Source organism: Micromonospora hortensis (assembly GCF_022230935.1).
In the GTDB taxonomy this organism is placed as follows: Bacteria; Actinomycetota; Actinomycetes; order Mycobacteriales; family Micromonosporaceae; genus Micromonospora; species Micromonospora hortensis.
Window position 1 is genome coordinate 1 of sequence record NZ_JAKKFE010000043.1, and the last position, 41,773, is coordinate 41,773.

40 protein-coding genes are annotated in these 41,773 nt (G+C 71.0%); 23 read left to right on the top strand and 17 right to left on the bottom strand.

The genetic code is table 11. From position 1 onward, the window contains the following. The 3 genes from NIE111_RS25995 to NIE111_RS26005 all read right to left on the bottom strand — a co-directional run. The coding region (locus NIE111_RS25995; protein ID WP_238686948.1) for a C39 family peptidase at positions 1–503 on the bottom strand (503 nt) is incomplete at its 3' end. Between the two features lie 1,124 nt (positions 504–1,627). Then, the gene (locus NIE111_RS26000; protein ID WP_238686949.1) at positions 1,628–3,511 is read right to left on the bottom strand and encodes a Xaa-Pro dipeptidyl-peptidase; all 1,884 of its coding nucleotides are present in this window, start codon (positions 3,509–3,511) and stop codon (positions 1,628–1,630) included. Between the two features lie 139 nt (positions 3,512–3,650). Then, a complete protein-coding gene (locus NIE111_RS26005; protein WP_124772961.1) occupies positions 3,651–4,187 on the bottom strand; it encodes a helix-turn-helix domain-containing protein in 537 nt (178 codons plus the stop codon). 290 nt (positions 4,188–4,477) lie between these two features. Between NIE111_RS26005 and NIE111_RS26010 the strand changes: the two genes are divergently transcribed. The 12 genes from NIE111_RS26010 (at position 4,478) to NIE111_RS26065 (ending at position 18,687) form a co-directional block, all read left to right on the top strand. Further along, positions 4,478–6,082 (top strand): ABC transporter substrate-binding protein, encoded by a 1,605-nt coding sequence (locus tag NIE111_RS26010; protein ID WP_238686950.1) that lies wholly within the window; start codon positions 4,478–4,480, stop codon positions 6,080–6,082. 10 nt (positions 6,083–6,092) lie between these two features. After that, complete coding sequence (locus NIE111_RS26015; RefSeq protein ID WP_210786304.1) at positions 6,093–7,178, top strand: ABC transporter permease; 1,086 nt, start codon at positions 6,093–6,095, stop codon at positions 7,176–7,178. Beyond that, complete coding sequence (locus NIE111_RS26020) at positions 7,175–8,074, top strand: ABC transporter permease (protein WP_238686951.1); 900 nt, start codon at positions 7,175–7,177, stop codon at positions 8,072–8,074. Before NIE111_RS26015 ends, NIE111_RS26020 begins: the two co-directional genes overlap by 4 nt. Position 8,075: 1 nt before the next feature. After that, positions 8,076–9,053, top strand: a complete 978-nt coding sequence (locus NIE111_RS26025) for an ABC transporter ATP-binding protein (protein ID WP_238686952.1) — start codon at positions 8,076–8,078, stop codon at positions 9,051–9,053. Beyond that, positions 9,050–10,027, top strand: a complete 978-nt coding sequence (locus NIE111_RS26030; RefSeq protein WP_238686953.1) for an ABC transporter ATP-binding protein — start codon at positions 9,050–9,052, stop codon at positions 10,025–10,027. The genes NIE111_RS26025 and NIE111_RS26030 overlap by 4 nt, the downstream gene beginning before the upstream one ends. A gap of 8 nt (positions 10,028–10,035) precedes the next feature. After that, positions 10,036–11,274 carry an amidohydrolase family protein gene (locus tag NIE111_RS26035; protein WP_238686954.1) on the top strand — a complete coding sequence of 413 codons (1,239 nt, stop codon included), beginning with the start codon at positions 10,036–10,038 and terminating at the stop codon, positions 11,272–11,274. Beyond that, complete coding sequence (locus NIE111_RS26040) at positions 11,271–12,914, top strand: DUF885 domain-containing protein (RefSeq protein ID WP_238686955.1); 1,644 nt, start codon at positions 11,271–11,273, stop codon at positions 12,912–12,914. Before NIE111_RS26035 ends, NIE111_RS26040 begins: the two co-directional genes overlap by 4 nt. Before the next feature lie 38 nt (positions 12,915–12,952). Beyond that, on the top strand, positions 12,953–13,324 hold the full coding sequence (locus NIE111_RS26045) for a nuclear transport factor 2 family protein (RefSeq protein WP_238686956.1): 372 nt from the start codon (positions 12,953–12,955) through the stop codon (positions 13,322–13,324). Next, the gene (locus NIE111_RS26050) at positions 13,321–13,647 is read left to right on the top strand and encodes a TIGR04076 family protein (RefSeq protein WP_238686957.1); all 327 of its coding nucleotides are present in this window, start codon (positions 13,321–13,323) and stop codon (positions 13,645–13,647) included. The genes NIE111_RS26045 and NIE111_RS26050 overlap by 4 nt, the downstream gene beginning before the upstream one ends. Continuing rightward, complete coding sequence (locus NIE111_RS26055) at positions 13,644–14,636, top strand: LLM class flavin-dependent oxidoreductase (RefSeq protein WP_238686958.1); 993 nt, start codon at positions 13,644–13,646, stop codon at positions 14,634–14,636. The genes NIE111_RS26050 and NIE111_RS26055 overlap by 4 nt, the downstream gene beginning before the upstream one ends. Positions 14,637–14,737: 101 nt before the next feature. After that, positions 14,738–18,079 carry a S8 family serine peptidase gene (locus NIE111_RS26060; RefSeq protein ID WP_238686959.1) on the top strand — a complete coding sequence of 1,114 codons (3,342 nt, stop codon included), beginning with the start codon at positions 14,738–14,740 and terminating at the stop codon, positions 18,077–18,079. Between the two features lie 164 nt (positions 18,080–18,243). After that, on the top strand, positions 18,244–18,687 hold the full coding sequence (locus NIE111_RS26065) for a DUF1801 domain-containing protein (protein WP_238686960.1): 444 nt from the start codon (positions 18,244–18,246) through the stop codon (positions 18,685–18,687). 10 nt (positions 18,688–18,697) lie between these two features. Here NIE111_RS26065 and NIE111_RS26070 read toward each other — a convergent pair whose 3' ends face one another. The 5 genes from NIE111_RS26070 to NIE111_RS26090 all read right to left on the bottom strand — a co-directional run bounded on the left by NIE111_RS26070 (position 18,698) and on the right by NIE111_RS26090 (position 22,711). Then, the gene (locus NIE111_RS26070; protein ID WP_238686961.1) at positions 18,698–19,192 is read right to left on the bottom strand and encodes a DUF2231 domain-containing protein; all 495 of its coding nucleotides are present in this window, start codon (positions 19,190–19,192) and stop codon (positions 18,698–18,700) included. Positions 19,193–19,283: 91 nt separating this feature from the next. Then, on the bottom strand, positions 19,284–19,919 hold the full coding sequence (locus NIE111_RS26075) for a LysE family translocator (protein ID WP_238686962.1): 636 nt from the start codon (positions 19,917–19,919) through the stop codon (positions 19,284–19,286). 2 nt (positions 19,920–19,921) lie between these two features. After that, the gene (locus NIE111_RS26080) at positions 19,922–20,668 is read right to left on the bottom strand and encodes a metallophosphoesterase (RefSeq protein WP_238686963.1); all 747 of its coding nucleotides are present in this window, start codon (positions 20,666–20,668) and stop codon (positions 19,922–19,924) included. 89 nt (positions 20,669–20,757) lie between these two features. Then, the gene (locus NIE111_RS26085) at positions 20,758–21,801 is read right to left on the bottom strand and encodes an SEC-C domain-containing protein (protein ID WP_238686964.1); all 1,044 of its coding nucleotides are present in this window, start codon (positions 21,799–21,801) and stop codon (positions 20,758–20,760) included. 79 nt (positions 21,802–21,880) lie between these two features. Continuing rightward, on the bottom strand, positions 21,881–22,711 hold the full coding sequence (locus tag NIE111_RS26090; protein ID WP_238686965.1) for an NmrA family NAD(P)-binding protein: 831 nt from the start codon (positions 22,709–22,711) through the stop codon (positions 21,881–21,883). Positions 22,712–22,814: 103 nt separating this feature from the next. Between NIE111_RS26090 and NIE111_RS26095 the strand changes: the two genes are divergently transcribed. Beyond that, entirely contained in the window at positions 22,815–23,741 is a 927-nt protein-coding gene (locus tag NIE111_RS26095) for an AraC family transcriptional regulator (RefSeq protein WP_238686966.1), read from the top strand. Between the two features lie 133 nt (positions 23,742–23,874). Beyond that, complete coding sequence (locus NIE111_RS26100) at positions 23,875–25,944, top strand: phosphocholine-specific phospholipase C (protein WP_238686967.1); 2,070 nt, start codon at positions 23,875–23,877, stop codon at positions 25,942–25,944. An 80-nt stretch (positions 25,945–26,024) separates the two neighbouring features. Here NIE111_RS26100 and NIE111_RS26105 read toward each other — a convergent pair whose 3' ends face one another. Beyond that, positions 26,025–27,041 carry a helix-turn-helix transcriptional regulator gene (locus NIE111_RS26105; protein WP_238686968.1) on the bottom strand — a complete coding sequence of 339 codons (1,017 nt, stop codon included), beginning with the start codon at positions 27,039–27,041 and terminating at the stop codon, positions 26,025–26,027. 104 nt (positions 27,042–27,145) lie between these two features. On the opposite strand from NIE111_RS26105, the gene NIE111_RS26110 reads away from it, so the two are divergent. After that, positions 27,146–27,619 (top strand): VOC family protein, encoded by a 474-nt coding sequence (locus NIE111_RS26110; protein WP_238686969.1) that lies wholly within the window; start codon positions 27,146–27,148, stop codon positions 27,617–27,619. Positions 27,620–27,671: 52 nt separating this feature from the next. Here the strand turns inward: NIE111_RS26110 and NIE111_RS26115 are convergent, their stop codons facing one another. Together NIE111_RS26115 and NIE111_RS26120 are read right to left on the bottom strand one after the other, a co-directional pair. Beyond that, on the bottom strand, positions 27,672–28,508 hold the full coding sequence (locus NIE111_RS26115; RefSeq protein WP_238686970.1) for an aldo/keto reductase: 837 nt from the start codon (positions 28,506–28,508) through the stop codon (positions 27,672–27,674). A 98-nt stretch (positions 28,509–28,606) separates the two neighbouring features. Then, positions 28,607–28,804: a hypothetical protein gene (locus tag NIE111_RS26120; protein WP_238686971.1), complete on the bottom strand. Its 198-nt coding sequence runs from the start codon at positions 28,802–28,804 to the stop codon at positions 28,607–28,609. Positions 28,805–29,442: 638 nt separating this feature from the next. On the opposite strand from NIE111_RS26120, the gene NIE111_RS26125 reads away from it, so the two are divergent. The 3 genes from NIE111_RS26125 (at position 29,443) to NIE111_RS26135 (ending at position 30,665) form a co-directional block, all read left to right on the top strand. Next, positions 29,443–29,790 carry a hypothetical protein gene (locus NIE111_RS26125; RefSeq protein ID WP_238686972.1) on the top strand — a complete coding sequence of 116 codons (348 nt, stop codon included), beginning with the start codon at positions 29,443–29,445 and terminating at the stop codon, positions 29,788–29,790. A 471-nt stretch (positions 29,791–30,261) separates the two neighbouring features. Then, complete coding sequence (locus tag NIE111_RS26130) at positions 30,262–30,417, top strand: hypothetical protein (RefSeq protein WP_372488404.1); 156 nt, start codon at positions 30,262–30,264, stop codon at positions 30,415–30,417. Next, entirely contained in the window at positions 30,414–30,665 is a 252-nt protein-coding gene (locus NIE111_RS26135; RefSeq protein WP_238686973.1) for a hypothetical protein, read from the top strand. The genes NIE111_RS26130 and NIE111_RS26135 overlap by 4 nt, the downstream gene beginning before the upstream one ends. Positions 30,666–30,729: 64 nt before the next feature. Here NIE111_RS26135 and NIE111_RS26140 read toward each other — a convergent pair whose 3' ends face one another. From NIE111_RS26140 to NIE111_RS26155, 4 genes are read right to left on the bottom strand one after another with little or no spacing between them, the layout of a single operon-like run. Then, positions 30,730–30,927, bottom strand: a complete 198-nt coding sequence (locus NIE111_RS26140) for a DUF4926 domain-containing protein (protein WP_238686974.1) — start codon at positions 30,925–30,927, stop codon at positions 30,730–30,732. A gap of 1 nt (position 30,928) precedes the next feature. After that, positions 30,929–32,089 (bottom strand): WXG100 family type VII secretion target, encoded by a 1,161-nt coding sequence (locus tag NIE111_RS26145; protein ID WP_238686975.1) that lies wholly within the window; start codon positions 32,087–32,089, stop codon positions 30,929–30,931. After that, complete coding sequence (locus tag NIE111_RS26150) at positions 32,086–32,406, bottom strand: type VII secretion target (protein ID WP_238686976.1); 321 nt, start codon at positions 32,404–32,406, stop codon at positions 32,086–32,088. Before NIE111_RS26150 ends, NIE111_RS26145 begins: the two co-directional genes overlap by 4 nt. Further along, positions 32,393–32,836 (bottom strand): YbaB/EbfC family DNA-binding protein, encoded by a 444-nt coding sequence (locus tag NIE111_RS26155; protein ID WP_238686977.1) that lies wholly within the window; start codon positions 32,834–32,836, stop codon positions 32,393–32,395. Before NIE111_RS26155 ends, NIE111_RS26150 begins: the two co-directional genes overlap by 14 nt. A 217-nt stretch (positions 32,837–33,053) precedes the next feature. On the opposite strand from NIE111_RS26155, the gene NIE111_RS26160 reads away from it, so the two are divergent. Further along, positions 33,054–33,998, top strand: coding sequence for a TAXI family TRAP transporter solute-binding subunit (locus NIE111_RS26160; protein WP_238686978.1), 945 nt, complete (start codon positions 33,054–33,056; stop codon positions 33,996–33,998). Between the two features lie 22 nt (positions 33,999–34,020). Here the strand turns inward: NIE111_RS26160 and NIE111_RS26165 are convergent, their stop codons facing one another. Both NIE111_RS26165 and NIE111_RS26170 read right to left on the bottom strand, forming a co-directional pair. Then, a complete protein-coding gene (locus NIE111_RS26165) occupies positions 34,021–35,502 on the bottom strand; it encodes a sensor histidine kinase (RefSeq protein WP_238686979.1) in 1,482 nt (493 codons plus the stop codon). A gap of 4 nt (positions 35,503–35,506) precedes the next feature. Beyond that, positions 35,507–36,190: a response regulator transcription factor gene (locus NIE111_RS26170; RefSeq protein WP_238686980.1), complete on the bottom strand. Its 684-nt coding sequence runs from the start codon at positions 36,188–36,190 to the stop codon at positions 35,507–35,509. A 145-nt stretch (positions 36,191–36,335) separates the two neighbouring features. On the opposite strand from NIE111_RS26170, the gene NIE111_RS26175 reads away from it, so the two are divergent. From NIE111_RS26175 to NIE111_RS26190, 4 genes are read left to right on the top strand one after another with little or no spacing between them, the layout of a single operon-like run. Next, positions 36,336–37,358 (top strand): tripartite tricarboxylate transporter substrate-binding protein, encoded by a 1,023-nt coding sequence (locus NIE111_RS26175; protein WP_238686981.1) that lies wholly within the window; start codon positions 36,336–36,338, stop codon positions 37,356–37,358. A gap of 1 nt (position 37,359) precedes the next feature. Beyond that, positions 37,360–37,821: a tripartite tricarboxylate transporter TctB family protein gene (locus NIE111_RS26180; protein WP_238686982.1), complete on the top strand. Its 462-nt coding sequence runs from the start codon at positions 37,360–37,362 to the stop codon at positions 37,819–37,821. Positions 37,822–37,841: 20 nt separating this feature from the next. Continuing rightward, on the top strand, positions 37,842–39,347 hold the full coding sequence (locus NIE111_RS26185) for a tripartite tricarboxylate transporter permease (RefSeq protein ID WP_238686983.1): 1,506 nt from the start codon (positions 37,842–37,844) through the stop codon (positions 39,345–39,347). A gap of 43 nt (positions 39,348–39,390) precedes the next feature. Continuing rightward, entirely contained in the window at positions 39,391–41,325 is a 1,935-nt protein-coding gene (locus NIE111_RS26190) for a Na+/H+ antiporter NhaA (RefSeq protein WP_238686984.1), read from the top strand. Positions 41,326–41,773: the final 448 nt, after the last annotated feature.

Here is a 41,773-nt window from a genome sequence, read left to right on the forward strand (position 1 = left end):
GCGTGGGTGACGCCGTGGGTGTCGGGGCTGGTGCCGGCGATGTTCGCGACCACGGCCCGGCCGTCGTCAACGGTCTTGACGATGTCGGCGCGCAGCTTGTCGGTCTGCGTGGCGTCGGCGTCGGGGGTGCTGATCTCCACCGACCGGTAGGCGTCGTTCTTGCCGGTTTCCTTGTTCAGGACGGGGGTGATGTCGTTGATGGAGTTGGTGCCGGCCTCGGTGGTGCCCATCTCCTTGGCCATGTCGTCGACGTTGATGTTCTTGCCCTGCACACTCAGGGCGTTGCGGGTGGCGGCGGGCCCGCAGTAGTAGAAGTTCGGCTGTGCTTCGTAGCGCACGCCGAGTTCCCGCTCGCCGTGGCCCTTGCGGTCGGTCTGGGTTTGCGTGGCCGGCTTGCCGGTGGGGGCGGCGAAGGCGGTGGTGACGGGGCCGGCGATGGCGCCGCCGGTGAAGGCGAGGCCGGCGGCGGTGAGGGCGGTCTTACGGATCAGATCGGTACGCATGATGGCGTGCTCCTCTGCATCGGGGGTGTGCCCGCACGGCACTCAACAGGGGGGTGGTGCGACCGTGCGGGAAAGCTTGTGCCCGGCGACCCGCAACGAGGGGTCGGCGTCGGGACAGGGTGTAACGGTTCGCGGTGGCGGGTCATTCCCGCGGGGGGTCGGCCTGTTGTGGTGCTCGGCCGGACGGGGGGTGTAACCGGGGCGGCCTGGCGGGTGTTCCCGGCGGCTGCCGCGCCCGGCCGCCGTTGTGGTGCTCGGCGGTGCGGGGGGGGGGGGGTAACCGGGGCGGCCTGGCGGGTGTTCCCGGCGGCTGCCGCGCCCGGCCGCCGTTGTGGTGCTCGGCGGTGCGGGGGATGTAACCGGGGCGGCCTGGCGGATGTTCCCGGCGGCTGTCTCCCGGCGGGAGGGCCTGGCGGCTGGTTGCTGGCGGGGCCGGCGCAACCGTGACCCGGACTGTTGCGGTGGTCTGCCAGGTATAACGACCCGGCCCGGCCACCGATTCCGCCGTCGGGGTGGCCTCAATCACCCGACACGCGACGTCAAACCCGACAAAACACTCACCCTGTCGGCCCGCCAAACCCGACACGGTGGCCACGGCGACCTGATCCACTCGGGTTTTGACAGTCGCGGTGTCCGGGTGCCGGGGGCACCCCGACATCATGAAAGTCGAGTCGATCATGCCGGTCTGGGCCGTTCGGCGCGCCCACGACCGGCCTAGCGCGTCGTGTAGCCCGGCGGCCCGGTCCGGGTTAGCGCGTCGTTTGGCCCGGTCCGGGTCAGCACGCCCTGCGAACCCGACGCAAGATCGTGCTCGATCCAGGAAACAGGCCCTTCCCCATGCCACGAGGCCACTACAACCAGGATCGAGCACGATCATGCGGACCTGGGCAGGCGCCGGCCGGTCCGACGCGGCGTCAGTGTGCCGCGAACCCGGCACGGCGGACGGGTGGCGGCTCACCGGCACCTGCGGGGCGGCACCTGGGCGGCGACACCTGGCGGCGGCACCTGCGGGGCGGCACCTGCGCGGTAGCACGCGCGGGGCTACGGCGGCGGGGTGGTCCCGACGTGCGGGTGGGGCAGCCCGAACATGTCGGACTGCCCCACCCGGGAGCACAGGGACGGGATCAGAACCCGAGGACGCTCCGCCCGCCGACAACCGGCAGTCGCAGTTCGCTGTCGTTCGGTGCGACCCGCAGCTCGGTGCCGCCCAACGGCAGCAGGGTGTACTCCTGGTCGCTGGAGAAGACGACCACGCCGATCCGGTGTCCCGCCGGGAAGATGTAGTCCTTCGGCTCCATGGTCCACCGGTAGTCGTACAGCTTGCCCTGCTTGACCGGCTCGGTGCGCGCGGCGCTCTTGCGGTTCTGCGGGTCCATCCACCCTCGCGTCACCACGGTCGGGGCGGCGGTCGACCCGGCCGGGCCGTAGTCGACCAGGTACGCGGTGAGGTTCGCGTCCGGCTTGTTGTCGATCGCCATCCGCAGTCGCATCTCCGGACGCCCGGAGATGCGCACGCTCTGCGTCAGCTCGGGGGAGCGGTAGGCGAGTCGGTTGGCGCTCGCGGTGTCCGGGTTGGACACCAGGGTGTCGGGGTGGATGGTCCGGCCCTCGTCGACGAAGCTCTGCTCGATCTTGGCCTTCGGCGGCTTGCCGGTGGTGAGCGCGCCGGGTGCGGTGCCGTCGGTGGCCGCGAAGCGCAGGCCGACCTCCCGCGCCGCCGGGTCGGGCCAGTTGGCGTACGTGGTGTAGGCGCGGTCCTCGCGCTGGAGCACCGCCGTCGGCTCGTCCATGATGCCGTTGCGCACGTTCCACAGCCAGAAGTCGAACCAGCGGTTCTCGGTCTGCTTGTAGGTCCACGTCTGGCCGCTGGGCAGGGTCACCGAGGCGCTGCTGCCGGGACCGCCGTGGCCGCCCTGGTGCAGCCAGATCTTGCGGGGGACGTCGCGCTTGGCGAGCTGGTCCCACCAGCCGGCGAAGTGTTCGGTCTTCACGTTCCAGTCGTTGAGGCCGTGTACGACGAAGACGCTGGCCTTGACGTCGCGGGCGTCGAGGTAGTCGCGGTCGCGCCAGAACGTCGAGTAGTCGCCGGTGACCCGGTCCTGCTTCGCGGTGATCTCCGCGAGTTCGTCGGCGCACTGCCCCTCGGCGCGGGCCTGCCCGGCGGTGTACTGGGCCAGGATGTCGAGGTCCTCGCCCTGGAACGTCCCGGGCGCGACTACCAGACCGTTGGCCCGGTAGTAGTCGTACCAGCTGCTGATCGCGGAAACCGGCACGATGGTCTTGAGCCCCTTGACGCCTGTGGTGGCCACCTGGTTGGGCAGCGTCCCGTTGTAGGAGACACCGGTCATGCCGACGGCGCCGGTGGTCCAGCCGGCGGTGACCGCGGCGCCGTTCGCGTCGTACCCCTTGGCCCGGCCGTTGAGCCAGTCGATGACCGCCTTGGTGCCGAGCGTCTCGGCCTGGTCCCCGCTGGTCGGGCAGCCGTCCGAGTCGCCGGTGCCGACGCTCTGGCCGAGCACCACCGCGTACCCGCGGGGCACGTAGTAGTCGTCCAGCGAGCCGGGCAGGTTGGCCTTGGCCTGGGCCCGTTGTGCGCCGGCGTCGAGGGCGCGACGTCCGTCGCGGTCGGTCAGGCCGTTCTGCGGCAGGTCGTCGACCAGCACGCTCGGGTACGGCACGTCGCCCCAGGTGCCCTTGCGGTACGGGCTGTGCTCGAAGATGACAGGCACCTTGAAGCCCTGGGTGGCGGTCTCCCGGGGGCGGGAGATGTCGATCGCCACCCGGTCGGGCCGACCGTCGTGGTCGGTGTCCACGGTGGTCTGGACGAACACCCGCTCCTCGATCGCGTCGGCGAGCGAGAACACCGGTTGGGTCATGCCGTCACTGACCACGATGCCGGTGGGCGTGGTGGGCGTGGGCGGGGCGGCAGCTGCGGGTGGGGCTGCGCTGAGGGCCAGAGCGCCGGACACGCCGACGCTCAGGAGTGCCAGATGACGGGGTCGACGCATGCGCGTCTCCCTTCGGTTGGGCTGGTCGCCGGGGGTCGGCAGGGGCCAATCTCGAAGATCCATTCGTGGTCATGCTAGGTCCGCCGGGGCGTCCCGTCGATCCCCTCGCCTGTCCACCGTGGTCGGTCAGCGGGGTCGGTCAGGGGGTCGGTGGCGTCACCGCGATGATCAGGTGGGCGCGCTGGTCGCTGGCGTTGCGGTAGAGATGCGCCAGGCGCGAGTCGAAGGTGACCGACTCGCCGGCGGTGAGGGTGTACGACTCACCGCCGATCTCGGCGACGACCTCGCCGGTGATGACGATCGCGCATTCGGTCGACGGGTGCGCCCACGGTTCGGCCGAGCTGGCGTCGCCGGGTGCGAGGTGGGCCTGGAGCACCTCCAGGTCGCCGCGGCCGGGGGTGAGTCGTTCGTAGGTGATCTGGCCGGGTGGCGCGGCCAGTCTGGTCCGGGCGCCGACGCGGCTGACGTGCACGGGTGGCGCCTCGGGCTCGGAGAACAGCTCCGCGATCGAGGTGTCGAAGACCTGGGCGAGCTTCCGCAGGGTGGAGAGGCTGGGGTCGGTCGCGCCGTTCTCGATCTGGCTGAGCAGGGCGGGGGACACGTCGGCGGCTGTGGCGAGCTGACGCAGCGTGAGGGAGTGCTGCTGACGCAGATCGCGGAGTCGGTCACCGAGCATGTGTCCTCGTTCCAAATACAGTGTGGCTGAATCTTGATTGACCAAACTATACGGCCATGTTTAGGATCACTAAACATCAGGCGGCGATGTTCAGCTCAGGTGAACAAGCCGCATCGAGGCGCGAGCCGGACGCCTGCCGCCCGGTCTACATCCAACCCCGAGACGACGCCCCCGAGAAGCCCGCGACGCCGTCATCCCATCGGCCCGGCCGATGCGTGGTGTCGCCCGCCGGACGTCGACGCCCCGCGGATCCCGCACGGCGGGCCGCGCGATACGAAGGTAGGAACAGCATGTCGGTGTCTCCCCGCCGGCTCCTCGCCGGAGCGTCCGCTCTGGCGACGCTGGCCATCCTCTCCGTCAGCGCCTGCAGCGCCGGCGGCAGTGGTGGAAACGCGAACGGTACGGCGAAGACCCTCACCGTGAACACCTCGTTCGTGCTCAAGACCCTCGACCCCGGCCGGGTCTACGAGGCAACCGGTCTGACCGCCGTGCACGCCCTCTACGACACCCTGCTCACCTTCAAGGGTTCGGACGTGAGTAAGCCGGTCCCCGCGCTGGCCGAGTCGTACCAGGCGTCGCCGGACGCCACGACGTTCACCTTCAAGCTGCGGCAGGGCGTGACGTTCGCCGACGGCAGCCCGCTCACCGCCGACGACGTCGTCTTCTCGCTCAACCGGTTGAAGAACATCAAGGGCAGCCCCGCGGTCACCGTCAGCGGCCTGACCGTGACCAAGACCGACGACAGCACAGTCGTGGTCGCCTCGGCCACCCCCGACCCGAACATTCCGGTGGTGCTGTCGATGCCGTCCACAGCGGTGATCAATTCCAAGGTCGCCAAGGAGCACGGCGCCCGCGACGGTGCCGACGCCGCCCAGGGCGACACCGCGCAGCAGTACCTGGACACCAACTCCGTCGGCAGCGGCCCGTACGTGCTGAAGTCCTACGACCCCTCGTCGCAGGTGGTGTTGGAGGCCAACCCGAAGTACTGGGGCACGAAGCCGCAGTTCTCCCGGGTGGTGCTGCGCAACATGGATGTGCAGACCCAGAAGCTGACCATGCAGCGCGCCGAGGCCGCCGAGATCTCCCTGGACATCTCCGGCAAGCTCCTCGACGGACTGCCGGGCACCCTGCAGACCTCCGGAGTGCAGGACACCGTCTACTTCCTCTTCCTCAACGCCGACCCGGGCGTCTCGGCGGTCACCTCGAACCCGAAGTTCAACCAGGCCCTGCGCGCCGCGATCGACTACCAGGGCATCGCCGCCCTGTACGGCAAGGGCGCCGCCCCCGGGGCCGGGCTGGTCGCGCCCGCCTTCCCGGGCGCCCTGCCGGCCGGCGAGGAGTCCAAGCGGGACGTGGCAAAGGCCAAGGCGCTGCTCACCGAGGCCGGCCTGACCAACCCGACGGTGAAGTTCACCTACCCGGCCATCACCTACAAGGGTGTGGACCTCGGCACTGTGGCCACCAAGGTGCAGGGCGACGCCGCCGAGGCCGGCATCAAGCTGGAACTCAACCCGCAGCCGCTGACCACGTTCCTCGACGAGATGCGCGGCGGGAAGTCACCCCTCGGATTCACCCCGCAGAGCCTGAACTACCCGGTCGCCGACTCACTGATCAACAACATGGCACCGGGCCAGGCGACCGCGCTGCGTTCCGGCTGGACGGTCGAGCGGGCCGACCCGGCAGTGGTGGCCGCCGGCAGGAAGGTCACCGCGACCCTCGACCTGGCCGGCCGGGCCACCGCCATGCAGGAGTGGCAGCGGCTGATGAACGCGTCCTCGCCGTACCTCGTGCTGGCCAGCAACTCCTCCACCGTCGTGGCGACCACTGACCTGACCGGGGCGGACTACACCGCCGCCGGTTGGCAGGTGGACGTCGCCGCGGTCGGCCGCAAGTAGTCCCGACGACATGACGACAGTCCACGACGGTGAGCCGGGCGCGGTCGCCACGACCGCGTCCCGGCCCCGGGGTGCCCACCCGCTGCTGACCTTCCTGGCCAAGCGGGTGGCGGTCACCGCCGGCCTGCTGCTCGGCGTCACAGTGGTGACGTTCGGTCTGGTCAACGTGGTGCCCGGTGACCCGGTCACCGCCAACCTCTCCGACCAGGCGCTCAACGACCCCGCCGCGGTGGCCGCCTTCCGCGAGAAGTGGGGCCTGGACCAGCCGCTCTGGGCCCAGTACCTGCACTACCTGGGCAACCTGCTGCACGGCGACCTCGGCCACTCCCAGCAGACCGGGCGGGCCGTCCTGGACGACCTGCTGCACTACGTGCCGGCGACCCTGGAGCTGGCTCTGCCGAGCATGGTGCTGGCGCTGCTCATCGGCACCGGTGTCGGCATGCTCGCGGCGGTCCGCAACGGCCGGTTCACCGACCAACTGGTCCGGGTCGGCGCCCTGCTCGGGCTGTCAACCCCGCCGTTCTGGCTGTCCCTGGTGGTGCTCTACGTCTTCTTCTACCAGCTCGGCCTGGCCCCCAGCGGCGGACGACTCTCCACGGACTTCAGCCCGCCGCCCACCGTCACCGGCATGTACACGGTCGACGGGGCGCTCGCCGGGCAGTGGGACGTCGCCTGGGACGCCGCCCAGCACCTGTCCCTACCGGTGCTGGTGCTGACCTCGCTGACGGTGGCGATGCTGGTCCGCTTCGTCCGCTCGGCGATGCTCGAGGTGCTCCAGCAGGACTACATCCGGGCCGCGTACGCCAAGGGTCTGCCGACCCGGGTGGTGCTGCGCCGGCACCTGCTGCGCGCCGGCCTCGTCCCGGTGGTCACCGTCTCCGGCCTGGCGTTCGCCTCGCTGCTCTCCGGGACGGTGCTGGTCGAGAGCATCTTCGGCTGGCCCGGCGTCGGCCAGTACGCGTACCGCAGCGCCACGGCGCTGGACCTGCCCGCGATCCTCGGCGTCAGCCTCTTCGTGGCACTGGTCTACACGCTGGTCAACCTGACCGTCGACCTGCTGTACGGGCTCATCGATCCGAGGATCCGGTTGTCATGACGACACGTGCAGACCCGAAGGCGGAGCAGGCCCTGGGCCGACGCCGCTGGCTCGGCCGACTGCGTGGCGGCTCGACCAGCCGACCGGTCTGGCGTCAGCCGGTCACAGTGGTGGCGTTGACCATCCTCGGTGGGTGGTTGCTGCTGGCGTTGCTCGCCGACGTCGTCGCACCGTACGACCCGCTGGCGCAGAGCGCCGACACGTACGCGTCGCCCTCCGGGGCGCACTGGTTCGGCACCGACTCGCTCGGCCGCGACATCCTCAGCCGGGTCGTCCACGGCGCCCGCCTGTCCATTCCGCTGGCCCTGGCGATCGTTTCCCTTGCCCTGCTTGTCGGCGGGCTGCTCGGGCTGGTCGCCGGATACGTCGGCCGGTTCGTCGACGAGGCGCTGATGCGCCTGACCGACCTGGTGTTCGCGTTCCCGCAGATCATCCTGGCCATGGCGGTGACGGCGGCATTCGGCCCGAACACCCGCAACGCCGTGCTGGCCCTTGTCATCGTCTCCTGGCCGGTCTACGCCCGGGTGATCCGCAGCGCCGTGCTGAGCATGCGCGGCGACGACTACCTCAACGCCGCCCGCCTGCTCGGCGTCGGGCCGATCCGGGCGTTGCGCCGCGACGTGCTGCCCAACAGCATCGGCCCGGCGATCGTGCTGGCCACCCTGGAGCTGGGCAACGCGGTGCTGCTGCTCGCGGCCCTGTCGTTCCTCGGCCTGGGCCCGCGCCCGCCGGCCGCCGAGTGGGGCTCGATGGTGGCCCTCGGCGCGCAGGACCTGTCGATGTGGTGGGTCAGCGTGTTCCCCGGCCTCGCCATCCTCACCGTGGTGATGGCCTTCAACGTGCTCGGCGACGCGCTGCGCGACCGGCTCGACCCCCGCTACACGAAGGGACGCTGAGGTGGCACCGCTGCTCGACGTCGACTCCCTGGCCGTCACTCTGCCCTCACCGCGTGGCCCGCTGCCGATCCTGCACGACGTGTCGTTGACAGTTGACGAGGGGGAACTGGTCGGCATCGCGGGGGAGAGCGGCTGCGGCAAGAGCCTCACCGCGCAGACCCTGCTCGGGCTGCTGCCCCCGGGGGCTGCGGTCACCGGCTCGGCCCGGTACGCCGGCACCGAACTGCTGAACCTGGACGCCCGGGGCTGGCAGCGGGTCCGTGGCGCCGGCATCGCCATGGTCTTCCAGGATCCGAGCGCGGCCCTGCACCCGATGCTCACTGTCGGGCGGCAGCTCACCGAGCACATGCGGGTGCACCTGCGGATGGACCGTCGAGCTGCCGGCCGCCGCGCGGTGGAGCTGCTCGATCAGGTTCGCATCCCGGACCCGGAGCGGGCGCTGCGCGCGTACCCGCACCAGTTCTCCGGCGGAATGCGGCAGCGGGTGGCCATCGCCATCGCGCTGGCCGCCCGGCCCCGACTGCTGATCGCCGACGAACCGACTACCGCCCTCGACGTCACGGTGCAGGCCGGCATCCTCGCCCTGCTGGAACGGCTGCGCGCCGAGACCGGGCTGGCCGTCGCGTTCATCACCCACGACCTCGGGGTGCTCAGCGCCCTCACCACCCGTGGCTACATCTTCTACGCCGGACGGGTCGTCGAGACCGGCCCGACGGGCAGCCTGCTCACCGCCCCCACCCACCCGTACACGGCCGCGTTGCTCGGCGCCCGACCGCACGGCACCCAGACCGGCGGGACGTTGCGGCCCATCCCGGGCGCCCCGCCGGCACCCGGAGAGGCGCCGCCGGGCTGCCCGTTCCAACCCCGCTGCGAGTACGCCGAACCGTCCTGCGGCGAGGCCCCGCCCCCGCTCACCCCCGCCGGAGCCGACCGATCGGTGGCCTGCGTGGTCCGTCCGCACCTGGAGGTGGCCGCGTGAACACCACAGCGCCCGCGCGACTGTCCTTCACCGACGTGGAGGTCGAGTACCGCTCCCGAGGGCGTGGCCGGGTGCGGGCCGTCGCCGGGGTCAGCCTGGAGGTGTCGCCCGGCCAGATCGTCGGGCTGGTCGGCGAGTCCGGCTGCGGCAAGTCCACACTGGCCCGCGTCGCGGTCGGGTTGAGCGCACCGAGCGCCGGCACCGTCGAGTACGCCGGCCGACCGGTCACCCCGCTGGGCTGGCGGCCCCGCTCCGGCGCCGAGGTCGGCCTCCAGATGGTCTTCCAGAACCCGTACGCCTCGCTGAACCCCCGGCGCACCATCGGCTCCCAACTCCTCGACGGCGTGCCGGCCGCGGTCACCGGGTCGGCCCGCCGAGCCCGGGTGCACGAGCTGCTCGAACGGGTGGCCATGCCGACCAGTGCCGCCCAGCGGTATCCGCACCAGTTCTCCGGCGGTCAGCGGCAGCGTCTGGCGATCGCTCGCGCGCTCGCCCCGGAACCCCGGATGATCATCGCGGACGAGCCGGTCACCGCGCTGGACGCCTCGTCCCAGGCCCAGGTGGTCAACCTGCTCGTCGGGCTGGTCCGCGACCTCGACATGGGCATGCTCTTCATCTCCCACGACCTGGCGCTGGTGCACGAGATCGCCGACGTGACCGCCGTGATGTACCTGGGCCGGATCGTCGAGGCCGCACCCACCCGCGAGCTGTGGCGCGAGCCCCGACACCCGTACACCCGGGCGTTGATCGACGCGGTGCCGCAGATCGGGACCACCCCGCGCCTGCCCGCCATCCTCGCCGGGGAGGTGCCCGACCCGGCCAACGCGCCCACCGGGTGCCGTTTCCGGCCACGCTGCCCGCACGCGTTCGCGCCCTGCGGGGAGCAGCCACCCACAGTCGACCTGGGCGGCCGCAGCGTCGCCTGCTGGCTCACCGACTCCGCGACGGCCCCGACCGCCGCGCGCTCACTCTGAGGACGCCCATGCGCAAGCCCACCGAACAGGTCCTGGTCAATCTCGCCCTCTACGACGGTGTCCAGGACGCCCTCCAACCGGATCGCGGCATCTGGATCGACGCCGAGGGGATGATCCGTGCCGTCGGTCAGGTCGACGACGTCCTCGCCGAGGCCGGCGCGGCCCGCGTGGTCGACCTGGGCGGCGAGCACGTCATGCCGGGTCTGACCAACATGCACGTCCACCTCTCGCTGGGGCTGCCCGGCCACCTCGCCGACACGGTGCACGGCGCGAACCTGGCCGAGCTGGTGCTGCTGATGGCCGACTCGGCCCGGCGCACCCTGCACTCCGGTGTCACCACCGCCCGCCTCGTCGGGGAGAGCCGATACGCCGACTTCGCCCTACGCAGGGGGATCGAGGCCGGTGCTGTCGACGGCCCGCGCATCTTCACCGCCGGGCACGCGCTCTGCTGCACCGGCGGGCACGGCTGGGACGCCGACGCCCTGGAGGCCGACGGCGCTGACGGGTTCCGGCGGGCCACCCGCGAACAGCTCCGCGCCGGCGCCGACCTGATCAAGGTCTGCATCTCCGGCGGGATCGCCGGCCAGCACGAGGCGATCGACACCCCGCAACTGCTCGACGACGAGATGGCAGCGGTCATCCGCGTGGCGCACGACTGGGGGCGCAAGGTCACCGCGCACGCCGGCCCGGCCGACTCGGTCCGCCGCGCCGTCGAGCTGGGCCTCGACTGCGTCGAGCACGGGTACGAGCTGACCGACGACGTCACCCGACTGATGGCCGACCGGGGTGTCTGGTACGTGCCGACGATCGTGGTGAGCCGCTGCGAGCAGTTCTTCCGCGACTCCGGGGTGCCCGGCTGGCTGATGGACCGGGCCCTCGCGGCCGGACCCCGACACTGGGAAAGCCTCCAGCACGCCATCCGCAACGGCGTGCCGATCGCCCTGGGCAGCGACATGCCCCCGCACGCCGGCTACGACGAGACCACAGCGACCGTCCGTGAACTGGAGTTCATGGTGGACGCGGGAATGCCCGTCGCGGACGCGCTCAAGGCCGCCACCACCCGCCCCGCGCAGTGGCTGGGTCGCGCCGACGCCCTCGGCACCGTCGAGGCCGGCAAGCACGCCGACCTGCTGGTGCTGCGCGACGACCCGACCCGTTCGGTCTCCGCGTTGCGCACCCTGCACGCGGTGCTGAAGGGCGGCGTGGCGTACCGCGACGACCACGGCCGGCTCGGCGTGCCGCGATGAGCAGCATCACCGGGGTCGCCGACGGGTACCTCGACGCGCTCGCCGAGCTGGACCCGCAGGCGGCCGAGGCGGTGGGGCGTACACCGGTGTCGCACGTCCCGGATCTCTCGCCGGAGGGGTTCGACGGCCGCGCCGAGCTGGCCCGACGCACCGCGACGGTCGCCGCCGCGGCGACCACGCACGGCCCCGGTGAGCGGTCCCTTGCCGACGCCCTGCTGGACCGGCTGGCCAGTGAGGTCGACCTGTACGACGCGGGCTTCACCACCCGACTGCTCGCCCCGCTTGCCACCCCGGTGCACCTGCTCCGGCAGCTCTTCGACACCCTGCCCCGGCACACCGAGGACGACTGGGCGGTGGTCGCCGTCCACCTGCGCCAGATGCCCGAGGCCCTCGCCCGGTACGCCGAAACGCTGCGTCGGTCGGCGCAGCGCGGACAGTTGGTCGCCCGCCGGCAGGTGCTCGTGGTCGCCAACCAGTGCATGGCCTGGACCCGCGCGGACTTCTACGGGCGGCTGGTGGACGGCTACTCCGGCGGCACACTCGCCGCGCAGCTGCAATTGGGTGCGCGGCTGGCGACCGCCGCCACCGCCGGTTTCGCCGCGTTCCTCCGCGCGGAGCTGGCACCCGCCGCGTCCGCTGTGGACGGTGTGGGCGACGACCTGTACCGGGTCACCGCCCGCAGCTTCCTCGGCGCGACGGTCGACCTGGACGAGGTGTACGCGTACGGCTGGGCGGAGTTGGCCCGCACCGCCGCCGAGCTGCGGACCGTCGCGGGCGAGTTGGGCCACTCGCGGGTGGCCGCCGCGCGGGCGGCCCTGGACGCCGACCCGGCCGGTCGGGTGGCGGCCGGGCCCGCCCTGGAGGAGTGGCTGCGCCAGCGCACCGAGCAGCTGACTGATGCCCTCGACGGCACCCACTTCGACATTCCGTTCGCCACGCGCCGGGTGGTGTGCCGGATCAGCCCCGCCACGTCCGGGGTCATGTACTACACGCCTCCCGACCCGGCGTTGACGCGTCCCGGCGCGATCTGGTGGTCGGTGCCTACTGGCGAGTCGACGGTGCCGGTGTGGCGGCACGTCGGCACGCTCTGCCACGAAGGGTTGCCCGGCCACCACCTGCAGCACGCCGTCACCCTCACCACCGCCGCCCTGCACCCATGGCAGCGCACCCTCTGCCAGGTGCACGGGTACGCCGAGGGGTGGGCGCACTACGCCGAGCGCCTCGCCGACGAGATCGGCCTGTACGCCGGCCCGGCCGAGCGGCTCGGCATGCTCGACGGTCAGATGTGGCGGGCCGCTCGCGTGGTCATCGACCTGGGCCTGCACCTCGGGCTGCCGATCCCGGCCGGCAACGGTTTCACCGAGGAACGCCGCTGGACGCCCGCGCTCGCGGTGGACGTCCTCACCCGCGTCGCCGGCCTGGACGCCGAGACCGCGCGCTTCGAGGTCGACAGGTATCTCGGCTGGCCGGCGCAGGCCCTGGCCTTCAAGGTCGGCGCGCGGCTGTGGCAGCAGGCCCGCCGGGACGCCGAGCGCCGCGAGGGTGCGGCCTTCGACCGCAAACGCTTTCACCACACCGCGTTGGCGCTCGGACCCATGGGACTGGACCCGCTCCGCGCCCGCCTGGCCGACCTGCCCTGACCCCCCGCACCGCCGTACCCGATCGGAAGTGACAGCCGATGAGCGATGAGCTCCGCACCACCATCACCGACCTGTACCGGTCCCTCGGCGACCGGCAGGCCTTCGACGCGCACCTGCACCCGGACCTGACGTTCTGGGAGTCCGACGCCGACGGACTGCTGTCCGGCCTGCCGGCGCTCGACGACCTGCGGGACCGGCGGGCGACCCGGGCGACGGGGCCGGCGCCGATCTCGGTGGCGCCGGAACACCTGCGCGCCGATGCCTGGGGCAACACCGGTCTGGTCCGCTACGTGCTGCGGGCCCGCTTCGCCGACAACCGGCCGGACGAGTGCTTCCGGGTGACCGACGTCCTGCGCCGCGAGGACGGCTCCTGGCGCATCGTGCACCACCACGCGGAGGCCGTGCGATGAGCGCCGAGGAACCCACCACCGACCTGTACGACCTGCGGATCGTGGTCGAGCGGATCGAGGGCCGCTCGGTGTGCGGCCTGAAACCGGGCGACCACATCGACCTGACCGGCTCCAACCGACTCACCATCCCCGCCGGGGGGCACTTCTGCCTCTACGCCCTGGCGGCGTGCCTGCCGTTGCTGCCGGCGAAGCAGCGGGCGCTGGCCGAGGGCGACTGGATGGCCCGGGACAGCCACGTCGCCTGCCCGGACCCGGACGAGCGGCTCATCATGCGCATCGAACGAACCGGCCTTCAGCGCATCCCCACCGAGGAGTTGACGTGAGCGCTGGGCTGGTCGGCATCGGCCTACAGTCCGACAAGTCCGCCGACGAGTACGCGGAGCTGGCCGAACTGACCGAGCGGCACGGCTTCGACGTGCTGTCGGTCTTCGGTGACCTGATGTACCAACCCCCGATCTTCCCGCTGCTGGTGGCGGCCCGGCACACCCGGCGGATCCGCCTGGGCGCGGCGTGCCTCAACCCCTTCACCATGCACCCGGTGGAGGTGGCCGGTCAGGTGGCCGCGCTGGACCTGGCCTCACGGGGCCGGGCGTACCTGGGCCTGGCGCGGGGCACCTGGCTCAACGAGATCGGTGTGCCGCAGGTCCGTCCGATCCGGCGCATCGTCGAGACGGTCGCCGTCGTACGGCTGCTGCTCGCCGGCGACGACAGTGGTTTCCAGGGCGGGGAGTTCACAGTCGCGCCGGGCACCTCGCTGCGGTACACACCGGCCCGTGCCGACGTGCCGGTCCTCGTCGGCACGTGGGGGCGGCAGACCGCGCGGGCAGCGGCGGGCTTCGCCGGCGAGGTCAAGGTCGGCGGGTCGGCCAACCCGGCGATGGCCCGGATGATGCGCGCCTGGCTGGACGACGCGGCGGTCGCCGACCGCGACGGCACCGGTGTCGTGCTCGGCGCGGTCACCGTCGTCGATGAGGACGGCGCGCTGGCGCGCCGGGTGGCCCGCCGTGAGGTGGCCATGTACCTCGCGGTGGTCGCCGCCCTCGACCCGACGATCGAGGTGGACCCGGAGCTGCTGGCCCGGATCAAGCAGCACGTCGGCCGGCGGGAGGACGACCTCGCCGGCGCGCTGATCGGCGACGACCTGCTCGATCTGTTCGCCTTCTCCGGCACGCCCGAGCACGTCGCCGGACAGGCCGCGGCGGTGTTCGACGCCGGGGCGAGCCGGGTGGAGTTCGGCACCCCGCACGGGTTGACGCCGCACGGCGGCATCGACCTGCTCGGCAGGCGGGTGCTCCCACTGTTACGGGCGTGAAAACCTCCTCGTCGAAGGCTCCCCGAAGATCGTTCATCTGCATATGATCTTGCCGGAGTCGTCCGAAGAGGCGGTTTCGTCCACATTAGACGAGGAGCGACATGCTCAGGAAAACGCGATGGCTGTTGGCCGTCGCCGTCACGGCCACGACGCTGACCGCCCTACCGGGCGGCGCCGCCACGGCCGGACCCAGCGACATCGGTCGGACCGGCGCACCCGCAGCCACGGCCGACGGCAAGACGCACACCGTCACCCTGCTGACCGGGGACGTGGTGACCGTACGAGACACCGGATCGGGCTGCCCACAGGCCACGATCCGGCCGGCCGACGAGAACGCGGTGATCCACCAGAGCTGCGGCCCCGACGGTCACCTGCACGTCATCCCCGCCCGCGTCGCGCCCCAACTCGGCTCGGTCCTCGACCCCGACCTGTTCGACGTCACCACGCTGATCGCCGACGGCTACGACGACGACAACGCCGCCGAGCTGCCGCTCATCGTGCAGCCCGCCACCGCGTCCGCCCGGGTGGCCGCGCTCGGTGACGTGCTGTCGTTGCCCAGCATCGGAGCGGTCGCCGGCCGCGTACCCAAGAAGAGCCCGGCCACGGCGAAGCTCGCCACCAACTCGCTGCTCGCCGGCGCGAAGAAGGTCTGGCTCGACCGCAAGGTCCGGGCCACCGCCCTGACCGGCGGTGGACGGCCGGCCGGCCTGGACCGCAACCTGGGCCAGATCGCCGCGCCGGACGCCTGGAAGGCCGGCTACACCGGCAAGGGCGTCCGGGTAGCGGTGCTCGACACCGGTGCCGACTTCACCCACCCGGACCTGGTCGGCCGGGTCGCCGACCGGGCCGACTTCACCGTCGAGGGCGGTGACGCCGTCGACCACAACGGCCACGGTACGCACGTCGCCTCGACCATCGCCGGCACCGGCGCGGCCGCCCACGGTCAGCGTCGCGGCGTGGCACCGGACGCCAAGCTGGTGGTCGGCAAGGTTCTCGACGACAACGGCTTCGGCGACGACTCCGGCATCATCGCCGCCATGGAGTGGGCCGCCACCCGGGCCGACGTCATCAACATGAGCCTCGGCGGCAGCGACCCGGACGACGGCAGCGACCCGCTGTCGCTCGCCGTCGACGCTCTGAGCAAGTCCACCGGCGCGCTCTTCGTCATCGCCGCCGGCAACAGCGGCGGCGCCATCTCCTCGCCGGGCTCGGCCGCCAGCGCGCTGACCGTCGGCGCTGTCGACCGCAACGACAAGCTCGCCGACTTCTCCAGCCGTGGGCCGCTGGTCACCAGCAACGTGGCCAAGCCGGAACTGGTCGCCCCCGGCGTCGACATCGTCGCCGCCCGGGCCGCCGGCACCAACCTCCAGGACCCGATCGACAGGTACTACGAGGCCATCAGCGGCACCTCGATGGCGAGCCCGCACGCGGCGGGCGCCGCCGCGCTGCTCGCCCAGCGCCACCCGGACTGGAGCGGTGAGCGACTCAAGGCCGCCCTCGTCGGCGCCGCCGACCCGCTCAGTGGCATCGACCCGTACGCCGTCGGCGCCGGTCGGCTCAACGCGGTCCGGGCCCTCGGCGGCACCACCAGCAACCAGCCGGTGGTCAACCTCGGCACCTTCGCCCACCCGCAGTCCGGGACCAGCGAGACGAAGCTGACCTGGACCGGTGAGTCGACGGCCGTTCTCGACCTCGACGTGTCGATCGTCAACCACGACGGCCAACCGGTGCCGCGCGGCGCGGCGTCGCTCTCGACGACCCGGCTGACGCTCAAGCACGGCGCCACCGCCGCGGCGACCCTGCGGGTCAACCGTGCGGCGCTGGCCGCCCGACCGGGCTTCTACCTGGCCACCGTCACCGCCCGTTCCGGCCGCAAGCTGGTCGCGACGACCCCGGTGAGTTTCTTCGTCGAGCAGCCCAGCTACGACCTGACGATCCAGACGAAGCCGATGCCGGGCCTGAAGGACGGCGCGGAGAGCTGGATCAACCTGATGGTCACCAACCTCACCGACCCGGTGATCTACTACGGCGGCGCGGGCGGCACGCCCGGAGACACCTTCACGGTGCGGGTGCCGGCCGGCCGGTACGCGATCCTCGGCGCGTCCGTCGCCTACTACGTCGACAGCGACGTCCTGGAGACGACGCTCGCCGCCGAAACCGACCTGGAGGTGCGCGGCGCCCGAAGCGTGACGCTCGACCCGGCGCGGGCCAAGCCGGTGACGGCGACTGTCGACGGGGTGCCCACCACGCCCACCCGGACCGACCTCACCAACGTCCAGACCGCGCCGAACGGCCTGTCCTGGTGGCACCAGATCAGCGGGTACGGGGCGAAGACGACGGTCCGCACCACAGCGCTGCCCAAGCCCACCGTCGGCTCCCGGCGCACCTGGGCGGCGGTCAACCTGGACTCGCCGGCCGGCACCGCCACGCCGTACCGCTACAACCTGGTGCACGAGTACGCGGTCGGCGTGCCGACCGACCCCGCCTTCCGGGTGAACATGGCCGAGCAGGCCACACTCGCCCGGATCGAGGAGCGCTTCCACCAGGTGGACTCGGAGGGGATGGTCACCCAACTGATCCGCAGCGGCTTCACCGCGGACGGGGTGCCGGTGACGCAGACCCACGAGGGCAACCTGCCGCCGTACCGCACCGACTACCTCTCGGCCGGCTACCGCTGGGCCGACGAGGGTGTCTACGGTGGTCTGTCGGCCCAGGAAGCCCCCCGCACCTACCAGCCGGGCAGCCGTCAGACCAAGGTCTGGGCGCGGCAGCCGCTGCACTCCGGCTGGTACGACGACCCGGCCGGCGTCGACCACAGCTGCGCCACCGCGCCGGCACGGACCCGGGGCAACCTGCACATCGACCTGGTGTCGCTGACCGACCAGCACCAGCGGGCCGACTGCCTCCAGGGCTCCGCGATCGGGGTGAACCGCAAGCTGTCGTTGTACCGCGACGGGAAACTGGTCGAGGAGCGGGACCGCCCGCTCGCCGACTTCACAGTGCCGCAGCAGGTGGCCGACTACCGGCTGACCCTCGACGTCGACACGAGCCTGATCCTGCCGATCTCCACTAAGGTCAACACGTCGTGGACGTTCCGGTCGGCCGGGCCGGACGGCACCGGGAGCGTCCCGCTGCCGCTGCTCGCCGTGGACTACGCGCTGCCGATGGACACCAACAACCACGCCACCGGCGGAACGGCGGAACTCGCCGTCCGGCAGATGCGGGGCATCAAGGCGCAGAAGGTGACGTCGTTCCAGGTCTGGACCTCGACGGACGACGGTGCCACCTGGAAGTCGGCCTGGGTCACCGGCAGCGGCGACAGCTACCGGGTCGCGCTGCCGACGGCCGTCGCCGGGCAGCCCGTGTCGTTGCGGGTGAAGGCCGCAGCCAACGGCGGTAGCGGAATCGACCAGACCATCATCCGGGCGTACCACGCCGGCTGATCGTCGACACTGTGGTGCGGCCCGGCTCCGGCCGGGTCGCACCACATTGCCGTCGGAGCGGTGCTCATCTCGGGGTGGCTCGTGGCGCTCTCCTGGCGAACACGCGACGAGGTTGCCTGACCGTTGAGGCGGTTCTCGTCGTAGGCAGGTGACAGCATCACGTCATGGCCACAGCGAAGCAGCCAGCAACCGTTCCGACCGCGATCAGCGTCGACGACTTCCTGGCCAGCATCCCCGACGAACGTAGGCGGGCCGACGCAGGGCGGCTCCGCGCGATCATGGGTGAGCTGACCGGGGAGCCGGCGGTGATGTGGGGCCCGAGCATCGTCGGCTTCGGCAGCTACCACTACACCTACGAGAGCGGGCGTAGTGGCGACGCGGCCCTGGTGGGGTTCTCGCCGCGCAAACAACACCTCGTCCTCTACCTCACCGGCGACGGTCTCGAGGAGCGGGACGCCGCGCTCCTTGCCCGGCTCGGCTCGCACCGCGCCGGAAAGGGGTGCATCTACCTGAAGCGGCTCGACGACGTCGACGAGAGCGTGCTGCGGCAGCTGATCGAGCGGACCGTCCAGGCGCACAGGGGCGTCGACCGGGCCAGCCGCCGATGAACCGCCGACGTCACTGGCCCTCCCAGACCGCCTTCGCCCCGGAGTCGCCGGTGCGCACCACGTAATACACGGTGACGGCGGCGGCCACCAGCGACAACACCTGCAACGCCAGGGTCAGCGGCTGACGGGGCCGTCCATCCGCGCTGGCGTCGGCGGCCCTCGGCGGGACGAGCCGGACCAGCGCCAGGGCCACCACGCCCAACCCGATGCTGGTGTAGAGCGTCATGTCACCGAACTCCTGGTGCGCCTCCAGCTTCGGCAGGAACTCGGGGGTGACCCGGTTGGCGGCGCGCAGCCGCTCGAGGAAGGCGTCGCCGGAAAGCTTCGTCAGCAGGGCGGCGACCGGCGCGCCCACGGCCAGCAGCCCCAGCACCCACCGGGTGTGCGGCCGGATCGGCGGGACGAACGCGTAACCGACAGTCAGCAGGGCCAGCAGCGGCACGAACGCGACAGCGGCGTGCAACAGCAGAGGGTGGGCCGGGATGCCCATGAACTCCTCGAACATCGGCGTCTCCTCCGGTGGCATCGGCCTGGACGTTGATCGTCCACACAGGGACGCTATCGGTACCACGCGGGCGTGTCATCCCGGCGATCGCTCAGGTCGCCGCCGCACGGACGCCGAGGCCGACCAGCAGCACGCCGGTCAGCCGATCGAGCAGTCGTCGCACCGATGCGGTGCGCAGCAACCGGGCGGCGGCGCCGGAGACGACCGTCCAGCCGGCGAGCCAACAGGTGGCAAACGCGGCGTGCGCGGTGGCGAGCAGCAGCATCGGCACCAGCACCGGTCGGCCCGGTTCGAGGAACTGTGGCGCCAACGTCAGGTAGATGGCGGCGGCCTTGGGATTCAGCACGTTGCCGAGCAACCCTTGCAGGTACGGGTGGTCCACGCGCCAGGGCAGCCTTCGGGCGGAAACCGCCGGCCGCCGTCCCGCCCGCACGCGACGGCGTGACGCGGACCAGAGCATCCAGAGCCCGAGCCCGACCAGGTAGGCAGCGCCGACCAGCTTGACCACCCAGAACGCCTGCGACGAGCGGAGCACCAGCGCGGCCAGGCCGACAGCGGCCAGCGTGGCGTGCACGTAGAGCCCGGTCACCGTACCCAGGATCACCCACCAGCCCTGCCGCCGCCCGCCGCTGGCGACCCGCGAGACGACCAGGGTCAGGCTCGCGCCCGGCGTGGCGGTGATCGGCGCGACGGCGAGCAGGAAGCCGAGCACCGCGACCCCGTGCACGCTCAAACCACCACCCGGTAGTGGGTGGTGAGCAGCCCGGCGTCGTCGTACACGTGGAACGCGACGCCGGGCGGTTGCGTCTGGGTGGTCAACGGGCCCTCGCCCTCCCACGGCATCCGCAGCGTGGAGACCACACCAGGGGCGATCCGCAGTGGACGGCCCGCGAAGGTGCTCGCGGCAGCGGTGTGGAAATGCCCGGTCAGCACCGCGACGACCTGCGGGTGGGCGGCGACGAGTTCGGCCAGGGGGTCGGCCGGCAGAAGCCGCATCGGGTCGATGACCGGGTGGTGCAGCACCACCGGCGGGTGATGCAGGGCGATGAACGTCGGCGTTGCGGCCGACACCGAACCCAACTCGTCGGCGAGCCAGGCCATCGTCTCCTCGTCCAGGTGACCGTCGTCCGCGCCGGGCACTGAGGAGTCGGCGAGGAGGAAGACCGCCCCGGCCACGTCGTGGCGGGCGTTGATCGGGCCCGCGCCGCCGCGGTCGTCACCGAGCAGACCCTTGCGGTACGCGTCGCGCACGTCGTGGTTGCCGGGGCAGACCATGACCGGCAGCGGGGAGTCGAAGAGCCTCGCGGCGGTCTCGTACTCGGCCACCTCGCCGTGCTCGGCGACGTCCCCGGTGATCAGGATGGCGTCGACAGGTCGCGGCAGGCCGTGCAGGTAGTCCATGACCCGGGCGGTCCGCTCGGCCGACCGGGGATGGCAGTCGAGGTGGGTGTCACTGAGATGCGCGATGACCAGCACGAAGGCCCTCCTAATGGCTATTGGTGTCGAAGCCGTTAGGGACGCTACTCCGGGTCAGGTCGGCCACCGCAGCGCGATAGCCGCCGCGGTCAGCTCCGCGAGCGCGGCAGGCAGTCCTTCTTGTACTTGAGACCCGACCCACACCAGCAGGCGTCGTTGCGCTCCGGCGGCCAGGCGATCCGTGCGCTGGGCCGCGCCGACACCTCGGCCGCGTAGCCGGCCCGGACCGCCGCGTCGGCCGGATCGCCGCCGCGCCGACCGGCGAACGCGGTCAACCCGGCCACCGTCGCGCCGAACACGCCCAACCCCGCCTGACCGGCACCCCGCAGCCGAACCAACTCCGTCTCCAACCGGCCCCGGTGAGCGTCCCAGTCCGGCCCGTACACCTCGGTGAGGGCGGGGTGCTCGGCGAGCAGGCGATCGAACTCGGCCCTCGGCCAGAAGAGCAGATCCGACTCGGCGTCCCGACGCTCCCCGGCCCGACGCACGAGCTGGGTCTCCAACCGGTCCGCCAGGTCGTCCTGCCGGTCGTGCGGCAGGTTCAGATTCCGGCGTACCCGATGCCGTTGCTGCAACAGGAAGAAGGTGACACCGGGCGCGTCCGGCGGACCGAGATCGACCACCGGGTCGATCGTGGTGCTGGCCGGCCCGGACGCGGCGGTCGCGCGTTCGTTGAGCACTGTGTCGACCGCCTCGCTCAGCCACGTCTCGGCGGTCGCCGAACGCCCACCGGCGTCCAGCGCGGCGCTGACGTAGGCGGGAGCGTCGGGCTGCACGAGCAGCAACGGGCGCAACGCGGTCAACTCCGCCATCGCCTCGTCGTCGCGCCCACCGGCCCGGAACAGGGCGCGGGCCCGCAGCGCCCGGGCGAACCCGGCCCGAGGATCATCGCCGGACGGATACGCCTCCAGGGCCTGCTCGGCGTACCGCAGCGCGGCCTCGGGCCTGGCCCGGATCTCCGCGATCTCGGCGGCCAGTGTCAGCGCGTCCCCGGCGTCGTCCGGGTCCTCCAGCCGGCCCTGCTCGGCGGCCTGCGCGAGGGTGGCGGCGACACCGAGCGGATCGGCCTTCCCGAGCGCCGAACGGCGAAGGTCGGCGAGGTCAGCCTTGGTGAGTATCTCTCTCGTCGGCACGATCTCACGGTACGTCGGGGTGCTCACGGTATGCGGGCAGATCACCTGTTACGCCGCTCTCATGCCGCCCGGGGGCGGGCTACGACCACGCGCCGGCCGCCGCAGCCCGGGTGGCGTAGGTGTCGAAGTCGAGCGGGTCCCGTCCGAGAACCCGACGCACCCCGTCGGTCGGTTCGGCGAGATGGCCCGCCCGCATCCCGGCGAACAGGGCGTTCAGCGCCGTGGCCGTCTCCGCCGGATAACCCTCGGCGAGCAGCTCGACGTGGTACTGCTCCGGGGTGAGTTCCACGTAGCGGATCGAATGGCCGGTCACCCGGGCGATCGTCGCCACCGCCTCGGCGAAGGTGAGCGCACGAGGACCGGACAGGTCGTACACCTGTTCGTGGTGACCGGGCGACGTCAACAGGGTCGCGGCCACATCGGCGACGTCCTGGACGTCGACGAACGGCTCCGGCGTGGCGCCCATCGGCAGGGCCAGCCGACCGTCGAGCAGTGGTTGGCGCCACAGGTCCTCGCTGAAGTTCTGACTGAAGTTGTTCGCCCGGATGATCGTCCACTCGATGCCGGACTTCCGCACCGCCTCCTCGGCGGCGAGCATGCCGGGGGAGAAGCCATCGACTCGGTCGATTCCCCGGCCGGAGAGCGCCACGAACCGGCCGACACCCGAGTCGACCGCCTGGGTCACGAAGTCGGCCGCCGGCGCGGGGTCCTCCGGAGCCAGCAGATAGACCGCCGAGGCGCCCTCCAGGGCCGGCTGCCAGGTGGCCGGCCGCGACCAGTCGAACCGCACCTCACCCGAGCGGGAGGCCGCCCGGACGTGCCGGCCCGTCGCCCGCAGCGTCCGGACCAGCCGGCGACCGGTCTTGCCGGTGCCGGCCATCACGAGAATCGAAGGTGCGTCAGTCGTCATGACCACGAGTCAACGCGCCCGGTCGAGGGCGGGACATGTCCTGTCGTACGCCAGGCATGTCCGATCGTCCGCGGTCCATCCTCCGCGATCTATCGTCGGTGACATGGACCCGTTCGACAATCTGCTGCGCGGTCTGCACGCCGACGGCGCGGCCTTCGGCCGGTCGGTGCTGACGCCGCCTTCGGCCCTACGGTTCACCGACGGCGCCCCGCTGACGCTCTGCGTCCCGATGCGCGGCGAAGGCTGGATCTCCCATCCGGAGAGCGACAAGCCTCGCCTGGTCCGGGTCGGCGAGGCGGCCACCGTGCGTGGGCCCGCGCCGTTCGTGTTCGCCGCCGAGCCCCGGTCGAGCTTCGAGCCCGGGGAACTGCGAGACGTCCGGCGCGGCCAGACCGGGGTGGCCGACCCCGTCGGCGCGGACCACACCGACCGCCTCGTGCTGCTGGTCGGGGTCTACCACGTCAGGCGTCGAGTACCCCAGCGGTTGCTGGGCGCGCTGCCGCCGGTGCTCGTCGTGCCGGAAGACCAGGACTGCGCCGCGCTGCGCGACTACCTGGACGCCCAGCTCGACGCGGGTCGGCCCGGACGCCAGGTCGTGCTGGACCGCCTCCTGGACTGGTTGTTGGTGTGCACGGTGCGGGACTGGTTCGACCAGCCGGAGGCCGAGGCGCCCGGCTGGTACCGCGCGCTGAGCGACGACACGATCGGCCCGGTGCTGCGCGCCATGCACGACGCGCCGGGCCGGCCGTGGACCCTGGCCAGCCTGGCCGCGCAGGCCGGGGTGTCCCGGTCCACGCTGGCCAAACGGTTCACCGCGATGGTCGGCGAACCGCCGCTCACGTACCTGACCGACTGGCGCATGACAGTGGCCGCCGACATGCTGGCCGAATCGACAGCGACGGTCGCCGCCGTGGCGCGTCACCTCGGGTACGCGGACGCGTTCGGCTTCAGCGCGGCCTTCAAACGCGTGCACGGCATGAGCCCGAGCGGGCATCGACGGCTCACCCGGGTCGACACCACGGCGGCCTGAGCGGCTGCTCTTCAGGCCCAGAGCCGGTCGACGAGTGGTCGCAAAACCAACGAACTACTGTCATCTGCCGTCAACCCGTCGTCGGTAGCGTCCGGTCGCCAGTTTCCCGACCAGATCGCACAAAGGCGGAGTTATGGGCACCGTGGATCGCCGTACGTTCCTCAAGGCGATGGGAGTTCCCGCGATCGGCGCGGCGCTCCCGATGGACCTCAGCAAGGCGCTCGCCATCCCGGCGAACAACCGGACCGGCTCGATCAAGGACATCGAGCACGTCATCATCCTGATGCAGGAGAACCGTTCCTTCGACCACTACTTCGGCACCCTGCGCGGCGTACGCGGCTTCGGTGACCCCCATCCGGCGACACTGCCATCCGGCAAGGACGTGTGGCACCAGCCCAACGGGACCGACGAGCTGCTGCCCTTCCGCCCCGAGGTGAAGGACCTCGGCCAGACCTTCCTGCCGGACCCGCCGCACGGCTGGAACGACGGGCACGCCGCCTGGAACGACGGCCGGTTCGACAGGTGGGTGCCGAACAAGGGCGTCACGGCGATGACCTACCACACCCGCCAGGACCTGCCCTACCACTACGCGCTCGCCGACGCCTTCACCGTCTGCGACAGCTACCACTGCTCCCTGATGGGCCCGACCGACCCGAACCGCTACCACATGTGGAGCGGCTGGGTCGGCAACGACGGCAAGGGCGGCGGCCCGGTGATCACCAACGCGGAGGCCGGCTACGACTGGTCCACGTACCCGGAGCGGCTGGAGCGCAACGGCATCTCCTGGAAGATCTACCAGGACGTCGGCACGGGCCTCAACGCCGCCGGGTCCTGGGGCTGGACGAACGACCCGTACATCGGCAACTACGGCGACAACTCGCTGCTCTACTTCCACCAGTACCAGAACGCGCAGCCGGGAACGCCGCTGGCCGACAAGGCGAAGACCGGCACCGAGGTCAGGACCCAGGGCCGCGACCCGGAGGCGCTGCTGGCCGACTTCCGCGCCGACGTCGAGGCGGGACGCCTGCCGGAGGTCTCCTGGATCACCGCCCCCGAGGCGTACACCGAGCACCCGAACTGGGAGCCGGCCTACGGCTCCTGGTACATCTCCCAGGTCATCGACATCCTCGCCTCGAACCCCGAGGTCTGGAGCAAGATGGCGCTCTTCATCACCTACGACGAGGAGGGCGGCTTCTTCGACCACGTGGTCCCGCCGACGCCCCCGCAGACCCGCGAGCACGGCCAGTCGACAGTGCCGACCACCAACGAGATCTTCCCCGGCGACGCCGACCACCCGGCCGGGCCGTACGGCCTCGGCATCCGGGTGCCGATGGTCATCGTCTCGCCGTGGACGCGCGGCGGCTACGTGAACTCGCAGGTCTTCGACCACACCTCACTGATCAAGTTCCTGGAGGCGCGGTTCGGGCACGGCCGCCCGGACCTGATCGAGCAGAACATCACCCCGTGGCGGCGGGCCGTCGTCGGCGACCTGACCACGGCGTTCGACTTCCGGCACCCGAACCGCTCACGCGAGGTCAGGCTGCCCGACACCGACGACTTCAAGCCCGACGAGTTGGTCCGGCACCCCGACGAGGTGCCGGTCCCGCCGGCGGACCAGCGGCTGCCGAAGCAGGAGCACGGGGTACGCCCGGCGCGGCCGATCCCGTACACCCTGCACGCCGACGGGCACCGCGGCGACGACGCGTTCCGGATCGACTTCCGCAACTCCGGCGGGGTCGCCGCAGTCTTCCAGGTCCGCCATGCGGGCAGCGCGGACGCCCCACGCAGTTACACCGTCGAGCCGGGCAAGCACCTGACCGACACCTGGCCGGTCACCCCCGATTACGACCTGTCGGTACACGGACCGAACGGGTTCTTCCGCCGGTTCACCGCCGGTCGGTCCCAGCTCGACGTCACCCCCGCCTACGACGAGCACGACTACAAACTGGCCCTCACCCTCAAGAACCGCGGCTCGAAGCGGGTCGAGGTGACCGTCCGCGACGGGTACAAAGCTCGACCGGTCACGCTGTCGCTGCGCCCCGGCGAGACCGAGCGCGTCACGTGGGCGCTCGCCCGCACCCACGGCTGGTACGACCTGACGGTCTCCGTCGCCGGTGATGCCGACTTCGCGTACCGGTGCGCGGGTCATGTCGAGAACGGCAAGGACAGCATCAGCGACCCGGCCCTCGGCGGGCTCGTTTAGGGAGTTCCGACCCGGCGGGGGATGACGCGCGCGGTGGTCGGCGGGGCCATGGTGGTGAGCGTTATGACTCAGCGGTATGTCTATACCCCAGAGGCATAACGCTCATCACGGCCTCCGCCCGTCGGGACGTCCACTGCCGGCGCGGCCACGGCGCGGGCGACGCGGTCGCCGAGCCGACGTAGATGGTCGACCAGCTCCACCGGCTCGTGAACGGTGAAGTCGCACCCGAGTAGCGTGAGCCGGAAGGCGAGCCAGTCGACTGTGTCTTCCGGGCTGTGCCATCGGCACGACGCGTCGTCGAGCGGCGTCAGTGCTCCGGCGTGGTCGCCCAGCCGGGCAGTCGCCTGCTCAGCCGGCATCGCGAGCGTCGCCACCGCCCGGAACACCGGTGCCAGGCTGTGCAGCTGGTCGGTTACGAACGCGGACGCGTCGTCGGTCGGAAGCTCGCGGGGCGCCACCCGTACCCCGGTTGTGGTGGCGTGTTCGATGCGGTCGACGCGGAACGTGCGCCAGTCCTCGCGCTCGTTGTCGTAGGAGACGACGTACCACCGACGGCCCACCACGACGAGCCGGTGCGGTTCGACGAGCCGCCGGCTGACGCCGCCATCGCCGTCGCGGTAGTCGAAGCGGACCCGCTCGTGTGCCGAGGCCGCCGCCGCGAGGACGATGAGCTGCGTCGGATCGACAAGCGACACCGCCGCCGCGGTCGACGACACGGTGGCCGCGGCGAGGGTGCCGACGTGGCGGCGCAGGCGCGGCGGCAGCACCTGCTGCAGTTTGGTGAGCGCCCGTACCGACGCCTCGGCGATGCCGGCGACCGGTTGCCGGGCCGCTGTGTGCAGGCCGACGGCGATCGCCACTGCCTCCTCGTCATCGAGCAGCAGCGGAGGCATCGCCTTACCCGCGACCAGCCGGTAGCCGCCCAGCGTGCCCAGGCTGGCCTGGACCGGGTAGCCGAGTTCACGCAGTCGGTCGATGTCGCGGCGCACGGTCCGCGGGGTGACCGCGAGACGCTCGGCGAGTTCGCTGCCGGGCCATTCGCGGGGCGTCTGCAGAAGGGAGAGCAGTCGTAACAGGCGGGCCGGTGTGTCGCGCATGCTCCCATGATGCGTTTCGATCTAGGACAGGTACCAGCCTAGATCGGGTCTACCGTCGTCCATCTCAGTGTGCCGAAGCCGCACCTGAAGAAGGAGACAAACCGATGAAGGTCGTTCCCGACGGATACCACACCGTGACCCCCTGGATCATCTCGCCGGGGAGGACGGGCGCACTGATCGATTTCATAGTCGGCGTCTTCGATGCCACCGAACTGGCCCGCATGGAGGTGGACGGTGTGATCGGCCACGCCGAGGTCCGGATCGGCGACTCGGTCGTGATGATGTTCGACAAACCCCAGTGGCCGGCCACACCCGCCTTCCTGCGTCTCTACGTCGCCGACGACGCCGAGGTGCTCAGCCGGGCCGTCGAACGCGGAGCGAGCGTTGTCACCGAGCCGACCGAGCTCTTCTGGGGCGACCGGGTCAGCCGCTTCCGCGACCCGCTCGGCAACCTGTGGTGGATCCACCAGCGCGTTGCGGAGCCCACCGAGGAGGAGATGGGTCGACGGCTCGACGACCCCGAGTTCATCAAGGCAATGGAGTACGTCCAGAGTGCCGAGTTCGCTCCCCACGGCTGACGTTGGTGTAGAGGTCACCAGGGCCTCGCCCCGGATGGCCGGGTCGGGTCCGTCAGAACTCCTCGTACACCGCCGGGTCCTGGTCGGAGAGCCGCCCGTCCGGGCGGCCCAGCGCGGTGATGGCCTCGACCTGCGCGTCGGTGAGCTTGATACCGAAGACGTCCAGGTTCTCGGCCTGCCGCTGCGGGGAAGCGGCCTTGGGTAGCGGAATCACCTGACGGGCCACGTGCCAGGCGAGGATCGTTTGCGCCGGGCTGACGCCGAGCGCGGTCGCGATCTCCACGACGACGGGGTGTTGCTGCAGGTCGTTGCCATGGCCGAGCGGGCTCCACCCCTGCACCAGGATGCCGTGCTCCCGGTGGTAGTCGATCGCCTCCTGCTGCGGAAAGTACGGGTGCACCTCGATCTGGTTGACCACCGGGGCGACGCCGGTCTCGGCCACCAGCCGCTCGATGTGCTCGGGCAGGAAGTTGGAGAGCCCGATGTGCCGAACGAGCCCACGCTCACGCGCCTCGATCAGCGCCCGCCACGCCTGCACGTACAGGTCGACCTTCGGGTTCGGCCAGTGGATCAGGTACAGGTCGACGCGGTCGAGGCCGGTGCGGAACACACTCTCCTCGATGGTGGTCAGCGCCTCGTCGTAGCGGTGGTGCCGTCCCGGCAGCTTCGAGGTGACGACCAGCTCGTCCCGCACGTCACCGGCCGACCGGGCCGCCCGACCGACAGCGCCCTCGTTCTCGTAGTTCACCGCCGAGTCGATCAACCGGTAGCCCGCCCGGATCGCCTGACCGATCGCGTCGACACCCGCCGAGCCGTTCAGCCGGTACGTGCCGAGCCCGATCGCCGGCAGGGTGGTGCCGTCGGCTGCCGCAAGATGGGGAATCGTCATGATTGGGACCCTACCTTCACGAGTTGCGCGCCGACGGTGGCTCGATGTCGAGCGCACGCGACGGAACGGGCAACCCGGAAGGCAGAAAACGGCGGGATTCAGCAGACGCGCGTCCGCCAACTCACCTTCGTCACCGTCATGGGAACGTAGAAGAATCCGTCACCAGGAGGAGCGCAGTCCGTGCCGGTGAAAGTCATTCCTTGGGTGGTGAACGACCAGCTAATCTCGGCGTTCCGGTTCGTGTAGTTGTAGTAGTTGAAACCCGTGATGTTGCCGCTCCACTCCGTGGTGGTCACCAGGGACGGAGTCGCCGTAGGAACCCCGTTCGGGTGATCCCAGTGGGGCCAGACGCAGAATGTGCCCGGCTGGCAGTTCCCGGGCGGGTAGACGCCGGCCCCCGACTGGGCTGCCGCCGAGGCAGGAGGGGCAACAGCGAGCACACCTGCGACGACCCCGGCGATGGCGAGGGGTTTCAACAGCACGGCTACCTACTTCCATTGATAAGGATGAATTGACTCAAGCTACCGCGGGAAAGTTGCGCCGTCAACCACCTGCGCTACCGCCCAGGTGGACGGCCGCACCATTCGCAATAACGTGGGCAATGCGTCACGATCGCCGCAGCTTGCGACGACAGCAGGACCACCGGTCGGCGGCAGGAGTCAGGGCGACGAACTGCTCCCGCACCGCAGGCCGTGGCACCTACGGCCACTGACGGCAGGACGCCAGCCGGGAACCCGGCCGCCGGCCGATTCGGCCACCTCCGAACGCCTCCGCGACTCGGGTAGTAGGCGACCGGCTCCGCGTTCGGGCCGCTCGGCGACAGCGATCAGCGGCGGGTTGGTTGACACGGGGAACATAATCGATGCAAGTAAATGTAGGCCTGGGCTGAACGAGCTCCGGTCCCGTCCCTGAACGCCGTTAGGAAGGGAAGCTCATGCGCAGATTTACCAGCCGAATCGCTGCGGGTCTCGCCGCCGCCCTGGTCACCACACTGGCCGTGACGACACCGGCGTCGCCCGCAGCCGCTGTCGAGACGCTCAAGGTTCCCGACACCGGCCTCGTCTTCTACCAGGCCTACACGCAGATCATCGTAGGCAGGCAGGCCACGCCCGACGGTATCTGCCGCCCGGTCCCGGCTAAGGCGATCTGGGCGATCGGCTGGAACGGCTTCGGTTCCGTCTCTGGCTACCGGACCTCCGACTGCACCGGCGCTGCGTCCGAGCTCAACAACTTCCACAGCTGGCCGTACGAGGGCTACTACCTCTCCTACCGGGCCGGTTGACAAGCGTTCCCGGTGGTCGATCGCGGACGGCCACCGGGAAAGCGCCGATCCGGAATTGCCCGGATCACCCCGCCGGCCAAGCGGGCGACGCCGGGACGTTGCCGGGCCGGCCAGAGTGGCATACGTCTGGCAGGCGATGGTGCCGCTAGTTAGGGCCTCGTCGGGGTCGTAGTGCTCGGGGTCGGGACCCGACATCGGCGATGGCCAGCAGGGTTCCTCGCCCGGCACGACCCATCGGAGGATTCGCCGCACCTCATCTGGCACAGCCTCGGCGAAGACGGTGAGAGGCGGGCGGATTCAGCTAAGCGGTTTGGGCGTGCCCACGGTTGCGAAGAATTGCCACCCGCTCGGCCAACGCCCCCGCCACGTCCTCCATGGCTTAGGTGTGCTCACGCTGAGCCTTGGCGACCAACTCGGCCAGCAGGCCTTCGTTCTCGGCGGCATGGACGTCGCGGTCGGAACCCCGACGACGTGTACGCCTTCCTCGACCGGGTCGCCGTCGACATGGCCGCCGTCTACGCCGCTCTCGCCGAGAGTCGCCGCGAGACCGCCCGGATCAAGGCCGGGCTGCGTCGCTGGCAAACCGATCAGGGCCGTGCCCGCAACGAGCGGGACCAGGCCCGATGAGCCAGCGGTACGTCATCCACCTGCCCGTGGTCGCCACCGACCTGCCCGCCGCGCAGCGCCTGGCCCGGGTCATCGTCCGCTGGATGCTGGTGCTTCCGATGACCGACCCGAAGGAGACCGCAGTCTCCGAAGGAGACCATCGGCTTGTGCGGCACCGGGTCTTCTGCGACCTGCAACTGCCCGGCAGCCGACGCTGCCTCCTGCGCGACGGCCACGACGGCGCCTGCTCCCGCCGGCTACGCCGCTGACCCGGCATCTCCAGGCTGGTGAAGCATGATCGCGATCTACGGCGGTGTGTGGCGCACCGACCAACTACCCGCCTCGGTGTATTACCTGGTCGGCCCGGAGCGTGACCATGGCGATGGTGTGGCCGTCGGTGTCGACGAATTCGACCTCGTAGGCAGTCGAGGGGGCGTTGAAAATATGAACGACGGTTCCCACTGCCCCGGCAGGCAGTTGTTCTCCCGAAATGGCTTCTCGGAGCTCAACCACGTCGTACAGCTCCAACATGTCACCCTTCCTTGGGCGGGAACGAGATGGTTACCATTCGCGGTGAAGAGGACCCATTCTCCAGTATCCAGGCTGTGCGGACGATGAGTGTGCCACCTGGCCCGGTCAGGGGTAGGTCCACGTTCCATCGCTGACCGAACTCGTCGGCCTTGCCCAGCACAGGGTTGCCAGTGACTACGCCTTCGCGGATCTGCTGCATGATCCCGTCGGTGTCGTCCGGCCCGAGGCCGGTGGTGGAGTTGATGACGCGGTACTTGTTCTTGCCGACAGGGTGATCCGGATTCATGGCGTAGGCCGTGATCTTCCGTGCGTCGATCTCGGCCCTGGTGAAGTCTGGTCGGCCGGGATCGCCCGGGATCTTCGTCGGCTCGGAACCGTCGGGCTTCTGTGGGGCGGGTGGCTGCTTCTGGAGTCGCCCCAGGGCCTGCTTGAGTTTGTCGATGAGGTCACCGAGCCGGCGCATCTCCGGTATCAACCGTCGCAGGCTGGCCAGCAACCCGCGCAGCAGCCGCGCGATCCGCGCTCCCCACGACGCCACCAACGTCGTGACTTGCTCGACAACCAGCGGCGCGGCCAGCCCACCGGTGATGAGGAGTTCGCCGGCGTACACGATGATGCGGGATACGCAGGTGGCGATGGCGTCGCGGACCAGGAGCCGGACGGCGGCCACCAGGCCGGCGGCACCTTCGGTGATGGCGGCCATGGTGTCGGCGCCCTGGGCGAGGCCGCCGACGGCCTGTTGCTGTTCGGCGGCCCAGGCTCGGTAGGCGGGCCCGGCGCTGCCGCCCCAACCGGCGACGTCGGTGCGGACGGCGCGAGCCAGTTCGGCGGCGTCGTCGCGGAGCGACCCGGCGACGTTGCGCCAGGTCCGGGCGTGCGCGGTGATCTGCGCCGGGTCGCCGGCGAGCCAGTCCAGCGCCTCGCTGAGGGGCTTGACGTGTTCGATGAGCCAGGCGATCCCGTACTGGAGGAGGGCGCCGACCGGGTCGGAGACGAGGGCGAGGGCGTCCAGGCTCGCGCTCACGACGCCGAGGCTGCCGTCGATCCAACTGCCGGTCCGGACACCCTGGGCGATGAGTTCGATGTCCTCGCAGATCCACACACCCGCCCAGGCGCTGGGCGGGGTGTCCGCAGCGGCGGCGACGAGCGGGTTGGACGTCACAGGTGCCGCCGCACCCCGTCGAGTAGCTGTTTGGCGTGGGCGTCGGAGCTTCGATAGCGTTCCGCGCCGACCCGCAGCTTGCCGGCGGTGTCCCGTACCGATCCGGCTGCGGCGCCGATGCCCTCGACCAGGGTTCGCTGCAGGCCGTCGAGCAGCACCGGCATCATCGCGCAGAGCTGTCCGTAGGCGTCGGTGCCCAACCGGACGTGCTGGCCTGCCTGCTGGGCGGTGTCGAGGCTGCTGGCACAGCCGTCGAGGCGTGCGGCGTGGGCGGTCAGGTCGTCCGGATCGACCTGGATGCCGTCACCGGCGGGCATCGTTCGATCCCTGCTCGGGGAGGAGCCGGCTGCGGTACGAGTCGATGATGGCTCGGGCGCTCGCGTCGTCGCCCAATGACTCCGTGGCCGCGTCGCTGACCTGTCGGAGCAGATCGGCGCGGGCGGCTGCGGTGGTCTCGAGGATCTGCCGAGCGGTGTGCGCGGCGGGTTGTTGCCGGATGCGTTCGTCGAGCCGCAGATCGATCAGCAGACCAGTCGAGTCGACTGTGACGTCGACTGTCCGATCGGTGTTGCGGGCGGTGCCGGTCAGATCCCGCATCGTCGCCGACAGAGTCTTCGCTCGTTCCGCCCGCTCGGTGAGCGACTTCTCCCACTCGTCGAGCCGGCGCTCCGCCGCGTCAAGCGCAGCGTCGTCCGCCCACACGTCGACCCTCCCCAGGGGACCCCTGCCGGCGGCAACCGCCGACATCACCGGCACGCTACCAACCGGTGGCGCTGCGTGCATGCCCGCTCAGGGTGGTCAGCACGGCACCGCCCCTCCGCGCGATCTTGCACTTACTGTCGCGACAAATAACGCAAAGTCCCGCATCTCGACGACCGAAACCGCAAGATCGCCGCGACCTGCGGTCCCCGGTCCGCGGCCCGCTGCTCGGCGCAGCCGGGGGCGGCATCCGTATCATCTCGGCATGACGCGGTTCAGTCGGCGGGCGGTGTTGCTGGCTGGCAGTGGGCTGCTCGTTGGCTGTTCGCGGCGGCCCGAGGCGGACCCGGTCCACCTGCGACTGGCGACCGGGCCGGCGGGGGCGGTCTACCGGCGGATAGGCGGAGCGCTGGCCGAGCACATCTCCGCGCAGGTGCCGGGTGTCACTGTGACCACAGTGCCGAGCGGGGCGTCCACCGACAACATCCGGATGTTGCGGACCGGTGAGGTGCACCTGGGGCTGACCAGCCTGGACGCGCTCATCACCAGCGACGGCAGTGCGCCCGGGGGGCTGTCGGCGATCTGCCGGCTCTACGACAGTCATCTGCATCTCGTGGTCATGGCCGGTTCGGCGATGGGCGAGTTTCGGGACCTTGAGGGCAAGCGGGTGTCCCTCGGTGCCCACGACTCCGGCACGGAATTCACGTCGTTGCGGGTCCTGAGGCTCGGCCCGCTCAAAGCCGACGGCCGGAACCTCAGCCAGGCCGAGTCGGCGGCGGCACTGCGCGACGGCACTATCGACGCGATGTTCTCGCTGACCGGCGTCCCGACGCCCGCCATCACCGAGTTGGCGCAGCGGCACCCGATCCGGTTGATTCCGTTGGACGCGCAGGCGGACGGGCTCTTCACGGCGTACCCGGGGCCCTACGCCCCGGCCATGATCCACGCGGCTGCGTACGACGGCGTCCCGGCGACGCGTACCGTCGCCGTACCGAACGTGTTGCTGGCGCGCGACGACCTGCCTGACGACCTGGTCTATTCCATCACCGACACGGTCTTCCGGCACACCGGGGCGATCACCTCCGCTGGTCGCGATGGCGCCGAGGCCCTTCCGGAGGCGTGGCAGATCAACGTGCGTACCGGGATCTCCACCGCGTCGGTCCCGCTCCACCCGGGTGCGGCGGCCTGGTTCCGCGACCGCAAACGCTGACGCCGCAACAGGGGCCGGAGCGTCAGACCGACGCGGACGCGTCGGACGGTGAGGCAACCTGGGGAGCGACCGGCAACACCACCACCGCGGCGAGCCCGTGCCCGGAGCCGTCCGGACGCGGCAGGCCCTCCTCCAGCCGCAGCTCACCCCCGGCCGTCCCGATGAGGTCGGCGCAGATCGCCAGGCCCAGCCCGGTCCCGGACACGTTCTGGTGCCGAGGTGAGCGCCAAAAGCGTTGCAACGCCTGGGCCCGCTCGGATGCGTCGATGCCTTGACCATCGTCGCGGACGGCGACCGTGACCACGGCTGCGTCGCCCGCGCTAACCGGTGTCACCGGGAGACCAGCACCACCGGCGGGGACGACCTGTGCGGTCACCTGCACGGCCTGCGCGTCGGACAGCCGTAACGCGTTGCTGATCAGCTCGTCCAGGATGCTGCCCAGACCGCCGGGCGGCTCCAACAACCGCAACCCCGGGGGTACGTCGACAGTCAGGCTCTGCCCGGCCGTGGCCGTCAGGGCACGCCACCGGTCCACCCGGGTCGCCAGCACCTCGTCGAGGTCCACCGGCGATGCCGTGCGCAGGCTCTCCATCCGCGCGCTGGCCTGCAGCGAGTTCAGCATCCGCTGCATCGCCTTCAGCTCGTCGACGGCGACGTCGTACACCTGCTGTCCGTCGCCGTCGGACCGCAGGTGTGGTGCGAGGCTCTCCACCGCGAGCCGGAGGCTGGTCAACGGGTTGCGTAGCTGGTGTGACGCGTCGGAGACGAAGGCGCGCTGTCGCTGGGCGGCGTTCTCGACGGCGTCCATCATGGTGTTGAACGACCGCGCCAGCCGCCGCAGTTCGATGGGGCCGGCCTCGGCGTCGGCGCGGATGGTCAGGTCGCCCTCGGAGATCCGTGAGGTCGCCGCGTCGAGTTTCCGCACCGGGCGCAGCACCCACGCCGACACCGGCCAGGCGACGGCCGTCAGCGCGAGCAACGGCAGCAGCCCGAGCCCGGCCAGCCGGGCCCAGCGTACGAGGATCAGCTCGCGCGTCCGGGACAGGTCGGAGATCGTCACCACCGCGCCGACGACCTCGCTGTCCCGGCCGACCGGCTCCGCCACGACGAGTGCGGAGTCGTCCCACGGCGCCCACTCCCAGGACGGTTCGGAGCGCGCGCCGGCAAGCGCCGCGGTGACGATCCGGGGCAACGCCGCCTCGGCGCGCGCCGCCTTCTGGTACTCGTCGGCCGGTCCGAGCAGCACCGCGCCCGACGTGTCGATCAGCGCGACCGGGATGCCGTAGAGCTCGTGGTACCGCGTCAGCTCCTGCTGTAACGCCTCGGTACGGCCGGTCGACAGCGCGGTTTCGGCCAGTGAGGCGAACCGGCCGACGTCGTTGAGTCGGTTGACGTACGTCTCCTGCATCTCCCGTTCGGCGACTGTGATGCTGAGCGGCACCCCGAGCGCCGCGACGAGCAGCACGGCGAGGGGGACCAGGACGACGAGCAGCCGGCGGTGCACGCGGTCAGCCGATCAGCTCCGGCTGGTCGGCCAGCAGCCGATAGCCGACGCCGTGGACGGTCCGGATGACCACGTCCGGCCCGAGCTTGTGCCGCAGCGCCGCGATGTGGGTGTCCAGGGTGCGGCTGGACGACTCCCAGGTCGCGCCCCAGATCTGGTCGAGGATGACGTCACGGCTCACCACGTTGGGCGCCCGCCGGGCCAGGAGCAGGAGCAGTTCGAACTCCTTACGGGTCAACGGCACGAGCGCGCCGTCGACGGTGACCTCGCGGGTGCCGACGCCGATCCGCATCGGGCCGAGGACGAGCGGCTCGTCGGTCTGGCCGAGAGCGCGAGCGGCCCGGGTGCGCCGCAGGACGGCGTCGATCCGGGCGAGCAACTCGGGGATGCCGAACGGTTTGACGATGTAGTCGTCGGCGCCGGCGCGCAGGCCACGAACCCGCTCGTGCTCCTCGGACCGCGCGGTCACCGCGATGACGGCGGTCTGCGGGTGGTCACGCAGCTTGCGGATCAGGTCGAGCCCGTCGCCGTCGGGGAGACCCAGGTCGACGAGGACCACGTCGGACGGAGCGGCGCGCTCGGCCTCCGCGGCGGTGGCGACACGGTGAACCTCGAAGCCCGCCTGGGTCAGGACGGTCACCAGGCCCCGCGCCACGCGGTCGTCATCCTCGATGACGGTTATCCGCATACCGGCGAAGTGTACGGCCCGGATCGGTGCTCGTGCCGGCCCGGGTTCTTGGGATTTTTCTGACACCATCCGGGCCCCGACCAGCCGAGACTGGGGGCCACTGACGCGCCGAGGGATGTCCATGCGTTGATAGGGAGGTCGCCGTATGCGAACGACCAGCAGGTACCGGGCCACCGCGCGGCTGATCGCCGCGATCGGTGTCGTCTCGCTCGCCGCCGCCTGTTCGGGTAACGGGGGTGCCGCCGGCGGAGGGGACGCCGCGAACTATCCGGACGAGAACATCACTATCGTCGTGCCGTTCAGCGCGGGTGGCCCGACGGACACTGTCACCCGGATGATCGCCGGGCCGATGGCCGCGAAGCTCGGCGGCAAGATCGTCGTCCAGAACGTCGAAGGTGCCGGCGGCACTGTCGGCGCCGGCGATGTCGCGCGGGCCAAGCCGGACGGCTACACGGTGCTCATGCACCACATCGGCATGTCGACGGCGCCCGCCCTCTACAAGAGCCTGGGCTACAAGCCCCTGGAGGACTTCGAGACGGTCGGGCTCGTCACCGAGGTGCCGATGACGATCGTCGCGCGTAAGGACTTCGCGCCCGCGACGCTGCAGGACCTGGTGACCCACGTGAAGGCGAACGCCGACAAGGTCACGCTGGCCAACGCCGGTATCGGCGCGGCGTCGCACCTGTGCGGTCTGCTGTTCCAGAGCACCACCGGTGTGAAGCTTCAGGAGGTTCCGTACCAGGGCACCGGACCCGCGCTGACCGACCTCGTCGGTGGCCAGGTCGACTTCATGTGCGACCAGACGACAAACACCAGCGGCCAGATCGCCGCGGGAAAGGTGAAGGCGTACGCGGTCACCACACCCGAGCGCGTCAAGAGCCTTCCCGACCTGCCGACCACCACCGAGGCCGGGTTGCCGCAGCTGACGGTCAGCGTGTGGCACGGTCTCTACGTTCCGGCCGACACACCGCCGGAGATCGTGCAGAAGCTGTCCGAGGCGTTGAAGGTGGCACTGGCCGACCAGGCGGTCATCGACCAGATGGCCAAACTCGGCACCGCGCCGGTCCCGGCCCAGGACGCGACCCCGGACGCGCACCGGGCAAAGCTCGACGAGCAGCTCGGCACCTGGGCGAAGATCATTGCCGACTCCGGGGTGAAGGTCTCCTGAGGTGGAGCGCCGACGGTCGTTCCCGGACGTCCTCGCCGGGGGGATCTTCGTCCTGATCGGTGGCGCATTCGTGGTGGGGGCGCTCGGCTACGAGCTGGGCACCCCGACCCGGATGGGCCCAGGCGCCTTCCCGCTGCTGGTCGGCGCGGCAGTCGTCGCGCTGGGCCTGGCGATCGCCGGCAAGGGCCTCGTCGCCGGTGAGGTGATCTCGTTCGGGCCGATCCCGTGGCGCGCGGTCGCCGTCATCGTGCTCGCGGTCCTGTTCTTCGGGTTCACCATCCGGCGACTCGGGTTCGTACCGACGACGGCGGTGACCGCACTGCTCACCACCCTGGCCAGCGCCCGCGTACGGCTGCTCACGGCGGTGGCTGTGGCCGCCGGGCTGACAGTTGCCAGCACGCTCATCTTCGTCGTCGGACTTCAGCTGCGGATCCCGCTGTGGGGCCCCTGGCTGGGCTTCTGACGCGGCATCCGGATTGAGGCATGGAACTCCTCGACAACCTCGCGCTGGGCTTCTCGACGGCCCTGCTGGTCCAGAACGTCCTCTACTGCTTCGTGGGAGTGCTGCTCGGGACCGCTGTCGGTGTGCTGCCCGGCATCGGGCCCACGGCCACCGTGGCGATGCTGCTGCCGATCACGTTCAGCTTCGAACCGGTCACCGCGCTGATCATGCTGGCCGGCATCTACTACGGGGCACAGTACGGCGGCTCGACGACCGCCATCCTGATCAACCTGCCCGGTGAGTCGTCGGCGGCGGTCACCGCGCTGGACGGGCACGAGATGGCCCGCCAGGGCCGGGCCGGCCCCGCCCTGGCGGCCGCGGCGATCGGGTCCTTCGTCGCGGGTACGGTCGCCACCGTGGCGCTGGCCGCCGCGGCCCCGCCGTTGGCCAGTGTCGCGTTGAAGTTCGGCCCGGCCGACTACTTCTCACTCGTGCTGTTCGGCCTGATCGTGTCGATCGCGCTGGCACGGGGCACGGCGCTCAAGGCACTGGCGATGATCGCGCTCGGCGTGCTGCTCGGCACTGTCGGCCAGGACATCTACACCGGAACGCCCCGCTTCGTGTTCGAGCAGCGCGAGCTGTACGGCGGCATCGACTTCGTGTCGGTCGCCGTGGGCCTGTTCGGGGTGGCCGAGATCCTGCGCAACCTGGAGAACGAGCAGACCCGCACGGCGATCGTCAGCAAGGTGACCAACCTCTGGCCGACCCGCGAGGACCGGCGTCGCATCGTCGCCCCGATCCTGCGGGGCACCGGTCTCGGCGCCGCGCTCGGTGTGCTGCCCGGCGGCGGCCACGTGCTGGCCTCGTTCACCTCGTACGCCGTCGAGAAGCGCATCTCGAAGCGGCCGCAGGAGTTCGGGCGGGGCGCGATCGAGGGCGTCGCCGGCCCCGAGTCGGCGAACAACGCCGCCGCGCAGACGTCGTTCATTCCGCTGCTCACCCTGGGCCTGCCCGCCCACCCGGTGATGGCACTGATGATCGGCGCGTTCATCGTCCACGGCATCACCCCGGGCCCGAACGTCATCAACGACGAGCCGGCGCTGTTCTGGGGCCTGATCGCGTCGATGTGGATCGGCAACGTGCTCCTGCTGCTGCTGAACCTGCCGCTGATCGGCCTCTGGGTGCGCATGCTGCGCATCCCGTACCAGGTGCTCTTCCCGATGATCATCCTGTTCGCCGCGATCGGCACCTACTCGCTGAACTCCAACGCGTACGACGTCTACGCCATCGCGTTCTTCGGGATCCTGGGCTACGTCCTGATCAAGTGCGGGTGCGAGCCGGCGCCCCTGCTGCTCGGCTTCGTCCTCGGCCCGCTGCTGGAGGAGAACCTGCGCCGCGCGCTGATCATCTCCCGCGGCGACCCGTCGGTCTTCGTGACCCGACCGATCTCCGCGGCGCTGCTGGCCCTGGCGCTCGTCGCGCTCGTCGTCGCCGTCCTGCCGACGATCCGACGGCGCCGCGCCGTCGTCTTCGCGGAGGAGGAGTAGCAATCCGGACCACGTGACGGTCAGGTCGACGAAGATTGTTTCCGTGACGAGCGACAACACGCCCCGGGGCTGGACCAGCCGGACCGTCTGGGACAGACGGTTCAACGCCCCGTTGCGCTCGTTCCTGCGTACCGAGACCGGCGGCGCGCGGGTGGTACTGATCGCCGCGGTGGTGGCTCTGGTCTGGGCCAACCTGCACGTGTCGTCGTACGAGTCGGTCTGGGAGACCTCCTTCTCGATCCAGCTCGGCGACTGGCGCGTGTCACACGACGTGCGTTTCTGGGTCAACAGCGGGCTCATGACGTTCTTCTTCCTGGTCGCTGGGCTGGAGCTGCGCCGCGAGTTCGACATCGGCGAGTTACGGGAGCGGCGTCGCCTGGCATTGCCGATGCTGGCCGGGGTCGGCGGCATGCTCGTACCGATCGCCATCTACCTCGCCATCAACGCCGGGCACACCACAGCGGCGGGCTGGGGCGCGGTGATGGCCACCGACACCGCGCTCGCGCTCGGCGCGCTGGCCGTCTTCGGGCCACGCTTCTCGGAACGGCTGCGGGGTTTCCTGCTGACCGTCGCCGTCGTCGACGATGTGGTGGCGATCGCGGTGCTGGCCATCGCGTACCCGCACCACCCCTCGCTGACGGCGCTGATCGTCGCGGCGGCGATCTTCGGCGTCGTGCTGCTCGTCCGGGGCTGCGGGGTGCGGTTCGGCCCGGTCTACGCGCTGCTCGGGGTGGCGGCCTGGCTCGCCGTCTCGATGTCCGGTGTCGACCCGGTCGCTGTGGGTCTGGTGATGGGGTTGCTGACCTACGCCTACGCTCCCGGCCGAGGCGACCTGCAGCGGGCCAGCGACCAGTTCCGCCTCTTCCGGGAACAACCCACCCCGCAACTGGCCCGGATGGCCCGAGCCGGGCTCACCTCGGCGCTGTCGCCGAACGAGCGGTTGCAAACGCTCTACCACCCGTTGGCGAGCTACGTGGTGGTGCCACTGTTCGCGCTGGCCAACGTCGGCATCGTGATCGACGGCGACCTGCTGGCCCGGGCCGTGACCTCTCCGGTCACGGTCGGCGTCGTGGTCGCGTACGTCGTCGGCAAGCCGGCCGGGATCGTGGCCACCGCGTGGCTGGTGACCCGGCTCAGCGGTAACCGGTTCCGGCCGCCCGTCGGGTGGGTCGCCGTCGCGGGGGTCGGCACGATCTCCGGCATCGGGTTCACCGTCGCGCTCCTGATCGCCACCCACGCCCTGAGCGGCCCGGCCCTGGACGAGGCGAAGTTCGGCATCCTCGTGGCGACGCTCGGCGCGTCAGTCGTCACTTGGCTGGTGTTCCGCGCCGTCGGCCGGCTCTCGCCGGCGCGGCGGACGCGTGCGCTGCTGGGCGTCACCGAGGGGATCGTCGACCTGATGCTGCCGGTCGATCCGGATCGCGACCACATGCGGGGGTCGCTCGATGCGCCGGTGACGGTGGTGGAGTACGGCGACTTCGAGTGCCCCTACTGCGGGCAGGCCGAGCCGGTGGTCCGAGAGTTGCTGGCGGACTTCGCCAACGTCCGGTACGTCTGGCGGCACCTGCCGCTCACCGACGTCCACCCGCATGCTCAACTCGCGGCCGAGGCCGCCGAGGCGGCGGGGGAGCAGGGCGCGTTCTGGGAGATGCACGATCTGCTGCTCGCCCACCAGGACGCTCTCAATCCCACTGACGTGCTCGGTTACGCCGAACAGCTGGGCCTGGACCTGGACGGGTTCCGCGAGCACATGGTGAAGCGGATGGGCGTGGACCGGATCGCCGAGGACGTCGACTCCGCCGACCTCAGCGGCGTCACCGGCACCCCGACCTTCTTCATCAACGGCCGGCGGCACCACGGCGCGTACGACATCGCCGCGCTCTCGGCGGCGGTGAAGTCGGCGTTCGCCAGCGCGAAGCTCCGCCCCGAGTACCACCCTCGGGACCCCGGCCGCCGCGAGGCCGGTCCGGCGAGCTGACCGCGTGGCCGTCACCGCGCCATGCGGTCGACGAGCGCAGCGGTCACCTCCCGGCGCCCTCCGACAGTCGGGGCGTCGCCGGATCAACGGGGTCCGCCGCCGTGACTTCCGAGCCCGCCTCCGCGTCGCGGGGTGCGGAGGTGTTGGCCGGCTCCTTTGGAGCTGAATCGTTTGCGACATCACCGGCGGCGCTGCCGGCCGAGGGCTTTCCGGGGGCGCGGCCGGGAGGGGGACAATCCGCGACCTCGACCTGATCATCCGCTCCGCCGCCTTCCAGCCGGCAGGAAGAAGCGGCAGGCATTTGGTCTGATTCGTTTGCGGCATCAGCTCCAAAGGCAGCGCGGTATCCCATACAGCCCCGCAACCCCGCAACCCCGCAACCCCGGGCCGCAGGGCCCGCGCCCACAGCCCTCGGGGCCCGCACGCTTCAGCCCTGCCCGCCTCAGCC

What these genes read in the sequence shown, in the direction of transcription:
- NIE111_RS26000 (WP_238686949.1), bottom strand. Translation starts at nt 3,511, where the DNA reads ATGCGTCGACCCCGTCATCTGGCACTCCTGAGCGTCGGCGTGTCCGGC.
- NIE111_RS26005 (WP_124772961.1), bottom strand. Translation starts at nt 4,187, where the DNA reads ATGCTCGGTGACCGACTCCGCGATCTGCGTCAGCAGCACTCCCTCACG.
- NIE111_RS26010 (WP_238686950.1), top strand. Translation starts at nt 4,478, where the DNA reads ATGTCGGTGTCTCCCCGCCGGCTCCTCGCCGGAGCGTCCGCTCTGGCG.
- NIE111_RS26015 (WP_210786304.1), top strand. Translation starts at nt 6,093, where the DNA reads ATGACGACAGTCCACGACGGTGAGCCGGGCGCGGTCGCCACGACCGCG.
- NIE111_RS26020 (WP_238686951.1), top strand. Translation starts at nt 7,175, where the DNA reads ATGACGACACGTGCAGACCCGAAGGCGGAGCAGGCCCTGGGCCGACGC.
- NIE111_RS26035 (WP_238686954.1), top strand. Translation starts at nt 10,036, where the DNA reads ATGCGCAAGCCCACCGAACAGGTCCTGGTCAATCTCGCCCTCTACGAC.
- NIE111_RS26040 (WP_238686955.1), top strand. Translation starts at nt 11,271, where the DNA reads ATGAGCAGCATCACCGGGGTCGCCGACGGGTACCTCGACGCGCTCGCC.
- NIE111_RS26045 (WP_238686956.1), top strand. Translation starts at nt 12,953, where the DNA reads ATGAGCGATGAGCTCCGCACCACCATCACCGACCTGTACCGGTCCCTC.
- NIE111_RS26050 (WP_238686957.1), top strand. Translation starts at nt 13,321, where the DNA reads ATGAGCGCCGAGGAACCCACCACCGACCTGTACGACCTGCGGATCGTG.
- NIE111_RS26060 (WP_238686959.1), top strand. Translation starts at nt 14,738, where the DNA reads ATGCTCAGGAAAACGCGATGGCTGTTGGCCGTCGCCGTCACGGCCACG.
- NIE111_RS26065 (WP_238686960.1), top strand. Translation starts at nt 18,244, where the DNA reads ATGGCCACAGCGAAGCAGCCAGCAACCGTTCCGACCGCGATCAGCGTC.
- NIE111_RS26070 (WP_238686961.1), bottom strand. Translation starts at nt 19,192, where the DNA reads ATGTTCGAGGAGTTCATGGGCATCCCGGCCCACCCTCTGCTGTTGCAC.
- NIE111_RS26090 (WP_238686965.1), bottom strand. Translation starts at nt 22,711, where the DNA reads ATGACGACTGACGCACCTTCGATTCTCGTGATGGCCGGCACCGGCAAG.
- NIE111_RS26095 (WP_238686966.1), top strand. Translation starts at nt 22,815, where the DNA reads ATGGACCCGTTCGACAATCTGCTGCGCGGTCTGCACGCCGACGGCGCG.
- NIE111_RS26100 (WP_238686967.1), top strand. Translation starts at nt 23,875, where the DNA reads ATGGGCACCGTGGATCGCCGTACGTTCCTCAAGGCGATGGGAGTTCCC.
- NIE111_RS26105 (WP_238686968.1), bottom strand. Translation starts at nt 27,041, where the DNA reads ATGCGCGACACACCGGCCCGCCTGTTACGACTGCTCTCCCTTCTGCAG.
- NIE111_RS26110 (WP_238686969.1), top strand. Translation starts at nt 27,146, where the DNA reads ATGAAGGTCGTTCCCGACGGATACCACACCGTGACCCCCTGGATCATC.
- NIE111_RS26115 (WP_238686970.1), bottom strand. Translation starts at nt 28,508, where the DNA reads ATGACGATTCCCCATCTTGCGGCAGCCGACGGCACCACCCTGCCGGCG.
- NIE111_RS26125 (WP_238686972.1), top strand. Translation starts at nt 29,443, where the DNA reads ATGCGCAGATTTACCAGCCGAATCGCTGCGGGTCTCGCCGCCGCCCTG.
- NIE111_RS26135 (WP_238686973.1), top strand. Translation starts at nt 30,414, where the DNA reads ATGAGCCAGCGGTACGTCATCCACCTGCCCGTGGTCGCCACCGACCTG.
- NIE111_RS26140 (WP_238686974.1), bottom strand. Translation starts at nt 30,927, where the DNA reads ATGTTGGAGCTGTACGACGTGGTTGAGCTCCGAGAAGCCATTTCGGGA.
- NIE111_RS26150 (WP_238686976.1), bottom strand. Translation starts at nt 32,406, where the DNA reads ATGCCCGCCGGTGACGGCATCCAGGTCGATCCGGACGACCTGACCGCC.
- NIE111_RS26155 (WP_238686977.1), bottom strand. Translation starts at nt 32,836, where the DNA reads ATGTCGGCGGTTGCCGCCGGCAGGGGTCCCCTGGGGAGGGTCGACGTG.
- NIE111_RS26160 (WP_238686978.1), top strand. Translation starts at nt 33,054, where the DNA reads ATGACGCGGTTCAGTCGGCGGGCGGTGTTGCTGGCTGGCAGTGGGCTG.
- NIE111_RS26170 (WP_238686980.1), bottom strand. Translation starts at nt 36,190, where the DNA reads ATGCGGATAACCGTCATCGAGGATGACGACCGCGTGGCGCGGGGCCTG.
- NIE111_RS26175 (WP_238686981.1), top strand. Translation starts at nt 36,336, where the DNA reads ATGCGAACGACCAGCAGGTACCGGGCCACCGCGCGGCTGATCGCCGCG.
- NIE111_RS26185 (WP_238686983.1), top strand. Translation starts at nt 37,842, where the DNA reads ATGGAACTCCTCGACAACCTCGCGCTGGGCTTCTCGACGGCCCTGCTG.